This is a genomic window from Pseudoduganella umbonata (assembly GCF_014192225.1).
In the GTDB taxonomy this organism is placed as follows: Bacteria; Pseudomonadota; Gammaproteobacteria; order Burkholderiales; family Burkholderiaceae_D; genus Rugamonas; species Rugamonas umbonata.
On the sequence record NZ_JACHXS010000001.1, the window covers coordinates 1,183,511 to 1,238,407 of the forward strand.

Annotated in this window: 40 protein-coding genes (1 of these 40 running past the window's edge); 18 read left to right on the forward strand and 22 right to left on the reverse strand. The window is 68.8% G+C overall.

Annotation, left to right across the window (positions count from 1 at the left end):
- Positions 1 to 86, forward strand: partial view of an amino acid permease gene (locus FHS02_RS04870; RefSeq protein WP_137313057.1) — the 3' end only. Its footprint begins 1,285 nt before the window's first position; only the last 86 of its 1,371 coding nucleotides appear in the window; its start codon lies off the left edge, out of view; the stop codon is at positions 84 to 86.
- 19 nt (positions 87 to 105) lie between these two features.
- On the opposite strand, the gene FHS02_RS04875 is transcribed toward FHS02_RS04870, so the two are convergent.
- From FHS02_RS04875 to FHS02_RS04885, 3 genes are all read right to left on the reverse strand, one after another.
- A complete protein-coding gene (locus tag FHS02_RS04875) occupies positions 106 to 1,053 on the reverse strand; it encodes a diguanylate cyclase domain-containing protein (protein ID WP_137313058.1) in 948 nt (315 codons plus the stop codon).
- Entirely contained in the window at positions 1,050 to 5,252 is a 4,203-nt protein-coding gene (locus FHS02_RS04880; protein WP_137313059.1) for a PAS domain S-box protein, read from the reverse strand. The genes FHS02_RS04875 and FHS02_RS04880 overlap by 4 nt, the downstream gene beginning before the upstream one ends.
- A gap of 194 nt (positions 5,253 to 5,446) precedes the next feature.
- Positions 5,447 to 5,761: a hypothetical protein gene (locus FHS02_RS04885; RefSeq protein ID WP_137317307.1), complete on the reverse strand. Its 315-nt coding sequence runs from the start codon at positions 5,759 to 5,761 to the stop codon at positions 5,447 to 5,449.
- Between the two features lie 535 nt (positions 5,762 to 6,296).
- Between FHS02_RS04885 and FHS02_RS04890 the strand changes: the two genes are divergently transcribed.
- Positions 6,297 to 6,551 (forward strand): hypothetical protein, encoded by a 255-nt coding sequence (locus FHS02_RS04890; RefSeq protein ID WP_137313060.1) that lies wholly within the window; start codon positions 6,297 to 6,299, stop codon positions 6,549 to 6,551.
- 310 nt (positions 6,552 to 6,861) lie between these two features.
- Positions 6,862 to 8,829 (forward strand): PAS domain S-box protein, encoded by a 1,968-nt coding sequence (locus tag FHS02_RS04895; RefSeq protein WP_137313061.1) that lies wholly within the window; start codon positions 6,862 to 6,864, stop codon positions 8,827 to 8,829.
- A 55-nt stretch (positions 8,830 to 8,884) separates the two neighbouring features.
- Here the strand turns inward: FHS02_RS04895 and FHS02_RS04900 are convergent, their stop codons facing one another.
- Entirely contained in the window at positions 8,885 to 9,724 is an 840-nt protein-coding gene (locus FHS02_RS04900; RefSeq protein WP_371861456.1) for a Crp/Fnr family transcriptional regulator, read from the reverse strand.
- Between the two features lie 234 nt (positions 9,725 to 9,958).
- Between FHS02_RS04900 and FHS02_RS04905 the strand changes: the two genes are divergently transcribed.
- The gene (locus FHS02_RS04905; RefSeq protein WP_229422550.1) at positions 9,959 to 10,159 is read left to right on the forward strand and encodes a hypothetical protein; all 201 of its coding nucleotides are present in this window, start codon (positions 9,959 to 9,961) and stop codon (positions 10,157 to 10,159) included.
- A gap of 406 nt (positions 10,160 to 10,565) precedes the next feature.
- Positions 10,566 to 11,966, forward strand: a complete 1,401-nt coding sequence (gene bcaP, locus FHS02_RS04910; protein ID WP_137313063.1) for a branched-chain amino acid transporter BcaP — start codon at positions 10,566 to 10,568, stop codon at positions 11,964 to 11,966.
- Between the two features lie 64 nt (positions 11,967 to 12,030).
- On the opposite strand, the gene FHS02_RS04915 is transcribed toward bcaP, so the two are convergent.
- Together FHS02_RS04915 and FHS02_RS04920 are read right to left on the reverse strand one after the other, a co-directional pair.
- Positions 12,031 to 14,796, reverse strand: a complete 2,766-nt coding sequence (locus FHS02_RS04915) for a TonB-dependent receptor (protein ID WP_229422551.1) — start codon at positions 14,794 to 14,796, stop codon at positions 12,031 to 12,033.
- Positions 14,797 to 15,160: 364 nt separating this feature from the next.
- Entirely contained in the window at positions 15,161 to 16,081 is a 921-nt protein-coding gene (locus FHS02_RS04920) for a DUF3616 domain-containing protein (RefSeq protein ID WP_137313065.1), read from the reverse strand.
- A gap of 248 nt (positions 16,082 to 16,329) precedes the next feature.
- Here FHS02_RS04920 and FHS02_RS04925 point away from each other — a divergent pair, with 248 nt between their 5' ends.
- Positions 16,330 to 16,944: an ASCH domain-containing protein gene (locus FHS02_RS04925; RefSeq protein WP_137317309.1), complete on the forward strand. Its 615-nt coding sequence runs from the start codon at positions 16,330 to 16,332 to the stop codon at positions 16,942 to 16,944.
- Positions 16,945 to 17,146: 202 nt separating this feature from the next.
- On the opposite strand, the gene FHS02_RS04930 is transcribed toward FHS02_RS04925, so the two are convergent.
- Positions 17,147 to 17,470 (reverse strand): hypothetical protein, encoded by a 324-nt coding sequence (locus tag FHS02_RS04930; RefSeq protein ID WP_229422552.1) that lies wholly within the window; start codon positions 17,468 to 17,470, stop codon positions 17,147 to 17,149.
- Positions 17,471 to 17,743: 273 nt separating this feature from the next.
- Between FHS02_RS04930 and FHS02_RS04935 the strand changes: the two genes are divergently transcribed.
- On the forward strand, positions 17,744 to 17,929 hold the full coding sequence (locus FHS02_RS04935; protein WP_137313066.1) for a hypothetical protein: 186 nt from the start codon (positions 17,744 to 17,746) through the stop codon (positions 17,927 to 17,929).
- A 36-nt stretch (positions 17,930 to 17,965) separates the two neighbouring features.
- Here FHS02_RS04935 and FHS02_RS04940 read toward each other — a convergent pair whose 3' ends face one another.
- From FHS02_RS04940 to FHS02_RS04970, 7 genes are all read right to left on the reverse strand, one after another.
- The gene (locus FHS02_RS04940) at positions 17,966 to 18,916 is read right to left on the reverse strand and encodes a glycoside hydrolase family 43 protein (RefSeq protein WP_137313067.1); all 951 of its coding nucleotides are present in this window, start codon (positions 18,914 to 18,916) and stop codon (positions 17,966 to 17,968) included.
- Positions 18,917 to 18,933: 17 nt separating this feature from the next.
- Entirely contained in the window at positions 18,934 to 21,825 is a 2,892-nt protein-coding gene (locus FHS02_RS04945; RefSeq protein WP_137313068.1) for a TonB-dependent receptor, read from the reverse strand.
- A gap of 146 nt (positions 21,826 to 21,971) precedes the next feature.
- Positions 21,972 to 22,802, reverse strand: a complete 831-nt coding sequence (locus FHS02_RS04950) for a carbohydrate ABC transporter permease (RefSeq protein ID WP_137313069.1) — start codon at positions 22,800 to 22,802, stop codon at positions 21,972 to 21,974.
- 10 nt (positions 22,803 to 22,812) lie between these two features.
- Positions 22,813 to 23,697 (reverse strand): carbohydrate ABC transporter permease, encoded by an 885-nt coding sequence (locus FHS02_RS04955; RefSeq protein ID WP_137313070.1) that lies wholly within the window; start codon positions 23,695 to 23,697, stop codon positions 22,813 to 22,815.
- 62 nt (positions 23,698 to 23,759) lie between these two features.
- Positions 23,760 to 25,049 carry an extracellular solute-binding protein gene (locus FHS02_RS04960; RefSeq protein ID WP_137313071.1) on the reverse strand — a complete coding sequence of 430 codons (1,290 nt, stop codon included), beginning with the start codon at positions 25,047 to 25,049 and terminating at the stop codon, positions 23,760 to 23,762.
- Positions 25,050 to 25,109: 60 nt separating this feature from the next.
- Positions 25,110 to 27,095, reverse strand: coding sequence for a glycoside hydrolase family 2 TIM barrel-domain containing protein (locus tag FHS02_RS04965; RefSeq protein ID WP_137313072.1), 1,986 nt, complete (start codon positions 27,093 to 27,095; stop codon positions 25,110 to 25,112).
- A gap of 42 nt (positions 27,096 to 27,137) precedes the next feature.
- Positions 27,138 to 28,985: a glycoside hydrolase family 43 protein gene (locus FHS02_RS04970; protein ID WP_175424736.1), complete on the reverse strand. Its 1,848-nt coding sequence runs from the start codon at positions 28,983 to 28,985 to the stop codon at positions 27,138 to 27,140.
- A gap of 334 nt (positions 28,986 to 29,319) precedes the next feature.
- Between FHS02_RS04970 and FHS02_RS04975 the strand changes: the two genes are divergently transcribed.
- A complete protein-coding gene (locus FHS02_RS04975) occupies positions 29,320 to 29,733 on the forward strand; it encodes a BLUF domain-containing protein (RefSeq protein WP_137313074.1) in 414 nt (137 codons plus the stop codon).
- A gap of 140 nt (positions 29,734 to 29,873) precedes the next feature.
- Here the strand turns inward: FHS02_RS04975 and FHS02_RS04980 are convergent, their stop codons facing one another.
- The 8 genes from FHS02_RS04980 to FHS02_RS05015 form a co-directional block, all read right to left on the reverse strand.
- A complete protein-coding gene (locus FHS02_RS04980) occupies positions 29,874 to 32,084 on the reverse strand; it encodes an NADP-dependent malic enzyme (protein ID WP_137313075.1) in 2,211 nt (736 codons plus the stop codon).
- Between the two features lie 127 nt (positions 32,085 to 32,211).
- Entirely contained in the window at positions 32,212 to 35,610 is a 3,399-nt protein-coding gene (locus FHS02_RS04985) for an exo-rhamnogalacturonan lyase family protein (protein ID WP_217496911.1), read from the reverse strand.
- Between the two features lie 29 nt (positions 35,611 to 35,639).
- Positions 35,640 to 38,216: a TonB-dependent receptor gene (locus FHS02_RS04990; RefSeq protein WP_175424737.1), complete on the reverse strand. Its 2,577-nt coding sequence runs from the start codon at positions 38,214 to 38,216 to the stop codon at positions 35,640 to 35,642.
- A 79-nt stretch (positions 38,217 to 38,295) separates the two neighbouring features.
- Positions 38,296 to 39,243, reverse strand: coding sequence for a FecR family protein (locus FHS02_RS04995; protein WP_175424738.1), 948 nt, complete (start codon positions 39,241 to 39,243; stop codon positions 38,296 to 38,298).
- A 7-nt stretch (positions 39,244 to 39,250) separates the two neighbouring features.
- On the reverse strand, positions 39,251 to 39,772 hold the full coding sequence (locus FHS02_RS05000; protein ID WP_137313078.1) for a sigma-70 family RNA polymerase sigma factor: 522 nt from the start codon (positions 39,770 to 39,772) through the stop codon (positions 39,251 to 39,253).
- Positions 39,773 to 40,003: 231 nt separating this feature from the next.
- Positions 40,004 to 40,144: a hypothetical protein gene (locus FHS02_RS05005; RefSeq protein WP_175424739.1), complete on the reverse strand. Its 141-nt coding sequence runs from the start codon at positions 40,142 to 40,144 to the stop codon at positions 40,004 to 40,006.
- 169 nt (positions 40,145 to 40,313) lie between these two features.
- Entirely contained in the window at positions 40,314 to 42,527 is a 2,214-nt protein-coding gene (locus FHS02_RS05010) for a hybrid sensor histidine kinase/response regulator (protein ID WP_137313079.1), read from the reverse strand.
- A gap of 82 nt (positions 42,528 to 42,609) precedes the next feature.
- Positions 42,610 to 43,434 carry an AraC family transcriptional regulator gene (locus FHS02_RS05015; protein ID WP_137313080.1) on the reverse strand — a complete coding sequence of 275 codons (825 nt, stop codon included), beginning with the start codon at positions 43,432 to 43,434 and terminating at the stop codon, positions 42,610 to 42,612.
- 70 nt (positions 43,435 to 43,504) lie between these two features.
- On the opposite strand from FHS02_RS05015, the gene FHS02_RS05020 reads away from it, so the two are divergent.
- From FHS02_RS05020 to FHS02_RS05065, 10 genes are all read left to right on the forward strand, one after another.
- Positions 43,505 to 43,966 carry a DUF3224 domain-containing protein gene (locus tag FHS02_RS05020; RefSeq protein ID WP_137313081.1) on the forward strand — a complete coding sequence of 154 codons (462 nt, stop codon included), beginning with the start codon at positions 43,505 to 43,507 and terminating at the stop codon, positions 43,964 to 43,966.
- 327 nt (positions 43,967 to 44,293) lie between these two features.
- Positions 44,294 to 46,924 (forward strand): PepSY domain-containing protein, encoded by a 2,631-nt coding sequence (locus FHS02_RS05025; protein ID WP_137313082.1) that lies wholly within the window; start codon positions 44,294 to 44,296, stop codon positions 46,922 to 46,924.
- 130 nt (positions 46,925 to 47,054) lie between these two features.
- Positions 47,055 to 48,113 (forward strand): sensor histidine kinase, encoded by a 1,059-nt coding sequence (locus tag FHS02_RS05030; RefSeq protein WP_175424740.1) that lies wholly within the window; start codon positions 47,055 to 47,057, stop codon positions 48,111 to 48,113.
- A complete protein-coding gene (locus FHS02_RS05035) occupies positions 48,110 to 48,715 on the forward strand; it encodes a response regulator transcription factor (protein WP_137313084.1) in 606 nt (201 codons plus the stop codon). The genes FHS02_RS05030 and FHS02_RS05035 overlap by 4 nt, the downstream gene beginning before the upstream one ends.
- Before the next feature lie 81 nt (positions 48,716 to 48,796).
- Positions 48,797 to 49,180 carry a response regulator transcription factor gene (locus FHS02_RS05040; protein ID WP_137313085.1) on the forward strand — a complete coding sequence of 128 codons (384 nt, stop codon included), beginning with the start codon at positions 48,797 to 48,799 and terminating at the stop codon, positions 49,178 to 49,180.
- 106 nt (positions 49,181 to 49,286) lie between these two features.
- Positions 49,287 to 50,021, forward strand: a complete 735-nt coding sequence (locus FHS02_RS05045) for a sensor histidine kinase (protein ID WP_137313086.1) — start codon at positions 49,287 to 49,289, stop codon at positions 50,019 to 50,021.
- A 1-nt stretch (position 50,022) separates the two neighbouring features.
- Entirely contained in the window at positions 50,023 to 50,646 is a 624-nt protein-coding gene (locus FHS02_RS05050) for a response regulator (protein ID WP_175424741.1), read from the forward strand.
- 65 nt (positions 50,647 to 50,711) lie between these two features.
- The gene (locus tag FHS02_RS05055) at positions 50,712 to 52,826 is read left to right on the forward strand and encodes a TonB-dependent siderophore receptor (RefSeq protein WP_137313088.1); all 2,115 of its coding nucleotides are present in this window, start codon (positions 50,712 to 50,714) and stop codon (positions 52,824 to 52,826) included.
- 10 nt (positions 52,827 to 52,836) lie between these two features.
- Positions 52,837 to 53,958 carry an acetyltransferase domain-containing protein gene (locus FHS02_RS05060; RefSeq protein ID WP_137313089.1) on the forward strand — a complete coding sequence of 374 codons (1,122 nt, stop codon included), beginning with the start codon at positions 52,837 to 52,839 and terminating at the stop codon, positions 53,956 to 53,958.
- A gap of 119 nt (positions 53,959 to 54,077) precedes the next feature.
- Positions 54,078 to 54,731 carry a hypothetical protein gene (locus tag FHS02_RS05065; protein WP_137313090.1) on the forward strand — a complete coding sequence of 218 codons (654 nt, stop codon included), beginning with the start codon at positions 54,078 to 54,080 and terminating at the stop codon, positions 54,729 to 54,731.
- Positions 54,732 to 54,897: the final 166 nt, after the last annotated feature.

The window sequence follows — 54,897 nt, forward strand, 5'->3', positions numbered from 1 at the left end:
CGGTGTACATGATTCCCGTGTGGCTGCTGGTCCTGTGCGCCGGCTACTGGAGCAAGCAGCGCAAGGCCGCGCAGGCCGTTGCCTGAGGCCACGCGCGCCGGCGCGTCAGCCGGTCATCATCTCCGGTAAGGTGTCGCCGGCCAGCACGCTGCGGTTCCGGCCGGCGCGCTTGGCGCTGTACAGCGCCATGTCGGCGGCATGCAGCATTGCCGCCGCACTGTCGCCCTCGGTGGGAATCCGCGCGCATAGCCCGATGCTGGCGGTCACGTGGGGCGCGGCCGACGCGGACGGATGCGATATGCCGAGCGCGGCGATCCGGCGGCACAGCCAGTCGCCGTACTGGAGCAGCGTGGCCGGGGTGACATTCGGCAACAGCACGACGAATTCCTCGCCACCATAGCGGGCCGCCAGCTCGCCGGGACGGCGCGCGCCGTCCTGCAGCGCTTCGCTCACCTCGCGCAGGCAGGCGTCACCCCGCTGGTGGCCGTAGCGATCGTTGAACAGCTTGAAGTCGTCGACATCGACCAGCACGACGCCCAGCGGCAGCTGGTGGCGCCGGTGCCGGGCGAACTCGGCGGCAAACTGGCGGTCGAAATAGCGGCGGTTGTACAGGCCGGTCAGTCCATCCTGGTTGGCCAGGTCGTCCAGTGCGGCAAGTGCCGACTGCAGCCGCAGGTGGTTGCGCACGCGCGCCTGCACCACGGCCGCGTTCAGCGGCTTCGGGATGAAATCGACGGCGCCGGCGTCGAGGCAGGCGATTTCCGCTTCCGGCGACGATTGCGCCGTCACGAAGATCACCGCGCTGCTGCGCAGGTCCGGGTCCTCGCGGATCTGCTCGTTGACCGCGAAACCGTCCATTCCCTGCATTTCCACGTCCAGCAGGATCAGTTGCGGCCGTTGCATCCGTGCCAGTTCGAGCCCCGCGGCCCCGCTGGTGGCGAACAGCACGCGGCCCTGCTCGCGCACCATGGCCGACAGCAGCCGGATCGTATCGGGATTATCGTCGATGATCAGGATCGTATTGGGCGGCTTGGGCAACGCGGCAGCGGTCATGGGCTTTCCTTCAGGGTTGCGGGCAGTACGGCCAGCACGCCGTCGAAGTCGAGCGCGGCCATCGCGGCCGCCACGGCGCCCTGCTGCCCGGCGTCGAGCCGCGCCGCCAGCGGGCCGCGCAGCGTTTCATACACGGTGGCGGCATCCAGGTCGCGCTCGCGCAGCAGCCTGACCCAGCGGCGCACGGCGTCCGGCGCGGGCGCCGGCACGTCGGGTTGCTGCTGCGCTGCAAGCCAGTTGCGTGCCGCTTCCGTCGTGCCGCCCAGTTCACTGCCGGCGCTGTCGAACAGCCGCGCCGCATCGTCCTGCCGCCCTTCGCGCAATGCTGCTTCCAGCTCCACGGTCACGGCGGCGAACCTGCGCGCGCCCAGGCTGCCGACAGAACCGCGCAGCGCGTGCAGGATGCGCGCGGCAGCCAGGGCGTCGCCACCCTGCCAGCCGTCGCGTGCGCGCTCCAGCTCGGCGGGCGCTTCACGCGTCATCCGCGCCACCAGCGCAACCAGCGACTGCAATTGCGCAGGGTTGCGGGCCGACAGCGCGGCCAGGCGGCCGACGTCGAAGCGCTGCGCCGGCGGCGCCTCCGCTTGCGCGGCGGGTCGGACCTGCCGCAGGTGTTCCTGGATACGCGCCATCATCTGCTCCACATCGATCGGTTTTGGAATGAAGTCGTTCATCCCCACTGCCAGGCACTGTTCGCGCTCGGCGGCGGTCACGCCGGCACTCATCGCCAGGATCGGCAATTGCAAGCCGAGCCGGGTGCGCAGGATCCGCGTGGCCGTGTAGCCATCCATCACCGGCATCTGCACATCCATCAGCACGATGTCGAAGTCACCCCGGCCATCGCCGCGCCGGGTCGTGAACAGGTCGACCGCCTGCTGCCCGTCGGCGGCCGTGGTCACGATCGCCCCGGCCGGTTCGAGTATCCCCTTCGCCACCAGCTGGTTGACCACATTATCCTCCACGAGCAGCACGCGCACGCCAGCCAGCTCGGCGGCCCGGTCCGGTACCGCCGGCGTTAGCGCCGGCACGTCCCGCGGCGCGGCCGCCACCACGCCCGCCAGCGCGGAACGCAGGCTTTGCGCAGTCACCGGGCGCACCAGCGGCACCGTATCCGGTACCGGGCTGCCCGGCGCGCCGCCGCCGGCCAGTTGCATGAAGGCCACCGCGCGGCCCGGCCAGCGCGCAGCCAGCGCACGGCGCAACTGGGCCACCAGCGCAGCGTCGCCGTCGACCAGCACGGCATCGACCGGCAGGTCGGCCGCGGCGACCGCCTGGGTGGCCGATTCCGCCCAGCCGGCCGTCCAGCCGAGTGTTTCGATCGCGCGGGCAAGGCTGGCGCGGCTGGCCCGCCGCGGCTCCACGACCAGCAGGCGCAGCGCTGCGGCGGCCGGTTCCGCGCCGGCCCGCGGGTTGGGCTGCAGGTCAGCCTGCACATCCAGCCGGGCAGGCGGCGGCGCGCAGGTCAGCGGCAGCGTGACCGAGAATTCGCTGCCCTCGCCCGGCACGCTGGACAGCTCGATGCGTCCGCCCATCAGTTCGGTCAGCTGGCGCGCGATCGTCAAACCCAGGCCGGTGCCGCCGAAACGGCGCGAGATGCCGGCGTCGGCCTGTTCGAACGGCGTGAACAGGCGGGTCTGCTGTTCCGGGTCGATGCCGATGCCGGTATCGCGCACCGCGAAGCGCACCGTGGCCGTATTGCCGTGCTGGCCCAGCCGCGCAACGGTAAACACCACCTGCCCCTGCGCGGTGAACTTGAGCGCGTTGCCGACCAGGTTCAGCAGCACCTGCTGCAGCCGCACCGCGTCGCCGATGAAGGCCGCGGGCAGGTCCGGCTCGACGTCGACCACCAGTTCCAGCGGCTTGGCGCTGGCCCGCATCGCCGTTGCCGCCGCCTCGACGATCTCGCCCATCTCGAACGGCAGCGCGGCGATGTCGACACGGCCCGCCTCGATCTTGGAAAAGTCCAGCACGTCGTCGATGACGCCCACCAGCGTCTTGCCGCACGACTGGATCATGTTCACGTATTCGCGCTGCTGCGGCGCCAGGGCGGAATTGTCGAGCAGGTGCGCCAGGCCCAGCACGGCGTTCAGGGGCGTGCGGATCTCATGGCTGACATTGGCCACGAATTCGCTCTTGGCCCGGCTGGCGGCCTGCGCCAGCCGCTCGTTGCGGGCCTGGGCCAGCTCGGCCATCTTGCGGTCGGTGATATCCATCGCCATCACGTGGAAACCCTGCACCGCGCCATCGGTGCCGATGCTGGGAATGTAGTCGGCCATGAAGTAGCCGGGCCAGCCGGGCATCGCGAACTCGGTTTCGAAATGCACCGCCTGCCCGGACAGCACGGTGTCGATGTAGCCGCGCAGCGTGCCATAGATCTGCGGCCCGACAAGGTCGCCCAGCCGCTTGCCGATCATGTGCACCGGATCGACGCCCAGCAGCGTTTCGAAGCGGCGATTGGCAAACCGATAGACCTCGTCCCGGTCCAGGTAGGCGATCAGGGCGGGACTGTTGTCGGCAACCGTGCGCAGGAACCGCTCGCTGTCGGCCAGCTCGCGTTCGATGCGGCGGCGCTCGGAGATATCGTCCAGGAACGCGCCGAACGAGCGGCTGCCATTGACGTCGATCAGCCCGATCGTCATGGCAACCGGGAATTCGCCGCCGTCGCGGCGCAGCGCCGTGACCTCGATTCGCTTGCCCACCACGCGGCTGTCGCCACCCGCCAGGAAGCGCGCAAGCCCCGCGGCGTGGGCGGCCCGCGATGCCCGCGGCACCGCCACGTCGTGCAGCAGCAGGCCCAGCACTTCTTCGCGCGCCCAGCCGAACAGCTGTTCGGCGCGCGGATTCCAGTCGGTGATGCGGCCCGCGCTGTCCATGCCGATGAACGCGTCGTGCGCCGTTTCCAGGATGGCGCGGATGCGCGCCTCGTTGTGGCGCACGGTTTCCAGCGATTGCGCGACATCCCGCGTGCGCTGCGCCACGCGTTCCTCCAGCTCGGCATTCACCTGGGTCAGCTGGCGTTCCTTGTCCTTCAGCCGCGACAGGCTGGTGTTGACGGCACCGGTCAGCGCCGCCAGTTCCGTGAAACTGCCGTGCGGCACCGAGATCGCGTGGCTGCTGCCTTCCTCGATCGCCGCCGCCAGCGCGGCCGCCTTTTGCAGGGGCCGCGTGATGCGGCGCGAAACGCGCCAGCCGATCAGCGAGAAAGCCAGCGCCACGGCAAGCCCGACCATCGCCACGCGCACCTGCAGCGCGCGCACTTCGGCATAGGCGGCCCGCGTCTCCTGGCGCGTCAGCACGGTCCAGCCCAGCCCGGGGTAGCCGCCAAGGCCATGCGTTGCGGCCCCGCCAACGAGGTAATCGCGGCCGTCGGCCCAGCGCTCTTCGGCATGGTCGTAGCGGCCGCGGCGCGCCGCCTCCAGCACCGCGGTATCCACCACGGTGCCCGTCACGGCGCCCGGGCCGGCCAGCACCTTGCCGTCGCGGCCCACGATCAAGGTCTCGCCATCGCTGCCGCCGGCCGCGTCGATCTGCAGCCGCATCGCCTCGGCCCAGCGCCAGTTCAGGTGCGCGGCCAACACGCCGTGCACGCGCCCGTCGTCGCCGCGCACGGGAAAGGCCACGTCGACGAAACGGGGCGGACCGCCCTCCTCGCGCGGCAGCAGCTTCGCCAGCAGCTTCGCGTCGTGCACGTCATGCACGTGCCGGCCCGCCAGCGCGCCGGAAAACCACGGCCGCTTCGCCACGTCAACGCCTTGCAGCAGTCCCCCGGTGGCAGCCAGCACCTTGCCGTCCAGGCCGGCCATGCCGATCCATGCATAGAGCGGATAGCTGCTCTGCAGGCCCTCGGCCGCGCGGCGCCTGTCGGCGGCGGCCATGTCGGGCCTGGTGAACTCGGGACGCGACGCCAGGAACTGCACTTCGCGATAGCGTTCGAACATCGTGCCGTCGAGCTGCTGCGCGGCATAGCGCGCCCGCTCGGTCAGGGCCACGGCGATCGACTGTTTCAGCGCGCCCGTCGCCAGGTGGCCGATCAGCAGTACCAGCACGGTGGTCGAGAGCAGCACGGACACGGCCAGCCACAGGGCCAGCCAGCTGCCCAGGCGGCGACGCGTCAGCAGCCGCGCGAGAATCGGCGGACGGATCGGGGAAGGCGGGGATGGCTGCGTGGAAGGCCGCACGCTGCCCATGTGACGGGACATCGGAAATTCCTGATCGGGATACTTCGCAAAGACTCAGGAACCGGGGGCGCGGGTTCGCGGAAAGATCGGCCAGGCCGTCCGATACGGACGGGAGGCGCCGCCGCCAGTGTAACCCAGGAGGGTAACCCGGCGGCGCGGCAGCGCGCCAGAAAGTGCCGAAAGCATGCGGATGTTGCCATGCCGCATCACTCTTGTCAGGCGGCGCGCAGGCTCATGTCCGGCACGTCGTTCTGCGAAAACGCCACGCGGAACTTGCTGCGGCGATCGCCCATCAGGATGCGCAGGTCGCCGATCGCGATGTCGGAAACTTCATGCATGCGTATCAGCAGCGAGGCGCCGATCGCCAGGCGGTAGTGGCGGATCTTGCTGATCACGGGCGGCGCAACGTCCAGCGTGCGGGCCAGCGCCGCGTCGTTCTTCAGGTCGAGCCGGTCGATCAGGTGATCGAGCAGGCGGTTCGGATCATAGGTGCGCAGCACGTCTTCTTCCGTGTGTGCGCTCGCGCCCATGTTGTTGTTCAAGTTCGTGCTTGCGCTTGCAGCGCTGCCAAAAGTCGTCATAACGTTCTCCAGAATTTGCAGTTCACAGCCCGTTGGGGCCTGTCGGCCGGTACGAACGCGATGGCCCCTGAGCGGGTGCGTCGGAATCGTTACCGGTGGTCGTGAGATGCGCCAGGAGTGGCGTCCCCGCGGATGCGCGGAAGGGAACTCGATCCGCACGGCAGGAAATTAGGGGCGGCGGACGGTTGATATATTGCACCAAAAATTCTTTAAAGGCAATCACGAAACAACTTGTAGCTTTTCCGCAATGTTCCCGGCCCGGTGCCGCTCCCGGCAACGGGGAATCAGCGCCGATACCGCTGAAGCGCCGCGTGCTCGGGACAGACCTGCCCGAAGGGGCTGCCCGATCGCCGGGTTCGAGCGGCGCTATCGGGCATGGGGCAACGGATCGGCTAACGCGACAGCTACAAAAACTACATGCGCCAGCTTGACTTGCGGTTTGCAACAGCGGATGCTATCTAACTGATAGCAGCGGAGGACACGCATGACTCTGGACAGACGGGAAAGCAGCCGAAGCGGGACGTCCGACGAACGGCGCAGCAATCCGGCGCTGGCGGCCGTGGTCGACCAGGCAATCCGGTACGACGCGGAACGGGGCGCCGCGCTGGCCTGGGCCTACCTGGCGCAACACGGCGTGCCGCCGGAAACGATCCTGCGCGTCCTGGCGGGACCAGCCGCCGGGCAACGGCCACGCCGCGGCGCTGCTGCCACCCGGGACGGGACCGCATTCCAGAACTGACAGAACGGACGGTCGGCGGCGCCCTGCCCGCTTGCGCACCGCCACCTTGGCGGGCGCCTCCGCGTTATTTGCCGGCAGCATTTGTCGTACCTTATCTGCCCGCCTCGTTTCCCCGCCTGCTTTCCCCACCTGTTTTCCCCACCTGTTTTCCCCGCCTGTTTTCCCCGCCTGTTTTCCCCGCCTTGCTTGACCCTCCTTGTTTGCCCCTTGATTCCACCGCCGTGTTGCCACCTCCTTTGCCCCGTTGTTCGCTCCCCGCCGGCACGACGTGCGCGCCACTCGGTTCGTCATACAGCCGCTACAATGCAGCATGAGCGCGTCGATCCCGTCATCCACTTCCCCAGCCACCGCCGCCGTCACGGACGAAGCCGGCAGGATCGCCTTGCTGTATGCGCTGCAACTGCTCGATACGGCACCGGAACCCGTGTTCGACCGCGTCACGCGGCTGGCCAGCCGCCTGCTGGGCGTGCCCGTCACGCTGTTCTCGCTGGTCGACCGCGATCGCCAGTGGTTCAAGTCGCGGGTTGGCATCGACGTGCCGGAAACGCCCCGCGCCATCTCTTTCTGCAGTCATGCGATCGAGCAGCGCGAGCCGCTGGTGGTTAACGACGCCACCCGGGATTCGCGCTTTGCCGACAACCCGCTGGTGCGCGGCGACATGCAGGTACGCTTCTACGCGGGCGTGCCGATCCGTTCGCTGGATGGCCATGCGATCGGCACGCTGTGTGCGCTGGACACCCGGCCCCGCGAGCTGGCGGCCGACGAACTCGCGGCATTCCAGGACCTGGCCGTCATCGTGGCCGACGAAGTGCATCGGCGCGAACTGCTGGCCCGCGCACGCGACCACCTGCAGGTGGCCGATGCCGCGATCCGCAGCACGGAAGCGCGGCTGCGCTCGATCTTCGAGCTGGCCAGCTTCGGCATCGCCCTGATCGATGCCGGCAGCGGCGAATGGCTGACGGTCAATTCCGCGGCCTGCGCGATCCTCGGCTACACCGAAGAACAGTTCCGCCGCCTCACGTTCCGCCAGATCACGCACCCGGACGACGTGGCCGACGACGTGGCACTGGTGCGTGACCTGTTAGCCGGCAACATCACGCAGTTCGAGCGGCAGAAGCGCTATCTCCGGCATGACGGCAGCGCGGCATGGGTGCACACCAATGTCAGCCTGAAGCGCGACGACGCCGGCAAACCGGAATATTTCATCGTCGCCGTGATCGATATCGGGGCGCGCAAGCAGGCCGAGCACGAACTGGCCGCCCTGCATGCCCAGCTGGAAGCGCGGGTCGACGACCGTACCCGCGCCCTGGTCGACGCCAACCGCCACCTGACCGAAGCGATCGGCCGCCAGCAGCAGGCCGAAGCCGCGCTGCGCACCCGCGAAGCGGAACTGTCGAGCATCCTCGAGTATGCCAACGACGCCTACATCGGCCTCGATGAACAAGGCCGCGTCAGCGCGTGGAACCGTCAGGCCGAACACACGTTCGGCTGGACCGCCGCGGAAGCGGACGGCAAGCCTTTGGAGGAACTGATCATTCCCGCCGACTTTCGCGACCGGCACGCCCAGGGGCTGGCACGCTACCTGGCCACCGGCGTCGCGCGGGTCCTCGGCAAGCGGCTCGAATTGCCGGCCCGGCGCAAGGATGGCAGCCAGCTGACGGTGGAGATCCGCATCCACGCCAACGACATCGACGGACGGCGGACGTTTTCCGCATTCCTGCACGATATCTCGGCCCGCAAGGCGGCCGAGGCCCGGCGCGAGCACGACATCCGCCACGATCCGCTGACCGGCTTGCTGAACCGGCGCGCGCTGGAAGAGTTGCTGCCGCAGGCACAGTCGCGTTCGCAGCGGCACGGCATCGGCTTCGCCTTGCTGTTCATCGACCTGGACGGCTTCAAGGCCGTCAACGACCGGCTGGGACACGACGCCGGCGACGCCTTGCTGTGCGAAGTGGGCCGCCGGCTGCGCGCATCCGTACGGCAGAATGACAGCGTGGTGCGGCTGGCGGGCGACGAATTCATCGTCGTGCTGGAAGGGCAGCCCTACACGATGGCGCAGGCGCGCACTGTCGCGGCAAAGCTGATTGCCGCGCTTGCCCAGCCGGTAGCGGTGACCGGCACCGTGAAGGAAACCGTGCAGGTGGGCGCCAGCATCGGCATCGCGCTCCATGGCGCAGGCACTGCGCAGGCGCCCGGCGAACTGCTGCGTGAAGCGGACCGCCAGATGTACCTGGCGAAAGAGGCCGGCCGGGGCAGCATCCGCCCCGATGAAGTCTGAATCGACCGGATAGTACGACCGGATACTTCGACCCGACAGGTCGAAGGACGGCTCGTCAGTGGCTGCCGTGCATCGCCTGGGCCGCGGTGGCGCGGGCCGCGAAGTAGCAGGCGCCGGCGCAACGTTCCAGTCCCGCACGGTCCAGCACCACCACCATGCCGCGGCGGCACTGGATCAGGCCGTCGCCAGACAGCTTGCCGGCTGCGGCGGTAATGGATTCGCGGCGCACGCCCAGCAGGTTGGCGATGAGCTCCTGGGTCACCTTCAGCTCATTGGATGGCGAACGGTCCAGGCGCTCGAGCAGCCAGCGGCACAGTTTCTGTTCGATGCTGCTGTGGCGGCTGCTGACGACGTTCTGGGCCAGTTGCGCGAACAGGCAGCTGGTGTAGCGCATCAGTTGCTGCGCTAGCATGCCGCCCTCTGCGAAGTGGGCACGCAGCGCGTCGGTGCGCAGCCGGTAGCCATAACCGGCGGCCTGTACCACCGCCGTGTTGCTGGCACGTTCTCCCTTGTACATCGCCACGCCGGCCACGCCTTCGCGGCCGACCACGGCGATCTCCGTCGTGACGCCCTCCTCGTTGACATATTGCATCGAGACGATGGCCGTCGTGGGGAAATAGCTGTATTCGATTTTCTCGCCAAAGTCGTACAGGTGTTTACCGACCGGCATCGCCACCAGTTCCAGGTCCGGGATCAGCCGTTCCAGCTCGTCCATCGGCAGCGCGCGCAGCAGTTCGTTCTGCTGTACACCGGTGACGCTGATGCCCTGCTGTGCGAGCTTGCCGCGTGGCGCCTTCGAAGCGGTGGCCGCAGTGGCTGCAGCGCTGCCGGTCAGGGCTGCGTTGATCATCGAGGCTGGCAGGGCGGTGGTGGTGTTATGCGTGGTCTTAAACATGGTCGTGTCCTCGGCGAAGTTTTATTTGATGTTTTTGTTTCGTTGTCATTTCCTTCACTTTATGGTTGAGCCATGCTTTTGAGAGTCGGACTACTGTAGGACACCATGTAGTATTCGGACATCAGGCGGTGTAATCTCAGTCCTACGTGAAATGGCGCACATTCAAACGGGGCCGAAAGCCGGAAAATACATTTCAACGGCAATCGTGCCAGCCACCGAATGATGAAAGCGCCCATGAACAGCATCTTCAAAGTTTCCTACGCCCTGCAACGCCAACAACGCGCGGTCGAACGCACGCTCTACGCGAGCTCGGCCGAGGAAAGCATGCTGGCTTCGAAGTGGGTCGACGCGTGGCACCGGCTGGTCCAGGCGCGCCTGGACAAGATGGCTGAAACGAGCCGCTACATCGACAGCCGCGGTCGCTTCCTGCATTAATCCGCTGCATGGATCCGGTGCCCAGCGGGGCACCGGCCGGCATCGCCTGTAGCAATAACCGGAGCAATAACCGGAGCAACAACCGGAGCTGCAATCGGAGCAATAACCGGCGCTACAACCGGAACTGCAATCGGAGCGACAACCGGAACACCCATCGCGGCACCGATCCGCAACGCCGATCTCCGCGCTTCGGCCTGCCGGGATGCCGTCCCGGCCCCTGATCTTCTCCGCCCCCGGCGCCCTGCCGGACGCGATCGTTAACACATTTTCACGCTTCTCCCCGTATGCTAGTATGCCGGCGGGCAAGCCCGGCCGGGCTTGCCGCTGTGCAAACAGCGACAGACCGCTGCGGGCCTACCCGGCAACGCGCGGCGCCGGAGACAATCTCAACAAAATTGGAGAAGCAGTGAGCATTTTCAGAACCAAAAACCTTGACGACATGGTCGCGGCCAGTCGTAAGCCCGGCGGGTTGAAGAAAGTCCTGGGCCCCTTCGACCTCGTCCTGATGGGCATCGGCGCCATCGTCGGCACCGGCATCTTCGTGCTGACCGGTACCGGCGCCCTGACCGCGGGCCCTGCGCTCACGCTCTCCTTCGTCATCGCCGCCCTCGCCTGCGGCTTCGCCGCGCTGTGCTACGCGGAATTCGCTTCCACCGTGCCGGTCGCCGGCTCGATCTATACCTACAGCTATGCCACGCTGGGCGAACTGGTCGCCTGGATGATCGGCTGGGACCTGATGCTGGAATACGGCCTGGCCGCGTCGGCCGTCGCGGTCGGCTGGTCCGGCTACCTGCAGTCGCTGCTGGCCAGCTATGGCTTCGGCCTGCCCACCGCGCTGACCGCGGCGCCCGGCGCCGTGCCCGGCGCGGCCACGTATTTCAACCTGCCCGCCTTCGTCATCATGATCGTGCTTGCATTCATGCTGTCGCTGGGCATCCGCGAGTCGGCACGCATGAACAACGTGATGGTGGCCATCAAGGTCGGCGTCGTGCTGCTGTTCATCGCCGTCGGCGTGGGCCACGTGAAACCGGTCAACTGGCAGCCGTTCATGCCGTTCGGGCATACCGGCGTGCTGTCCGCCGCCGCGCTCGTATTCTTCGCATTCATCGGCTTCGATGCGGTCACGTCCGCCGCCGAGGAAGTCAAGCGCCCCGAGCGCGACCTGCCGATCGGCATCATCGGCTCGCTGGCCGTCTGCACGATCCTGTACGTCGTCGTGTCGGCGATCATGACCGGCATCGTGCCGTTCCAGCAGTTCGCCGGCGTCGACCACCCCGTCTCGCTGGCGCTGAAATACGCGGGCGAGAACTGGGTGGCCCGCTTCGTCGACCTGGGTGCGATCCTCGGCATGACCACCGTGATCCTCGTGATGTCGTACGGCCAGACGCGCATCATCTTCGCGATGTCGCGCGACGGCCTGCTGCCCAAGCGCCTGTCGTCGATCCACCCGAAGCACGGCACGCCCTGGCTGGCCACGTGGATCGTCGGCATCGTGTTCGGCCTGCTGGCCGCGCTGATACCGCTGAACGTGCTGGCCGAACTGATCAACATCGGCACGCTGGCCGCGTTCTCGCTGGTGTCCATCGCCGTGATCATCCTGCGCAAGCAGCGCCCCGACCTGCACCGCGCATTCCGCTGTCCCGGCGTGCCGGTGATTCCGCTGCTGGCCGTGGCTTTCTGCGTCACGCTGATGGCCTACCTGTCGTGGCACACCTGGCTGGCGTTCGGCATCTGGCTGGCGATCGGCCTGGTCATCTACTTCGGCTATTCGCGCCACCATTCGGTGCTGGGCAAGCAGGGTCGCTGACCGGAATGGCGTAAGGTAAAAAAAGGGGCGCCGCGGCGCCCCTTTCGCATTCCCTTGCAGTGCCCTAGAAGGCCACGCGCACGCCCACGTTGACGCGGCGCCCCACGTCTTCCAGCATCAGGAACTGGCTTTCGTTGCTGGCATACTCGCGCGCCTGCTGGTTCGACAGGTTGATCGCGTCGGCATAGATGGCGACCGTGTCCGTGATGTTGTAGCGCAGGCTGGCATCGGTCTGGCCGTACGCGGAGCGGTTGCGCGGCTGCGTGCTGCCGCCGCCGCAGTTGATCGAGAAGTGATTGCGCCAGTTGTAGCTGGCGCGGGCCTGGAAGCTGCCGTTCTCGTAGAACACCGAGCCATTGTACGACTGTTTCGACAGGCCCGGATAGCCGCACACCAGCGCCGCCGCATCGCCATCGCGCTCCGCCGACGCATCGACATAGGTGTAGTTGGCGGACACGCCGAAGCCGCGCAGCCAGGGGATGGCATCGTCGAACGCATACTGGCCGGCGATCTCGACGCCCTTGATCTTGCCCTTCTGCCCGTTGCGCACGCGGCTGTCGTGCACCACTTCGTCGTACTGGGGAATGCGCATGTCGACCAGCCGCGTTTCCAGGAAGTCGGACACCTTCTTGTAGAACACCGCCGCGCTGACGTAGTTCGTCTTCGACAGGTACCACTCGTACGACAGGTCGAGGTTCTTCGACTGCATCGGGTTCAGGTAGGGATTGCCGCCGCCGGTCTGCACGTCGCCGAAGCGGCCGCCGTACCAGTTGTCGACGCCCATCTGCGACAGCGTCGGGCGGGTTTCCGTCTTCGACGCGGCCAGCCGCAGCAGCATGTCCTTGGTCACGTCGAATTTGATATTGGCCGAAGGCAGGTAGCTGTTATAGCTGTTGTCCACGCTGGTGGCCACCCGCGGGCCCCAGTTCAGGATGTACGTCGTGTCGTTCGGGCTCTTGGTCGCCGACAGCAGTTCGCGGCTGAAGCCGGTCGAACGCGATTTCACGTGCACCACGCGCACCCCGGCGTTGGCCGACCAGCGCTCGCCTTCCCATTTGGTGTCGAGGAAGATGCTGGACACTTTTTCGCGCACGCCCCACTGCGACGCCGGCGCCGCATAGTTGATCGCCATCGGCCCGTTCGGATACCGCGACTTGTCGCCATACAGCGCCGGGTCGTTCGACTGTCCCAGCAGCGACGGCTGGTTCAGGTAAGCGATGTATTCGTTCGGGTCGAAGCGCAGGAACGCCGGCGGTACCTGGCCGCCGCTGCCGAAGAAGTCGTCCATCGGCGTCACGGTGAACAGCGACGCCGGCAGCGCCAGGTGGTAGCCGCTGAACGCATTCCAGGAATCGGCTTCGTATTCGTGGCGGCCCACCTCGCGCTGCGAGTACGACACGCCCGTGTCGATGCCCTTGAAAGGCCCGTTCTCGCGGTTCCACGACAGGTTCAGGCGCCCTTCATGCAGCTTGTCGGAGTTGCCGACCTGGCCGTTCGACACGGCGTGCGCCTTCACCGCGGTGGGATCGGCGATGTTGTCGCCGAAGGTCACGGTGGGCGCCGCGCCGAACGTCAGCACATCGCCGTTCCTCGGCACCATGCCGGCCACCACCCACTGGTCCGGCGATTCGGACGTGGTGCGCGACGTGGAAAGATCGCCTTCCAGTTTCCAGTCCGGCGCCAGCTGCCACTTCGAGTTCAGGCCGAAGGCCTTGGTTTCCGACAGCCGGTCGCCGCCCTTGACGATCATGTCGTTCGAATTGGCTTCGGTGAGCGGGCGCCCTTCGCCGACCAGCGCCGGATTGTTCGCATAGAAATTGGCACCCGGCCGCAGGAAAGACGTCACCTGGTCGTTCTCGTCGTACTGCACGCCCACCTGCACCGGGTTGTTCCAGTCGCTGAAGGCAATCACCTTGTTGCGCTGGTCGAGCCGCGAATACAGCGCATCGGCCGACAGTTTCCAGTCGCGCGAAGGGTTGTATTGCATGGTCAGATTGCCGACCAGCCGCTTGCGCGATTCGTCCTCGACCTGGAAGCCGAAGCTCTGCGGCATGTACAGCCGCCTGGTCGTCACGTCGGCCATCGTCAGGCCGCGCGAATTCAGGTCGCCGTTGATCATCGTCACGTCGCGGTAATGCCAGTCGTCGGTCACGGCCTTGTTCTGCTTCGACGCGCGGTCCGTGTACGACGCCGAAGCGGTCACGCCGAACGTACGGGCCTCGTTGGCGAAGGTGTACATGCCGGCCAGGTTGGGCGTGTGCTCCTTCGAATTGTCGTCATACGCATGCGAGACATTGATGACGGACGAATGCCCCGTCTTTCCCGACAGCGGCCGCGCCGTCTGGACATCCACGGTCGAGCCGATGCCGCCTTCGGGCAGGAACGGCTGCGAGGTTTTATACACCAGTACCTTGGAAATCAGGTCGGACGACAGCAGGTCGAACGAGAACTCCCGTCCGCCCGTATCGCTGGTCAACGTGCGGCCGTTGACCAGTACATTGTTGAACTCCGGCCCCAGCCCGCGCACCGAGATATAGCGGCCTTCGCCATTGTTACGCTGGATCTGCACGCCGGTCACGCGTTGCAGCGATTCGGCGATATTCGTGTCGGGGAACTTGCCGGCGTCCTCGGCCGATACTGCATCCACCACGCCATCCTGCATGCGCTTGGTATTCAAGGAAGAACTGAGCGAAGCGCGAATGCCGCTGACCACGACCGTGGCCGCATTTTCCGCCGGGGCTGTCGCGGCGGGATCCCCCGCCTGCTGCGCAAAGGCGGAGATGGGGATCAGTATTTCGGCGATCAGGGCCGCCAGGACGGTCTTGCGCATGCGATGTCGTTGCATTGTTATGGTCTCCATGTTGTTCGAACTCTGCGCCGGCCGTTCGGGCCGGTCGCGGCAATGCTGCCCACGGTCGCCGGCGGCGCATGTGGCAACGTTACCATTATCGATACTACATGGGCCGATTTGTCATTTAACTATGACTTTTTAGGCAATTGGTATGCCGTTTGGAGATAGCTGCGCGTTCGCTGTGAGATAGCGGCAAAATCGCTGTGAAACCCGCATGCAGGCGATGCTGCGGCCAGCCATGGGCGCAAAAATCACGGTATTCCAGCGGACGGGCGGATCCGCTGGGCGTTACAAAAAAACAACACCTTGCCCGGCTGCCGCGGGCTGCGCACCCCTGCAGGCGCTACGCGCCCCGGCGGTCGTCCCACTCCGGCCGGGGTACCGACAAGCGGCGGAACGTGCGTTCTTCCACGGGCAGATCCTTGCATTTGCGCCCGCCCGGCTGGGCCTTGCCGTCGTCGGACAGCACATGCAGCGTGCCGTGCGCATCGAAGAACAGCGCTTCCGGATGCAGGCCCGCGAGGCCCGGCACGTCGAGCTGCACGGGCTGATCGCCGGCGCGGCCGGACCAGCGGTACAGCGCATAGTCGTCGCCGCCGGCCGGCGGACCGGCGGCGATATACCAGGCGTCTTCATACCACTCGATGGCGCGAATGCCGTGGCCGGCCAGGTCCAGCAGGATCGGCGCACCCAGCGTGGCGCGGCCGCCGTCCAGCAGCGCCGCCGGATCGGCCAGCGGCACCAGCAGCGCCCAGCCATGGGGAATCGGATTGCGGAAGCCGATCAGCAGGCCGCCGCCCGGCGTGGCGGCAAGGCCTTCGATGCACAGCCCGCCCGGATCCTTCGGCGCCTTGCGCGCCGCCTTGTCCAGCTCGAAGTGAGCCAGCAGCGGATGCTCCGCCAGGTCTTCCAGCAAGCGCCGGTACGGCTTGCCGACGGGCTGCCCCTGCGGATCGGTGGCGAACAGCTGGCGCCGTGTCGCGCTGGACCGCCCTTTCCGGTCGCAGCCATGCGACGTGATCCACCAGATCCTGCCATCTAGTTCGGCCGCCCCTTCGATGTCGGCCTCGCCGCCGTCCGGCGTATCGAGCAGGTCCGTGAGGTCGCATTCGCGCACCGGCGGTCCTTCGTCGTAGCGATACACGTGCAGCACGTTCGATTCGTCGTCCGCCGCGATGAATTCCTTGTCGCCCAGCGGTACGGCGGCCGACGCATCGCAGATGCGGTAGTGGGTGAAATGGCTGTGGGCCCCGGTCGCTGTCATGCTTTTTCCTCCATTCGTGTTCTGTCGGATGCCGCCATGTCGTGGTCCGTACCAGCGACCATGGCCATCATGCACCGGTATGCAGGCAGGGATATCACACAAGCCCGATACCGCATGGCTTTCTTATTAACTGTGCCTAATATACAGTGCTTTATATTCCATTGGAGAATGCGGGCTGCAAGCCTGCTTCCCACCACGTCAGCATGCGGTCACGAAGTACCATGAATCCCATTGACGCATCGAATCGGATCAAAGAACGCCCCATCCTCTTTTCCGCGGCGATGGTACGCGCGCTGCTGGCCGGCACCAAGACGCAGACCCGGCGCGTGGTCAAGCCGCACCGCCGCGACGATGCCTTCGTGCTGCTCGATCACGGCGGCGGCTGGTGGCCGTACCGTAGCGAGGACGGCGAACGCCCGATCGTGGACAACATGGAATATGCGCTCGCCTGTCCTTACGGAAAGCGCGGTGACCGGCTGTGGGTGAAGGAAACCTGGGCGCAGCCGGCGGGCCTGGACCCGGAATTCACCGTGTATCGCGCGGACTACCCGGCGTGCGTACCGGCCGGCTTCAACAATCTGCCGGCCGCCGACGAGATCAAGTGGAAGTCTAGCCTGTTCATGCCGCGCGCGGCCTGCCGGATCCTGCTGGAGGTTGTCAGCGTGCGGGTGGAGCGGCTGAACGATTGCAGTGAAGCAGATGCGCGCGCCGAGGGTACGCCAGGGCACGGATCGATCCCAGGCCATGAGCACAGCGCGACGTCGCTTGAGCACTACCGGCACATCTGGGAAAGCATCAACGGCGCCGGCAGCTGGGACAGGAATCCGTGGGTATGGGTAGTGGAGTTCCGGCGAGCGCAATAACGCAGTCGGAAGAAAACCCGGCATTCCTGTTCGCCGCCGTCCTGGGCGGGAATGCAGGGCCACCGTTCCCGAGCGGCATGCCAAGCCAGCCGTGGGATCGAGGGCGAATCGGGCGGTGGCGATCACGCAGCGGCAAGGCCGGACCCTGGCTGTCGATCCAATCGAACGCGCCCCGGAACCGGAACGCGGCTCCGGCCGCAAATCAGGCGGCGCTGGCGTCCGGCTTGAAGTGCGTCGGGCTGATGCGAAACTTGCGGCGGCGGTCGCCCATCAGGTAGCGCAGGTCGCGGATCGACAGCTCGCTGACTTCGTGCATGCGGATCAGCAGCGACGCGCCGACCGGCAGCTTCTGGTGCCGGATCTTGCTGATCACGGGCGGCGCCACTTCCAGCGCGCGGGCCAGCGCCGCATCGTTCTTCAGGTGCATGATGTCGATCAGCGCATCGAGCAGGCGGTTCGGGTTGTAGTTCAGTGCTTCCTCGTCGGACATCACGTGTGCCAGCACTTCGGGTGAATCGGGTTTCATCGGGGGCTCCAGAACGGATCGCATCACCGGGCACGGCGCGCCTTCGTCGCGGTCGCGACAGGGTCAACGGATGCTCGGGGCGTCGGAATAGCTGCCATATTGCAGCATTTTTTTCTTCTGAGCAATGCCCTGGACAGATTTTTGCCGCGATGTGTCGCATCGCAGCCATGGTTGCCTTACGTGAACTAGCGCACGGTACGGCAGCGGCCGACGCCTTACGATAAACATGTCAGATCACATTACGTAACATGCCATTACCGAAGGAGAAACACGATGTACAAGGTCCGCCGCGCATATTCCCGCACCGACATTGAAACCGAACTGATCATCAATCGCGCGCTGCTGCTGCAGCAGTCCACCGGACTGAAGGACGCGCACATGTTCCTCACCCGCAAGCGCATCAAGCCCGCCGTGATCAAGCGCGTGCTGGCGATGCCGGGCGAACGGCGCGATTTCTAAGGACGCGTCCACCGCGTCCTGTCAGACGGCCGCAACTCAGACGGGGGCGGGCCGCGGCGACGCGGTCGGCCCGTCCGTGGCCGGGCGGCCATCGTCCCAGCGCAGCCGGTCGATGCACATGCGCCGCCCGGTGCGATCCGGCCCCCAGGCGTGGTACACGATCCACGTCTCGCCGCCTGCCGGCGACGCCACGAAGGAATTATGCCCGGGGCCGATCAGCTGGCCCTGCAGGGTACTCATCAACAGGGCCCGTCCGCCCTCCTCCGGCCGCCGGTACGGGCCCAGCGGATGGTCGGCCACGACCCAGCTGACGCCATAGTTGTCCTTTTCCCACGCCCCGCCGCTGTAGAAACAGTAGTAGCGACCATCGTGCTTCAGCACCGCGGCCCCCTCCACCGTGTGCCAGTCGTAGACCTTGCCGTACATCGTGCGCTGGTTCAGGAACAGGTGCCAGTCCTCGTGCGGCCGGTGCACCATGCGCGGCCTGCCTTCCAGTGTTTTCATGTCGGTCATCCGGTCCACCACGATGCCGGTGCCGACCCGGTGATCGTCCTCCAGCTCGAGGAAATCGACGCAGTAGAACAGGTACCACTGGCCGTCGTCATCCTTGAACGGGTGGGCGTCGATCGAGAACGGCTGGTCGGGGACCAGGACCACGCCGGCATCGACGAACGGCCCGGCCGGATCGGTGCTGGTGGCCACGCGCAGCTGGTGGTCCCGTCCGTCGATGCCCTGTGCCGAGTAATACATATAAAACGTGCCGTCATGCCACGCCACTTCCGGTGCCCAGAAATCGGTGCCGCCCGGCGGCACCAGCGCATGGCCGAGCGGTTCCCAGTGCACCAGGTCCGGCGAGCGCAGCACGGGAAACGCGCGCCCGTCGGCGTTGCCGGGCGCGGTGCCGTAGGCATAGTAAAAGCCGCCGTGCCGCAGCACGAACGGGTCCGCGAAGGTGGCCGGGTAAACCGGGTTCACATACTCTGCCATGCATTTCCTTTCTTTGTTCAGAGCTTGAAGCGCAGCCCCACGCCGTACGTGGTCGGCGTATAGCGGATGTCGCGCGGCCGCGACGGGTCGCCCACGTAGCTCTCGTACTTTTCCTTCGTCAGGTTGATCGCGTCGAACTGCACCGAGATGTTCGGCGTGATCTCGTACGACAGCGACAGGTCGACATACGTCGATGCCTTGACGAAGCGGTCCTGCAGGAAGCGCGGCTCGGCGATCTGCTCCACGTAGTCGCCGCGCCGCGTGGCGGCCAGCCGCCCCGTCAGGCCGTGGCCCTCGTAGAGCAGCGCGAGGTTGTGGCTCTTCTTGGCCACGTCGATCAGCCGGGTCTTGGTCAGCACGTCGGAATTGGGGTCGAGCCGCGTTTCGTTGTCGCCATCGATCCACGTGAAGTTGTACTGGGCCCCGAAGCCGCTCCAGAAGCCGGGCAGGAAGTCGAAGAACTTCTGCGTGCCGAATTCATAGCCCTTCAGCGTGCCCTTGCCGGAATTCTGCGGCCGCGTCACACGGTAGCGCTGGCCATCGATGATTTCATCCTGCGTGTAGTTCTGCAGGTAGCCGTCGATGTCGCGATGGAACAGCGCGATCTGCGCATAGCCGTTGTTGGGGAAGTAGTATTCGAGCGTGGCATCGAGGTTGGTCGACTTGGTCGGCGCCAGCTGCGGGTTGCCGGCGCTGCCGGTGCCCGGCGCGTTGACCGTCGGCGGAATCAGCGACAGCGCCGGATTCAGGCGCAGGAAGTCCGGCCGCGTCAGCGTCTTGCCGGCCGACAGGTGCGACTGCAGGTTGTCGCGCCAGCCGACCAGCGCCGAGATGCTGGGCAGGTAGTTGTTTTCCGACGCGGACAGGTCGACCGGCGTGATCACGTCGCCGATCCGGCTGGTGCCTTCCAGCTTGCGCTTGACGTGGATCGCGCGCACGCCGGCATCGCCGCTGATCTCCACGCCGCCCAGCGTTGCCTGGTAGCGGCCGCTGAGATAGACGGTCGACGTGCGCTCGCGCTGCTCGAACATGCGGCTCGGATCGTCCGGCACGCGCCCGGCCGGCATGCCGTAGGCGACGCGCACCCGGTCCGCTTCGTCGATCAGGAAGTCGCGCGACGGCACGTAGTACTGGCCGCCGAGCCGGTCGACGCCCGGCACCAGGCTCTGGAACGTTGGCCCGAACAGTTCCACCGGCGACGGCCGCACCGCCGAGCGCAGGTCGCTGGCCACCTCGCCCGAGTGATAGCCGGTCGAGCGGGACGACAGCCGCAGGCCCGCATTGATCGCGCGGATGAAGCCGCCGCCCAGCTTGTAGGTCGCATCGGTGCGCCACTGCGTCTGCTTGCCCAGCGATTCTTCCCAGTTTTGCACCATCCCGCGCAGCACGAACGCGTTCGGGTCGCGCAGCGGCGTGGCACTGGTCGGCGTGGTCACGGCGTTGTAGCCGCCATGGCCGTCCGCGCCATAGGTGTAGACGTTCACCGTGGCATTCGGGATCTGCTGGTCGACGATCACCGTGTCGTTGATGAATTTCGAGTGCGTGTACGCGAGCGACGACGTCACGTCCCACGGGCCGTCGCGGAAGCGCAGGCTCATGTTCAGGTTGTGCGTATTGGTCCGCTCCTTGACACCCCAGGCGCTGGTGGCGACGTACGGATCCCACTCGTAGGCGCCGGGGCCGAACTGCGCGGCCGGCGCGTTGGCCGACAGGATCGGGCAGATCTGGCCTTCCGGGGTATCGCAGCCCCGGTCGCCCAGCACCACGCCGTTCAGGCGCGGCGCCCAGCCGACAATGGCCAGGATGTAGTCGACCTCGTTGCGGGCACGGTAGCCCATGCCCAGGTACTGCGTGGTGAATTCCAGCTTCGGATTGATCTTCCACTGGAACGCGCCGTGCGCCGAAAACCGCTCGCGGTCGCCGGCGTTGTAGATGCCGCCGACATGCGGCAGGTTGCCGAGCCGGTCGCCGGGGTTGAGCGGCGCCACCGGCTGGTCGTCGTTCAGCCGCACCGCCGTGCCATCGGGGCTGACAGAGAAGATCCGGTCCGGCCGGTCCACCCACTGCACCGGGTAGCCCCAGTGTTCCTTGTTGTAGGCGAGATCCAGCAGCACGCCCATTTCGCCCACGCCGGTTTTCCAGCGATTACTGTGCAACACGCCGAGACCGGGGCTGTAGCGTGACCTGGCCGCGTCGCTGCCGTTGATCTCCTGCCGCCGCGCCTCCAGATAGCCGGTGGTCACCTGGCCCGGGGCATCGAACGGCGCGCGCAGCCGGATGTTGACGGCGCCGGCAATGCCGCCCTCGGGCTGGTTCGGCGTGGCCGACTTGTACACGTCCAGGCCCGCGATCGACTGCACCGGCAGGTCCTGGTACGACAGCCGGCGGCCGCGGCCCGTGAAGATGTCGTTGCCGTCGAGCGTGGTGACCACGTCCGGCAGGCCGCGGATCGTCACCGTCGACGTTTCGCCCCGGTCGCGCCCCACCTGCACGCCGGCAATCCGCTGCAGCGCGTCGCCGGCCGCGCGGTCGGGGAACTTGCCGATGTCTTCGGCATTGATCGAATCGACAACCTGCGTCGCATCGCGCTTGATCTGCTCCGCCGAACGAATGCTGCGGCGGATGCCCGTCACCTCGACGGTGGCGATCGGGCCGCCCTGCACGGTGGCCGTGTCGGTGGCGCTACCGGCGCCGGTCGCCTGGGCCGGGGCGGACTGGCCGGACGTCTCCGGGGCCGGCTGGCCGGCAGTCGCCGGCGCGGCCTGGCCCGCGGCCGGGTCGGCCTGCTGTGCCACGGGCTGGTCTGCCGGCGGCGTCGTGGTTGCAGGGGCTTGCTGGGCGCCGGCCGTGCCGGCAGCCATCGCGCACACGGCGGCGGCAACGGCGCGGCGCATGCACGTTGGACTCATGACTGGACTCATGTTGTCTCCGAATGTTGGTTGTGCCAGGCTCGCGACGCTCCGCCTGGGGAAGCTTTCCGATCATAGACACAAGCTTTATTCAATGCCAACGCGCTAGGCCGATTCGGTTGCGCCGATGCGACGCCCCGTGCGCCTTACCCTTTCAGCCCCGTCGCCGCCAGCAACCCTTGCGTGACACGGCGCTGGAACGCGATGTACGCCAGCGCCACCGGGAACGCGCCGAGCAGCGCGGCCGCCATCAGCTGCGCGTAGCGCACGCCGAACGCATCGTAGGTCTGCGTCAGCCCGAGGGGGATCGTCATCATGTCGTTCGACGTGACAATGATGAAAGGCCACAGGAAATTGTTCCAGGCCGCGATGAACGTGACGATCGCCATCGCCCACACGATATTGCCCGACATCGGCAGGTACACGCTCCACAGCACGCGCAGCGGCGACGCGCCGTCGAGCAGCGCGGCATCGCGAAAGTCGTGCGGCACCGCGTCGAAAAACTGGCGGAACACGTAGATCACCACCGGCGACACCACCTGCGGCAGCACGATGCCGGCATAGGTATTGATCAGGCCAAGCCCGTTCATCGTGCGGAACAGCGGTACCAGCAGCGCCTCGAACGGCAGCAGCAGCGCCAGCATCGACACCAGGAACAGCAGGTTGCGGCCACGGAAGCGCAGCTGCGAGAAGGCGAAGGCCGCCATCAGGCTGATCGCCATCGTCACCACGGTCACGGCAAGCGCCACCAGCGCGCTGTTGAACAGCCAGCGCGGCACGTTGCCGGCGCCGAGCGTCTTGGTAAACGCTTCCACGGTCCAGCGCTGCGGCAGCAGGTGCAGCGTGGGCAGGATGGTTTCGTACTCCGGCCGCAGCGCCGTCGACAGCGCCCACAGCAGCGGCGCCACCCACAGCATGGCCAGGCCCAGCGCGGATGCCACGGCGATCGCGGTCCAGTGCAGCGGCGTGTTCTTCATGGGGCCTCCGTCATTTCTTCTTCCTCAGCACCAGCGCCTGCAGCAGCCCCAGCGCGACGACGATGAACATGAAAGCCATCGCCACCGCCGCCGCGTAGCCGGCATCGCTTTGCGTAAACGCCGTTTCGTACATGTAGTGCAGCGTGACGCGGGTGGTGTTGAACGGCCCCCCGGTGGTCATGATGTAGGTCTGGCCGAACACTTTCAGCGACGCGATCAGCTGCAGCACCAGCGCCGTGACCGTGACCGGCTTCAGGGCCGGCCACGTGATGTGGCGGAACACGGCGAAGCCGCGCGCGCCGTCCAGCGCGGCCGCCTCGTACTGTTCGCGCGGGATGTTGCGCAGGCCGGCGATGAACATCAGCATGTTGAAACCCACCGTCCACCAGATCGTGGCGATGGCCACCACCGGCATGGCCCAGCGCACGTCCGAAAACCACGAGCGCTGCACGCCGAGCAGGTGGTTGACGATGCCGGACGACGGCTGCAGCATCCAGTCGGCAATCAGCGTCATCACCGAGATCGGCAGCACGTACGGCAAGAAGAAGGCGCCCTGCAGCCAGGAGCCGGCGGCGCCGTGCCGCGCCGTGAAATGGTCGACCAGCAGCGCCATCACGAGGCCCAGCGCGGTCAGCGGAATGACCGTCAGCAGCGAAAAATAAAAGGTGTTGCCGAGCGACGACCAGAACGACGGATCTTCCACCAGCGTGGCGTAGTTGGCCAGGCCGACGAAGGCGCTGGTGCGCGTCAGGCTGCTCTCGGTCAGCGACAGGTACAGCGTCTGCAGCGCCGGCAGCAGGAAGAACAGGACGAATGCCGCCATGAAGGGCAACAGCAGCAGCGTGGCGGACAGCGTTTCGGACCGGCTGCCGGTTCCGCGCGTTCTTCCCTTCATCGATCGGCTCCCCTCATCGCATCGCTCCCCTCATCGCATCGCTCCGCTCATGGCAACGTTCCTCAATAGCGCGGCGGGCGCTTCTTCAGCAGCCGCTGCGCCTCGCTCTCGAAACGGCGCAGCGCATCGGCCGGCGTCAGCTGGCCGGCCAGCGGCGCCGGCAGGAATTTCGACGCGATCGCTTCCAGCGGCCCGGCCGCGCCCATGTACCAGCCCGGCGGGTCGTAGACGACGTTGTCCGCGGCGGCCGCATACTCGGCGTTCGGCATCAGCGCGCGCGCCGCCGCCGATTCGGCCACCGGCCGGTAGGCCGGGATGTGGCCGCCCTCGGCCCAGCCGAACGAATGGGTGCTGACGTAGGCGATGAATTGCATGACGGCGCGCGTCTTGGCGGGCGCCATCGGCCGGCCCTCGTTGGCGGGGATGGCGAAACCGTGCGAATCGGCCCACGTGCTGGCGTTGCCATACAGTTGCGGCAGGGGCGCGATGCCGTAGCGGAACCGGACCGTGCCGGCTTGCGTGCCGCGCACCAGTTCCGGCACTTCCCACACGCCGTTGATCATGAAACCGGCATTGCCGGCCATGAACTGGCTGGTCGATGCGGGGTAATCCTGGCCCGGGGTCGCGTAGCCGGCCTGGAACCAGTGGGCGATGGCGGCCAGCGTGCTCTCGCCGGCCGGACCGTACGCGAAGCGGCCGTCGGCCACCACCGGCAGGCCCTGCTGGGCCAGCAGCGACAGCCACAGCCGCCAGATCGCATAGGTGCTTTGCGCCGCCTCCATCGCCAGCCCCGCCTTGCCGGTCGTCTGCTTCACGGCGCGAAACGCATCCGTCAGCGCGGGCATGCCGACGATGGGTTTCAGATTGCCGCCGGCATCGAGCAGGCCGGCCTGGCCGGCCAGGTCCTTGTTGTAGTACAGGACCAGCGGATGCATGTCGAGCGGCACGGCATAGGCATGGCCGCCGTATTGCGAGCGGGCCCACTGGCGCGGCAGGAAATCGGCGCCGCGCAGGCCCGCGGAGGCAAGCTCGGCGTCGGTGACCGGCCGCAGCACGCCACCGCCGGCCAGGTTCGGCAGCCGCGACAGGTGGATCGTCGCCAGGTCCGGCCCGGCGCCCGCGACGGTCGCCGTGATCAGCTTCGTGTAGAACGGCTCGCCCCACTTCAGCGTGGTGCTTTCCACCCGCACCGCGCTTTGCGACGCGTTGAATCCGTCGATCAGCGCGCGCATGCGGGCGCCGTCGCCACCGGACAGCAGCGTCCACATCTGTACTACCTGCACGTCGGCGCGTGCCGCGGGGCTGCACAGCAGCAGTGCCAGCGCCGCGACGGCCCATCGGCCAGCTCGCATGTCGTGTCTCCGCCTGGTCGTTCCAGGTTGTTTGTTGTCGTTACCGGGTGCCGGTACCCGTCAGGCCGCCTCGCTGGGCAGCCGCAGGCCCGGCTCCGGCGCGGCCATGCCCGGCTGGTCTTCCGGACCGGCGGACGCGTGGGTGGTCTCCGGCGTCGCCGGGATCGCCGCGGCCTGCCCCCCCATCGGCGCCGGTTCGGGTACGCGCTTGCCGCGCCACAGTTCGCTGTGGCCCAGCGGGTCCGTGTACCAGTCGTGCAGCCGCGCGTCCGGCCCGCGCGTGGCTTCGGCCAGCGCGGCGATCGGCGCCTTCGGCACGCGCTGCTCGGTCAGCAGGCCGTTCTTTTCATGGAACGTGTCCGTCAGCTGGGTATAGCAGAAGCCGGACAGCGGGCGGCAGCGGTGGATGGCGTCCATCAGCCGGCGGTAGCGCTCCAGCAGTTCCTCGCCGTCGCGCGCCACCGAATAGCCCCACCCTTTCGGGTCGGCGTCGTCCATGCAGGCGATGCCGCCGAACTCCGACAGGAACAGCGGCTTGCCGGTGCCCACGAAGCCGTCGATCACCAGCCGCCGGCGCGCCGGGCGCACATGCTCGAACGTGTATTGCAGTCCTTCGCGGGTGCCGTAGCGGGCCACCAGCTCTTCCGGGTCGGCATGGTAGTCGTGGATGTTGACGAAGTCCCCGCACGGCATTTCCCAGCCGTCGTTGCCGACCACCGGGCGCGTGCCGTCCAGCGCCTTCGTCATGTGGTACATCGCGCGCACGAAGTCGACCTGGCGCCGGTCGTGCATCAGCTCCGGCACGCCCCACGATTCGTTGGTCGGCACCCACGCCACGATGCTCGGATGGGAGATGTCGCGCTCGACCAGTTCCTTCCACTCTTCCATCACGCCGTGCACGGTTTCGCTGGAAAACCCGTAGGCGGACGGCATTTCCGCCCACACGCACAGGCCCATCACGTCGCACCAGTACAGCCAGCGCGGGTCCTCGGACTTCTGGTGCTTGCGCACGCCGTTGAAGCCGAGCCGCTTGATCAGCACCACGTCCTGGCGCAGCTGTTCGGCCGACGCCACCATCAGGCTTTCCGGCCAGTACCCCTGGTCCAGCACCATGCGCAGGTAGTACGGCCGGCTGTTGAGCAGGAAGCGGTCGCCGTCCACCGAGACGGTGCGCAGCGCCGTGTAGCTGACGACATGGTCGAGCACCAGGCCGTCGGCCGCGTGCAGCGTGATCTCGGCATCGATGAGCTGCGGGCTTTCCGGACTCCACATCCAGTGTGCCCGGGCATCGTCGATGCCGGGGTCGGGCAGCTGGAACAGCCGCGACAGGCGGCCTTCGAGCAGCATGCAGCGGTCCGACACCAGCACCTTGTCGCCCAGGCGAAGCACCACGTTGACGGTGCTGCCCGGCGCGTGGTGGGCCACGTCCGCGTCGAGGCGGATCTGCCACGTGAACACGTCCGCCGTCCAGCGCAGCTTCGCTACGTGCGAACGCGCCACTTTCTCCAGCCACACGGTGCGCCAGATGCCGGTGGTGCGCGGGTACCAGATCGAATGGGGCTCCAGCTCCCAGTCCATCTTGCCGCGCACCTTGTGCATGTCGTGCGGATCGTCCTCGGCCTGCACCACGATCTCCATCGAGCGGCCGTCCAGGTAGCGCGAGACGTCGATCGAGAACGGCCCGTGCCCGCCCTTGTGCTGCATGGCGAAGTGGCCGTTGATCCACACCCGCGCGCGGTGGTTGACGGCGCCGAAGTGAAGCTTGAGCCGTTCGTCCGGCGACGGCAGCAAGTCGTCGTCCAGCCCCACCACCCGCCGGTACCAGACGCGCCGGCGGAAGCCGCGGTCGTGCACGCCGCTGGCCGCCGCCTCGGGCGGAAACGGCACGATGATCGTGCGGTCGAACGGCACGTCGGCCGGTTCGTAATGCACGGCACCGTCGTCCAGCATCGCCTGCCACGGTCCATCCAGGTTCAGCCATTGTGCGCGCCGCAACTGCGGCCGGGGGTGGTCCACGATCTCGTTCTCCTTCAGCGGGGCTCTCATCACGTTTGTCCTTATGATAAGTGGTTTATGTCCTGCACAGCGTCACGGTTGAGCTGCCGTGCCGTGCACCTGCGCCGCGCTGCCGGCTGAGTGGGGCGGATACAACGCGCTGACACGCACGGGGCCGAATGTCACGGCGAGCGCGCCGGTGCCCATCGCCACCAGGCCGAGGCGAACCGCCGGACCCAGCCGGTGCGTCCACGTGCCGCCGCCGACCCAGTCGCGGCCGTCGCGGCTGGACCATGCCGTCCACCGTTCGCGGGCATCCTGGCCCGTTCCTTCGCGCTGCACGTCCAGCCGCAGCCAGGTCCAGCCGCCCTGCGCCGCCGGCGTGCCGGCCACCGTGTTGCCGTAGCGGGGGTGATGTACCGGCACCGGCTTCTGCTCCTTGCCGAATTCCACCTGGTGCAGGCCGGCGTTCGCCAGCACCGACAGTTTCACGTAATTGTCGTCATCCCGCATCGCCACGATGCCGGCCTGTACGTGCGGGGCGCAGCAGTCGTCCGGCGCATCGATCCGCACCCTGGCCTCGATGCGCAGGTCGCCGGGCGGCAGCGGCCGCGCCAGTAGCGGCGCGGTGTTGGTGTCCACGTACAGGTCCCCCGGCTGCGTATGCCACGCCAGGCCTTCGCCGGTGATGCGCCAGGCGCCGGGGCTGCGCAGCCAGCGCCATGGCGCCGCCGGCGGCTTCGTGAAATCCTCGTCCCACAGCAGGCGCATGTCGGCGCCGGTGCCGGCAAACGCCGGTGCCGGACGCCCACCGGCGGCGGATGTGGCCGGCGCCGGCAGTTCCCGGTCCGACGGGCCGCGCCCTTCGGCGACGACCGGCCAGCCGCCGGCCCAGTCGATCCGGTCCAGCAGCGCCGGCCGGCGTGTCAGGCCCGGCGCGAACAGCGGATCGTTCACGTCGACCGCGTGGTAGATCGTCCACCACTGACCGGCCGCATCCTGCAGCACCGCGTTGTGGCCGGCGCCGACCCAGCGGTTGCCGCTTTGCGGCAGCACCGGCGTGCCGCCGGCACGCGCCGCCGCCATGTCGTTGCCCTGTTTGTCGAGGAAGGGGCCGAGCGGACTGGCAGCGCGGCCCACGTGCAGCGCATACCCGGTCAGCGGCCCGGCGCAGCAGTCGGTGGCGGACGCGAACAGGTAATACCAGCCATCGTGCCGCACCACTTCCGCGCCTTCATAGCGGCCGGACGTGCCGACGCGGCGGGCTTCGCCCTCCACCGACAGGCCGTCGTTCGACAAGCGCTGGACGAACAGGCCGCCGCCATAGCTGCCGTAGTACAGCCAGCGCGTGCCGGCGTCGTCGATCACCACGTCCGGGTCGAACGTCCAGTCGAACTTGCAGCCGGGCGTCGCGCGGCGCGGCCCCACCACCGGCCTGCCGCTGGCCTGCCATGGCCCGGTGGGCGATGCGCTGCTGGCCACGCCGATCGAACTGTCGGCGTCGCAGCCCGGCTCGGGACTGTGCGCGTCGTCGGTATCGGTGATCGTGTAGTACAGCCAGTAGCGGCCGTCGTGGTACTGCGGCTCGGGCGCCCACAGCCACGACCTCGGCGAAGCCGGTGCCGGCCGCTGCCCGGTAAAGGAGTCGGTCACCCATTCCCACTGCACCAGGTCGGTCGAACGATAGATGGGCAGGAACCGGAAGCGGTAGCCGTCTCCCTCTTTCTCGCTGCGGCTGACCGGGTCGGTCGTGCAGTACAGGTACCAGGTGGGTTGCGGCGCGCGGGGATCGCGCAGCACCGCGGGGTCGGCGCAGTTCTGCGCCAGCTCGCCGCTGGCCAGCCTGACCGGCAGCGGATTGTGATAGGTGGAAGCTGGTTGCGCTTGCGCAGCGGCTGCGGCGTGGAGAGCCGCTGCCAGGAGAAACAGGCATGACCGCACTGGCTGCTCCTTTTTTCCAAAACGCGGAAGGTAGCATGGCTGGCCAGGGGGTGGTGCACGGATGGCGCACCGGCCATCGCGATGGGTGCCACCGCCATGGCGGCCCGGTGGCCGATCCGCCATTCCAGGCGAAGCCGGCTCTCGCAGCGCATTTTCGGTTAGTTGCAAATTTTTAACGACATGACTGCGCTGCCGGCGCCTTCCGGGAACGGGTGCCATGGACAGCGCACGCCGACGAATTGTTGCTTCTGGCCAATTAACAACGCCCAAAAGCACCAAGGTCAGTTACACTAGGCATGCAACTACACCTCTCAACCCGTCGCCATCCCCTGTCATGTCACTTCATCAACTCGTATACCTGAGTCAATCCACCCGCAAACTCGACAAGGAAGAACTGGCCGCCATCTGGGCGCAGGCCAAGGCCAATAACGCCAGGATCGATGTCACCGGAAGCCTGTTCTACAACGGCGGCTGGTTCATGCAGGTACTCGAAGGCCCTGCCCCGACGCTGGCTTCGCTGTATGCCACGATCAGCAAGGATCCGCGCCACCACGACTTGCGCCTCCTTTACAACGAGCCGGCGGACTTCCGCACTTTCGTGCGCTGGACCATGAACATGACCAACCTCGAAGAGCGGCAGGCCGACAAGTACCAGGAACTCATCGACATCGTCGAGGCGGCCAAGACGGGCCGCAAGATCTTCGGCGTGTCGGCAGCGGTGACGTTGCTGAACACTTTCAAAAGCTGACGCCATGACGACGCCGGGCACCACGTTCGCCTGGCGGCGTGGACGACCGGTTCGCGAGGCTGCCGGCACGGCAACTGCGTGCCCATGCAAAAAGGGCCGCCGGCATGCCGGCGGCCCTTTCACTTACCCGGCGAAGCCGGTCAGCGCACCGCGCCGGAGACAGCCACCGCCGTCATGTTGACGATACGGCGCACCGTGGCGCCCGGGCCCAGTACATGCACCGGCTTGGCGGCACCCAGCAGCACGGGGCCGACGGTGACGCCCTTCCCGCCCGTCACCTTCAGCAGGTTGAAGGCGATGTTGGCGGCGTCCAGCGACGGCATCACCAGCACATTGGCTTCGCCTGTAAACCCTGGCACCACGCCGCCCGCCAGCGCGACGTCGCCCTGCACTTCGCCGATCACCGGCAGCTCCGGCGCCGAATGGGCCAACAATGCGCGCGCATCGCGCATCTTGCGGGCCGACGGACGCTCGGACGAACCGGCCGTGGAGTGCGACAGCAGCGCGACCTTCGGCTCCAGGCCGAAATGGCGCACCTGCTCGGCGGCCAGCCGCGCGATCGCCGCCAGTTCCGCCGCGGTCGGATCGTCGTTGACGTGCGTGTCGGTGACGAACAGCGTGTGCTTTTCCAGCACCAGCGCATTCATCGTCGCCATCACCTCTGCGCCCGGCGCCAGGCCGATCGTCGCGCGCACCTGCTCCAGGTGGGTGTCGATGCTTCCGCGCAGGCCGCAGATCACGGCATCGGCCTCGCCCGAGTTCAGCAGCGCCAGCGCATGGTCGGTCGCGTCCGCGCTGCCGGGATCGGCCAGCGTGAAGTCGGTGTCGCGCTTCAGGCGCAGGCCGGCGGTGGCGATGGCTTTTTCCACCTTGTCGGCAGTGCCCACCAGCACCGGCTTGGCCAGGCCTTCGTCGACGATGGTCTGCACGGCGCGCAGCACGCGCTCTTCGTCGCCCTCGGCATACACGACACGCTTCTGCGCGGCCTTGGCGGCCGTGAACAGGGGCTTCATCACGAGGCCGGTGTGGTACACCTGCTGTTCCAGCTGGGCGCGGTAGGCGGCCAGGTCGGCGATCGGCGTGGTGGCCACGCCCGATTCGGCCGCCGCCTTCGCCACGGCCGGCGCGATCGCGGCGATCAGGCGCTGGTCGAACGGTTTCGGGATGATGTAGTCGGGGCCGAACGCCAGCGTCTGGCCGGCATACGCCGCGGCCACCGTCTCCGACACTTCCGCCTCGGCCAGCTCGGCGATCGCCACCACGCAGGCCTGCTTCATTTCCTCGGTGATCCGGGTGGCGCCGCAATCGAGCGCGCCGCGGAAGATGTACGGGAAGCACAGCACGTTGTTGACCTGGTTCGGGTAGTCCGAACGGCCGGTGGCGATGATGCAGTCAGGCCGCGCGGCCAGCGCCACTTCGGGGCGGATCTCCGGTTCCGGGTTCGCCAGCGCCAGGATGACGGGGCGCTCGGCCATCGTCTTGACCATCTCGCCCGTCAGCACGCCGGCGGTCGAGCAGCCCAGGAACACGTCCGCGCCGTTCACGATATCGGCCAGCGTGCGCGCGTCGGTGTCCTGCGCGTAGCGCGCCTTGTTCGCTTCCATGTTGGCTTCGCGGCCCTGCCAGATCACGCCGCGCGAGTCGGTCACGTAGACGTTCTCGCGGCGCACGCCCAGGCCCACCATCATGTCCAGGCAGGCGATCGCCGCGGCGCCGGCGCCGGAGGCCACCAGCTTGATGTCGCCGATGCGCTTGTTGGCGACCTTGAGCGCGTTCAGCAGCGCGGCGCTGGAAATGATCGCCGTGCCGTGCTGGTCGTCGTGGAAGACGGGAATGTTCATCCGCTCGCGCAGCTTCTTCTCGATGTAGAAGCACTCCGGCGCCTTGATGTCTTCCAGGTTGATGCCGCCCACCGTGGGTTCCAGCATCGCGATGGCGTCCACCAGCTTGTCCGGATCGTTCTCGGCCAGCTCGATGTCGAACACGTCGACACCGGCGAACTGCTTGAACAGGCAGCCCTTGCCTTCCATGACCGGCTTCGATGCCAGCGGGCCGATATTGCCCAGGCCGAGCACCGCGGTACCGTTCGTAATCACGGCCACCAGGTTGGCGCGCGACGTGTATTCGGCGGCGGCAGCGGGGTTGGCGGCGATTTCCTCGCAGGCGTACGCCACGCCCGGCGAGTAGGCCAGCGACAGGTCGCGCTGGTTCGACAACGGTTTGGTCGGCACCACTTCGATCTTGCCCCGGGTGGGGAAGCGGTGGTATTCCAGCGCGTCGGCGCGCAGTTGCTGTTCGCGGCGCGCGTCCTTGCCGTCGTCGTGATTGTCGTGATTGACTTCGTTGGTCATGCTTTCTCCTTCAGCCGCCCGGGCCGCCGCGATTCGGCGGCGCCCGGGCGCAATGTAAATAATTCGGGTTACGGCCGTCATCGCCTGACGCGATATCAAAGTGACATGGCATGCGTAACCGTCAATATTACCCTGAAGTGGCGGCGCGTGTGCGGGGCCCTTTTGGCACGATCGTTCGATTGGACGGGGTTTCCGCCAAACGAAACACGGCGAAATCGGCGATCCGCTGACGCGACAGCGTGGTCCGGAAACCGAACAGGCCGGCGCCAACCCGTTGGCGCGACGCGAAATACTGCACATTGTCGACATACAGCCGGGTGCCCGCGCCATCGACGACGATGCGCACCCGGTAGGGGTGATTGGCACGCAGCAGGTATGGACTGTCGGTATATTCCTGCAGCAGTATCCGCTCGCCGCTGCCGTCGTAGCGGCGGAAGCGCGTCGTCGCGTTGTGGTTGCCGCCGATGCCGGCATAGAACATCGGCACGCGGTCGTAGTCGGACAGCCTGCCCGACAGCGGCCGCGTCATCTTCGCCTGCCAGAACATGTTCATGTCCGACAGCCGGTCACCCGGATTGCCTTCGTCGAGCACCGTGCACGTATAGGAAATTTCGTAATGGCCATCGAGCGGCTCGGCCAGCCACACCGTCAGCCCGCCGCGCGTGTCGAGCAGCAGCGCGCCGTCCTTCACCGTCACGACATCGCGCGGATCGCCCTTTTCCGCCTCCACCCGCCAGCGCCGGCTGTCGAAGGTCGTGAAATCGTCCCGCACCAGCAACCTGCCGGGCGGCGCGGCCCGGCCGTCGAGCGCCAGCAGGCCCAGCGCCCCGAGCCCCCACTGGGCCGCCGCATTGGTGGACATGCGCGGCGCCTCGTCGATATCGTCCAGCACCGCCGGCCGCGCCACCCGTCGCACCGCGAAATCGACATCGCGCAGCCCCGCCTTGCCGGCTTCGAACAGGCGCCATGCTTCCGTCATCAGCCCCCCTCTCTCCGCCACGCTGCCTGCCTGCGCCGCCGCGTAGCCGAGCAGCCGGGCATGCCCCTGCGACAGGTTCAGCTTGCCGAGGTCCTGCCCGAGCGCCGCCTTTTGCGCTTCCGGCGTGGCGTTGTACAGCCGGCAGTAGCGCAGCCACGCGTCGCGGAACGCCGGCTCCGGCAAGGTGCGCAGCAGTTCGGCGCAGATCTCCGTCAGGCCGAACACGGCGGACAGGTGCGATACCGAGATCTTGTCCGAGTCGCTGATGCGGAACGCGCCCGTGTCCAGGTCCATGACGGCGCTGCCGGTGAAGAAGCCGCGCGGCTGCGCCGCGATCGTCCTCATGCTGGCCAGCAGTTTATCGCGCCAGACCTTGTCGCCGGTGCGCTCCCAAGCGGTGAACCACGCGCCGGCGATGGCGCCCCAGTCGGTGCCGAACCCCACGCTGGCTTCGTTGGCGCCAGGCGCCGCGCGCTGCCCGATCTTCCGCCCCGGCACGATGTCGCGCAGCCGGCGCACCGCATCCTGCTGTTCGGCCAGCAGGTCGCCGATGCGCTCGTCGGCCGTCAGGTAGTACATGAAACGCCGGTTGATCGCCGTGGAAATGCGCAGCTGCTTGGCGCTGTCGCCCCAGTGCTGCACGCCATGGCGCGTGCCGAGCGGGCTGAACGGGCCAATGTGGTGGACATCGACTTCGCCCGTATGGCGCGTCATCGCCTCGGCGAGACGGAACGCGTCGGCGCGGCCCGAATGCAGGAAGTAGTGCCACAGCCAGATGTCGGTGGACAGTTCCGAATTGTCCCAGGCGAAGCCGCCGACGTCGTAGCGCCACTGGTGGCGGCGCGGATCGTAGGTATGCATCACGTCGCCGTAATCCCAGAAGCCGTACCAGCGGCGCTGCTCGACCTGGCCCTTGTAGTAGTCGAACAGCGCCGCCAGCCGCGCTTCCAGCGGTGCCGCCCGTGCGCCGCCCCGTCCCTGCGGCGCCCAGTAGTCGCTGAATACGCCGGCCGCGTGCAGCCGCTCCGGCGGCGCCATCAGCCGGGGCGGCCGGGCGATGCGTGCGCCGATCGCGGCCAGGCCGGCCGCTGGCGGCGTGGCCGGCAGCAGTTGCAGTTCCAGCTCGCTGGTGCGCGCGATGCCGTGCGGCGTGCCGAAGCCGGGCTCGTAATCCTCATACGTGATGTCGAGCGCGGCGCGCTGTTTCTCGTGCGTCTCCTGGCCCATGCCGTCGTGGAAGAAGCGCAGCTGCATCGGCGGCGCTTCCGGCGCCCACAGCCACAGCGTGACGGCGCAATCGTCGCCGGCGGCGCCGGTGATGTCGATCTGGCCCGGATAGCTTTGCCAGAAGTTGCGCACGCCGAACGCCACGCCGCCACGCACGCCGCCCACGTAGGCGGTACCGCCGGCGCGCGTGCCGCCGCCGGCCGGGATCCAGCCATGGCCCTTCGCGGTCCGCTTGACGATGGTGAAGCCGTCGGCGTTCGGCTGCACCAGCCGGTAATCGCCGAACGCGGGAACGTATTGCAGGCCATCGCGCACTGCCGGCGGCAACTGCTCCGCGGGCGGCAGCGGCAGGCCGGCCACCTGCAGGGCGGCGTTGGCCTCCCCCACGTCGCGCCGCAGGCCCGTCAGCCCGCGCACGCTTTCGGCAAACACGCCGCCGGCGGCGGACGTGAAGCGCACGTGGCGGTCGTGCGGCGCGCCGTCGGGCGCCGTACCGAAACGCAGGCCGATGCCGCGCACAGCAAGCCTGGCCGGATCCACGTCGACGACGAACGTGTGCAGCACGCGGACCGCATCGCTGTCGCGGTGGAACTCGAGCCGCAGCGTGAACGGCAGCAGCGCGGCTCCCGCACCGGCGGCGCCGCCCGCGCGGTGCGTGCCGGTCAGTTTCAGCACGGCGCGCACCGGGCCGTCCTGCTCCACGTGCACCTGCGCGATGTCACCCAGCCAGCGCTGCCGCGGCGCCGTGCCGCCTTCGCCATCGCTCACGGCGTCGTTCACCGCATCCGTCAGCAGCACCAGTTCGCCATCGCGCAGCAGCGTATGGCCGGCCAGCGCGACCCCGTCGAGGACCTTGCTGCCCTTGCCCGGCACGCGGGCCCGCAGCCTGCCGGTATCGACGACCAGGCCATCGCCGTCGCGGCTCACCATGCCGGGACCGGCCGGCGCCGCCGGTCCGGGCTGCAGGTCGTAACCGGCGGCCGGGGTGCCGCCACCGACCGCGTGGCCGCTCCATTTCAGCGAACCATCGGGCCAGAACGCCAGCGGCCACGACTGGATCGGCGCTGCCGCGCCACCGGCGGCGCGCAATGAAAAGCCGCTGTCGCGGGGCACCAGGCCCTGCGGCCACGGTACGCCGAACGTGGTGCCGGCGAAGCTGCCGGGCGGTTCGCCATCGAGCCAGCGCAGCGCGGTTGCCGGTGGCTGCGCGGTGGAAGTACTGTCGACGGCGCCGGCATCGGCGGCGCGTGCCGGCAGCATCGTCAAAGCCGGCGCGCCGGCCAGCAGCGCGGTGAGTTTCAGCAGGTTGCGGCGGTCCATCGGTCTCCTTGGTTGTGTCAGGTTATGGCTCAATAGCGGTATGCAAGCGAGACGCCCAGTGTACGACGTTCGCCCAGCCAGCCCGCCACCGAACCGTAATCGCCGTTCACGAGGCGCTTGTAGTAGGTCTTGTCGAATGCATTGTTCAGGAAGACCGACGCGCTCCATTCGCCGTCGCCCAGCTTGCCTTCGGTACCGGCCGCGAATGCGGCGAGGCCGTAGCCGGGTACCCGCGTGAACTGCGACGTGTCGACGGTACCGAACATCCAGCTGCGGTAGGCGTAGCGGGCCGAGACGAACGAGCGCAGGCCGCTGTCGCCCGTCCAGCCGTAGCGCACGCTGGCGTTGGCGGTCAGCTTCGGCGCGTTGAACACGCGCGCGCCGGTGAGGTTGCACGACGGCGGCGGGTTCGGCGCCAGCGTCACTTCGGGCGGGCAGCGCGCGTTGTCGTAATGCGTGTAGTACGTGTCGTTCCACACCGCCGCCGCGTCGATGCGCCAGTTGCGGTCCGGTGCCCAGCGCGCGCTGGCCTCGGCGCCGCGCGAGATGAACGTGCCGGCGTTGAGCAGGTACACCTGCTGGTCGTCGGGGTTGTAGCCCTGGGTCTGGAAGTCGCCGATCTCGGTCAGGAACAGCGCGCCCTTCAGCGCCAGCCGGTCGCCGGCCAGGCTGGCCTTGACGCCTACTTCGCCGGTCTTGGTTTTTTCCGGCTTGATGTACAGCGAATCGAGGCCGGCCTGGCGGGCCGCGCCGGCCGAGATGTTCAGGCCGCCGGATTTCTCGCCGTACGACGCGGCCGCATAGGTGCTCCAGCCGGGAGCCGTGCGCCAGGTGGCCGTCAGCGTGCCGGACGGCAGCGTGTGGTTTTCTTCCAGGTAGCCGGAATTGAACGGCACGCGGTTGTAGCGGATGAAGCTGCCGCCCTTCTTCTGCACGTTGGCGCGCACGCCGGCCGTGATGTCGACCGAGTCGCCCACGTGCAGCGTGCCCTGCGCGAACGGCGACAGCATGCGGTCGCGCAGCAGGCCGTGACGGATGATGTCGAGGTTGCGGAACGCCGTGCTGTCCAGCCACAGGGCCGGCACCGTGGTGTTGGCGTAGCGCGTGTGCGCCAGCGTCTGGGCGTGCTGGCCCAGGTACGTCAGGCCCAGCGCATATTCGAGGGGGCGGCCGGCGGGCGAATCGAGCCGTACTTCCTGCGACCACGTCTTGTCGCGCACCTCGGTGCCGGTATTGGCATAGACCTGCACCGACAGGCCGTCGGCCATCGTCGGCTGCGAATGGAAGTAGCGCAGCGACGTGACCGAGCGCAGGCGCCAGCCGCTGTCGAGCTGCAACTCGGCCAGCGCCGACACGCCGCCCTGCACCACGTGGATACGGTTCTCGTCGTCCAGGTCGACATGCGGGCCGAACACCACGTTGTTGCCCGCCGCGGCGGAATGCGTCAAGTACGTGTCGCGGCCGTCGACCGCGTGCGTGGCCACCAGCACCGCGGTCGGTTCGCTGTTGCTGTTGTTGTAGTCGGCGGACAGGCGCAGCGTGAATCGGTCGCCGCCACGATACAGCAGCTGGCCACGGACGCCGTTCGACGAGCCGCCATTGAGCTTGTTGCCGGTGCGCAGATTGGTCACCGCGCCGTCCGAATTGCTGCGCACCACGTTGACGCGGCCGGCCCAGTCCTGCGACAGGGGGCCGGAGACGACGCCGCGCACGCGCTGGTAGCCGTGCTGGCCGGCCGATACCGCGACGCTCGCCTCGGGCACGAAGGTGGGCGATTTCGTCGTGATGTTGACGATGCCGCCGGTGGCGTTCGCGCCGAACATCGTGCCCTGCGCCCCGCTCAGCACCTCGGCCTGGGCGATGTCGCCAAGGCTCGACAGCATGCCCGGACGGGCCAGGTAGACGCCATCGACATAGACGGCCACGCTGCCCGGCATGCCGATATTCGAGTCGCCGGAGGCCTGGCCGCCGCCGTCGCCGACGCCGCGGATCGTCACCTGCATGTCGGACGGGTCGGTGCTCTGGATGTTCAGGCCCGGCACCAGCTGCTGCAGTTCTTCCAGCGTGGTGACATTCTGCTCGTCGAGCTCGGCGCCGCTGATGCGGTAGGACGACGTGGGCGTGCGCTGCGGATCGTCTTCCAGGCCGCCACGGCCGGCCTGGCGCGTACCGCTGACGGTGACGGTCGCCATCGCCGCAGGCTGCGCCGCCGCGGCGATGGCGGGCGTGGCGGGAGCGGCCGGCGCGGACACCTTCCGCAGCGGCACCGCCGCCGGCGCTTCCGGCTTCGCGATGACGCGGCGGCGGATCGTCAACGATGCGCCGCTGCCGCTGGCCAGCTCGAAGCCGCTGCCATCGAGTGCGCGGCTGATCGCCTCCGCGGCGTTGTAGCGGCCGACGACGGGCGCCGAGCGCGCGTCGCCCAGCAGGCGCGGGTCATAGGCCAGCGCCACCCCGGTGTCGGCGGCGATCGCCAGCAATGTCTGTTCGAGCGGCGCGGCCGGCAGCCGGTAGTCCTGGCGCCCGGCCTGGGCATGGGCGCAGGCAGTGGCCACCAGCGCGGGAAGAGTGGCCAGCACGGCCACGGTCAGGGAATGCTTGTGCAAGGGATACCTCATTGATGTCGTTGGTAATCCCCTTGTGGGACGAGATGCGAAAAGCGTCAGCGCCAGCCGAAAAAAAATGTCATTCGACGACGGTCAGCAGCCCGTAGCGCGCGACTTGCACCGGCAGCACGCCGGCGACCTGCCGCAGCGCGCCCTCCAGGTCGGCGAGCCGGAACACGCCGCTGATGACGTGCTCCGCCGCGGCGCCGCGCACCCGCAGGATGCCGCGATGGTAGCGGCCGAAGGCTTCGGCCAGGTCGGGCAGCGGCAGGCGGTCGGCCACCAGCATGCCGCGCGTCCACGCGGTGGCGGCGTTGAACGACAATGGCGACGCTTCGGCGCCGTCCCCGTCGAAGGTGTACGCGGTGCCGGATGCGAGGGCGACGGGTGCGCGGCCCGGCAGGCGCAGCGACGCGCCGGCGCCGCGCACGGCAACGATGCCGCGCCGCCCCAGCCGCCCGGCACACAGCTCGGCGCCATCGCAGCCGATGTCCGCGCCGGCCACCGCCACGGTGAGCGGACCACGGCAGCTGACCAGCAACTGGCCCTGCCGCAGGTGCAGCCGGATCGGGGCGCCGGCCGGGCCGCCGGTCCGCGAGGCGCGGGCGAGATCGATGCGCGAGCCGGCATCGAAGCGCAGCGCGGAGCCGTCCGCCAGCGTGGCCGCGCCGTGCTCGCCGACGCCGCTGCGCCAGGTCGCATCGTACCCCAGCTCGTTCGCCAGCTTCCAGCCGCCGGCGCCGGAGACGGCCAGCATCGCCATGCCGAAGCCGGCCCGCAACGCGCGGCGGCGCTCTTCCACGGGATGGCGCAGCGCGCGCGCCATCGCGATGCCATCGCCGGCACGGGGGCCGCGCATCCGGCCCAGCCGGTCCTGCAGCGACGCCCATGCCGCCGCGTGTTCCGGCGCGCCGTCGTGCCACTGGCGAAATGCCGCCAGTGCCCGGTCGTCCTGATCCGGATCGCGCAGCCGCACTTCCCAGTCGATCGCCGTGCGCTCGGCGCGGCTGCGCGCGGGGCTGCTCATGGTGCGCTCATGCCGCGGGCCAGCACGCGGCCAGCGCCTGCGCCACGTACTTGCGCACCATGCTGACCGACACGCCGAGGCGCTGCGCGATCTCGGCATAGCCGAGCTCCTCGAACTGGCTGAGGATGAAGGCCTCGCGCGCCTTCGACGACAGCGTCGCCAGCGCGGCATCGATGCGCACGATCTCCTCGACCGTCATGCAGACTTCCTCGGCGGAAGCAGCGTGCCCTTCCGGCCGCAGTGCCAGCTCGGCCAGCCACGCGCGTTCCAGGTCGCGGCGGCGCCAGAACTCGTACGTGAGGCGGCGCGCGATCGTCGTCAGCAGCGCGCGCGGCTGGCGGATGTGGCTCACGTCGTCGAGCGCGGCCAGTTCGGTGAAGGTGGAAGCGGCCAGGTCTTCCGCATCGTTGCGGGACCCTACCAGCCGGTGGACGGCGGCGGTCAGCCAGCCGTAGCTGCGCTTGAATTCACTGCCCAGGAAGGCGTTGCGCAGCGCCAGGAGTTCGTTGGATCGGGGTGCGGCGTTCATCTTTTCCGGCGTTCATCATCTATTTGTCGGCAAAACCGCGGCTGGCACGGCAGGATGCCCGGTGCATGGCCGCGCCGCCAATATAGAGGGACCGATCAGGAAACAGAACGAACCATTCCGACTATGCTTCGTCGGAATTCGCCATTGCGGCGAAGAGGGCAAGCGCCTGGCGCGGAAACCGCACCGGGTGCCGGGGATAACCCGGCGCTGCAGGGAATAACGACCGACGGATCAGCGCGGATTGCGGCGGCGTTCGCCGTGCCGATGGAATTGCGGCGAGCACAGCACGCGCAGCGCGATCTCGCGCGGCACGCCGGCACGCTGCATGTATTCCAGCGCCGGATGGATGCCATCCTCCTCGACAATCTTCAATGCATCCTCCACACGCGCAGCCGTCGTTGCGTCAGCGCGCGACCTCGTCGTGCCGCGTTCCGCCATGATGCTTTCCAGTCACAAGAAACCGCAAATGGTACACCAACGCGGGGGCGCGCGGCGCCCGTTTTCTTGTCTTTTTTCTACGCCAAACACTGCACGCCGCCACTCAGTTGCCGATGCCCGTGCCCAGTGACCGGCGCAGGTCGTCCAGCGATGCGGGCTTCGTCAGGTGCAGGTCGAAACCGGCCGCCGAGGCCCGTTCGACATCGCCTTTGCGGCCATAGCCCGTCAGGGCCACCAGCCGCAGTGCGCGCCCGGCGGCAGCCTCGCGCAGCGCCGCGGCCAGTGCATAGCCGTCCATGTCCGGCAAGCCGATGTCGAGCAGCGCGGCATCGACCGGCCGGGCGCCATACGCGGCCAGCGCCTCATGCGCGGTGTACGCCACCCGCACATCCAGGCCGATATGGCTCAACATTTGCGCGCTGGCCTGCGCGGCATCCTCGTTGTCGTCGACCAGCAACACGCGCAAGCCCTGCGGCACCGGCACGTGCGGCGCCCCGGCGGGCGCCAGGCCGCGGGGCGCCAGCGGCAACAGCACTTCGAACGTGCTGCCCTGCCCCTCGCCGGCACTGTGCGCCGTCACCCGGCCGCCGTGCAGCTCGACGATCTTGCGCACGATCGCCAGCCCCAGTCCGAGCCCGCCGGTACGGCGCGCCAGTTGCTGCGGTGCCTGGAAAAACGGGTCGAACACGCGCGCAAGCAGGTCCGGCGCCATGCCGGCGCCACGGTCGCTGACAGCCAGGCGCGCCATGTTGCCGTTGCGCGTCGGCACCTCCGCCAGCGTGACCGTGGCTGCGCCGCCACCGAACCGGCCGGCATTCGACAGCAGGTTGCCGAGCACCTGGGCCAGCCGGCTGTCGTCGCCGGCAACCCACAGCGCGTCCGGCGCCTCGAGCGACACGCGCAGGCCGGTTGCCGCGGCGGCAACCGCCTGCCGCACGATGTCGGCCAGGTCGACCGGCCGCAGCTCCAGCTCCAGCTTGCCCGAAGCGATGCGCGACACGTCCAGCAGGTCGTCCACCAGCCGCTTCAGATGGGCCACCTGGCGCCGCAGCACGGCCCGTTCGCGTTGGGCGCCGGCATCGCCGCGCAGGTCCATCAGGTCCAGCGATGCAACGATCGGGCTGAGGGGATTGCGCAGCTCGTGCCCGAGCACGGCCAGGAATTCGTCCTTGGCGCGGCCGGCTTCGCGCGCCTCGGCCAGCGCCTCTTCCTGCGACGCCACCGCCCGTTCGAGGGAAGCCAGCAGGTCCGAGCGCTCGCGTTCGTGCCGGTCGCGCGCGGCTGCCGCCGCGGCCAGCGCCTGCCCCATCTGCCCGATCTCGCGCACGCGCGACGGCTCGACCAGCACCGGCTTGCCGGCCCCGAGGGCGGCGGCGCCCTGCACCAGGCTGTCGATGCGGCGCACGATGCGGCGCGCCAGCAGCGAGGCCAGCGCGATGCACGCCGCCAGCGTCAGCGCCAGGCCCGCCGCGTACACCATGGCGCCGCGCAGCAGCGGCGAGCGCAGCGACGCGGTCGGCGCGCTGACGACCACCGTCCAGCCCCAGCGCGACGATGTCGTGAAAGCGGTACGCACCGGGACGTCCTCGATGGTCCGCGAATCGCCGGTGCCTTCGCGGGCGGAGCGCATCAGCCGCTGCAGGCCGGGACTGGCCATGCCGGCCAGGTAGCGTTCGTGCTCGCGGGACCGCGCCACGCGCCGCCCGTCGCCATCCATCACGGCGATCACCCAGTCGCCCGGTGCGCGCTGGCGCCGGATCACGTTGACGATGCGGTCCGGCGCGATCACCGCGGACAGCACGTAGCGGCCGCCGGGCAGGTCGACGGGCACGCGCACGGGGAATGCCGCGCGGCCGCCGGCGCCGCGTACGACCCCGCCGGCGACCGGTGCGCGGCCGGCCACCGCGCGGGCCAGGCTGGAAGGATCGGCCACCGGTGCCGGTGGGGCGCCGAACGGCGCCATCGTGCGGAATACCGAACGCCCCGCCGCGTCGGACAGGATCACGCCCAGCCACTGGGCCTGCGCCCTGGCCTGCTGCGTTGCCACGTCATGGAAGGTGCGCATGTCGCCACTGCGCGCCAGCGGGGAATTGGCGATGCCGGCCAGCGCCGCCGCGGCGCCGTCGTGTTCGGCATCGACGGCCGACGACAGCGCGCGGGCCAGTTCAAGCATCGAACGGTCCTGCTCGCGCTGCTGCACGCCGGCGGCCGTCATCAGGCCCCAGGAGCCGAGCAGCGCGAGCGGCAGGAAGCCGATCGCTGTCAGCAGGAGCAGCAGGTGGCGCAGGCTGAGCGTGATGCCGCGGCGGTCGTGCATGGGTCGGGCCCGGCTAGGAAAAGGCCGATTATAGCGGGCATCCTTCGTCCCGGCAGGGTCCGGCCTGGCTTTCAGGCTGCTGTCAACCGGCCCCTGCCAGCTGGCTCCTGCGATATGCCTGCGGTGCGCGGCCCACCAGCGCCGTGAAAGCCCGCGTCAGGTGCGCCTGGTCGAAGAAGCCCAGCTGCTGCGCCAGTGCCGCCAGGTCCGGGCAGGCCGGTGCCGCCAGCAGCGCCGCCGCTTCCTGCAGCCGGTAGCGTTGCACGACCCACTTCGGCGGCACGCCCACGTGCTCCTGGAACAGGCGCTGCAGTCCCCGTTCCGGCACGCCCGCCACCGCCGCCAGCATGGCGACGGAAACGGGCCCTTGCGGCGCCGCGGCCGCGTCGAGGGCACGCTGGGCCAGCGCCGCGCGGGGATCCGGCCGGGCCGCCGCCGCGGCCGGCGCCAGCAATGCCAGCACCGGCGCCATCATCGCGTCGTCGTCGCCGCCGCCCTGCACCTGCCGCGCCGCGGCGCCCGCATCGGTGCCGAACACCTGTTCCAGCGGCAGGACCTTGCCGGTCAGCGAGGCAGCCGTTCCCTGCCACCATGGCCGCAGGCCGCCGGCGCGCAAGCGCACGCCCAGCGCCCGTCCGCGGCCCGACAGGGTCTTGTCGAACGCCCCCCGCACGACGCCGTGCAGCGCGCCCGCCCCGGCTTCGAAGACGAGGTGCGCATGCGGATACGGCAGCACGCGCTGCACCTGGGCCGGCGCGCCCTCCAGGTTCCATTCGACGATCCACAGGTAGTCGACGAACGGGGCCAGCACGGCCGGCGGCGGGTAGCGCCGCAGGCCGAAGCGGCGCGGCATCGCGTGCGGGTCCAGGATGCCCTTCGGTAAGTCGTTGCCCGCGTGTTCCCGCATGTCGCTTTTTTCCAATCCGCCTCCGGCCCCGCCCGATATAGTGGCGCCATTATCAACCAAGGAGGATGCCATGCACACCATCGCCGCCCTTGCCCTCGCCGCCGGGCAGGCAGTCGCCCCGGGCCAGCCCGCCGAAGCGGCCGGCACGTTCGACGTGAAGATCGTCCCCGTCCCGGTCCCCGCCGCACGCGGCACCGGCGACGATACGCGGGCACGCATGACTCTGACGAAGACTTTCCATGGCCCGCTATCCGGCGCCGCCGAGGGGGAGATGCTGACGGCCGGCACGCCGGCGGCCGGAAGCGCCGGCTATGTGGCCCTGGAGCGCTTTACCGGCAGCCTCGATGGGCGCCGCGGCAGCTTCGTGATGCAGCACTCGGGGACCATGCACGAAGGCCGCCAGGACCTCGCCATCGTGATCTCGCCGGGGTCGGGCACCGGCGAACTGGCCGGCATCGCCGGGACCGCCACGATCCGCATCGACGGCAAGCAGCATTTCTATACGCTGCGCTACACGCTGCCGTCGCGCTGAGCGGAGGGCGGGCGGGGCACTCATGCCGCCTGGCTGACCGCCCCTCGATCCAATCGACGGCAGCAGCGTACTGGTGTCGGACACCGGTCTCTGGGTGTCGGACACCGGTTTTTTCCAGACCCTGCCCGATCATCTGCGCAGAAAACCGGTGTCCGACACATGAATGTCCGACACCAGACACCCCGCCTGCGACGGAAGAGCCCAACAGGAATGATTCTCATTCCTGGTGGATGTCGCCTATAATGCCAGTCACCTGAACCTTCGCTGCCACCGCCGCCGCCCTGCCCGCGCGCGCCGGTGCGCGGCGTGTCAACCGCCCGCCCCGACATGAAACGCGATTCCCTGCCCGCCGGCGCCACGCCTGCCGCCCCGCTGCACCGCCCGCTGCGCCGCCTGGTTCTGCCGACCTGGAAACAGGTGTGGTTCCAGCTGCACTGGTTCATCGGCATCACGGCCGGCACCGTCCTGGTCGTGATCGGCCTGTCCGGCGCGCTGCTGGTGTTCAAGGAAGAGATGCTGGACCTCGCCAACCCGGGCGTGCGTCACGTGCCGGTGCAGAACGCGCCGGTGCTGGCGCCCCAGCAGGTGGCGCAGGCGGTGCGCGCCGCCCACCCGGAGCGCCGCGTCACGTCGGTGATCGTGTATTCGGCGCCCGGCGCCGCGGCCCGCGCCGGCCTGGCCGCGCTGCCCGGCCAGCCGCGCGGCGAGTCGGTCTACGTGCATCCTTACGCCGGCACGATCCAGCCGGAACTGGTGGGCGAGGCCGCGTTCGAATGGATCGAGTTCCTGCACCGCTGGCTGCTGCTGGAACGCGAAACGGGCAAGCCGGTGACCGGTACGCTGGCACTGTGCCTGCTGGGGCTGGCGCTGTCCGGCCTGTACCTGCGCTGGCCGCGCAACGCCGGCAACTGGCGCACCTGGCTGACCGTGGACACGCGCCTGAGAGGCCGCTCGTTCCTGTGGGCGCTGCATGCGGTGGCCGGGACCTGGGCGCTGCTCGCCTATATGGTGTTCACGCTGACGGGCGCGTACTGGGCGTTCGATGCGGTGCGCGACACGGTCGATGGCTGGGCCGGCGTGAAGCGGCCGCCGCGCGAAGCGCCGGCGAAACCCGCCGCGCGGACCCCGGGCCAGAAACGCGACAGGCCGGCACCGGTGGACCTGGCTCCGGCATGGAACACGTTCACGGCCAACGCGCCGGGCTGGCAGATGGCGTTCCTGCGCTTCACCGACAAGCCGAACGCCCCGGTCCAGGTGGCCTGGCTGGCCGCCGACGCGCCGCACCCGCGAGCCCGCAGCGCGATGACGATCGCCCCGGACGGCACGCTGGCGAAGAACGAACCGTATGCGGCGAAGTCGGCCGGCGCCCGCGCGCTGACGACCATCTACCCGCTCCACATCGGCACCTACTTCGGCCTGCCGGGCCAGGTCGCCATGATGCTGGCCAGCCTGGCCCTGCCCGGCTTCGCCGTGACCGGCTGGATGCTGTACCTCAAGCGCCGGCGCCAGGCCCGCGCCGCGCGCGCCGAACGCGCGCGCCTGCAGGCGATCGACGGCGCCGCGCATCCGCCCGCCGCGAGCGCGCTCGAGCCGGTGTTGGTCGCCTACGCCAGCCAGACCGGCCAGGCCGAACGCCTCGCCCTGCGCACCGCCGCCGCACTGCGCGCTTCCGGCACGCCGGCCGATGTGCGCGCCGTCGCTACGCTGACCCCCGCCGACCTGGCCGGCTACCGCGACGCGCTGTTCGTGGCCAGCAGCTATGGCGAAGGCGAACCGCCCGACGGCGCGCGCCGCTTCGCCCGCCAGCTGGCCGGGCGCGACGTCCGCCTGCCTGCCTTGCAATATGCCGTGCTGGCACTGGGCGACAGCGCCTATCCGCAGTTCTGCGGCTTCGGCCGCGCGCTCGACGGGCGGCTGGCCGAACTGGGCGGCACGCGCCTGTTCGCCCCGGTCGAGGTGGACAACGGCGACGAGGCCGCCGTCGCGCGCTGGTCGTCCGCGCTGGCCTGCCTCGGCGCCGCCCCGCTGGCGGCGGCGCCGGCCAATGCCGGCGAACCATGGCAGGCGTGGACGCTGGCGCAGCGCACGCTGCTCAATCCCGGCAGCCTTGGCGCGCCGCTGTATGAAGTACGCCTCGCCGCGCACGGGCAAGCGCCGGCGCCCGCCTGGCTGCCGGGCGCGCTGGTCGAGATCCAGGTCCGCCACGCCGATGCCGTCGTGCAGGCCTGGCTGGCGCAGGCCGGCCTCGATGGCCGGGCCGTCGTCGGCCGGGACACGCTGGCCGCCCTGCTGGCCGCCAGCGAACTGCCCGATGCCGGCCACCGCTTCGCTTCCGCGGGCGCCTGCGCCGCCGTGCTGAAACCGCTGGCACCGCGCCGCTATTCGGTGGCATCGCTGCCGTCCGACGGCGCGGTGGAACTGCTGGTCCGGCAGGTGCGGCACGAACAGGGGCTGGGCCTTGCGTCGGGCTGGCTGACGGCGCACGCGGCACCGGGTACCGCGCTGCGCGCACGGCTGCTGGAAAATCCCGGCTTCGCGCCGGTCGATGCCGACGTGCCTTGCATCTTCATCGGCAACGGTTCCGGCCTGGCCGGCCTGCGCGGCCACCTGCGTGCCCGCGTGGCCGCCGGCCGGCAGCGCAACTGGCTGCTGTTCGGCGAGCGCCAGCGCGCGTTCGACGGCATCTGCGCGGCCGAACTGGGCGGCTGGGCCGCCGGCGGCTTCCTGCCCGAACTCGACCTGGTGTATTCGCGCGATGGCGAAGGCTATGTGCAGGACCGCCTGCGCGCCCGCGCCGCGGTGCTGCGCGCCTGGATCGCCGACGGCGCCGCGGTCTATGTCTGCGGCAGCCTGCAGGGCATGGCCGGCGGCGTCGATGCCGCGCTGGCCGACCTGCTGGGCCACGATACGGTGGAACTGCTGGCCGCCGAGGGCCGCATCCGCCGCGACGTGTACTGACACGTCACCGCCATACCCCTTTCCCGCCATGCCGGCATCCCTCTTTTGGAAGAGGCGGCCGGCCAGGGGGCCGCTGCGCCTACCTCTCGTCATATACTGCCGGCAACCAACAACCAGTGATTGCCCTGCCATGCCCGGTACCCTGCGCTCCTCCCTGCTGAAAGCGGCCATCGTGCTGCTGACGGCCGCGATCTTCGCGCTCGACGCGTTCACGTCGATGGACAGTGCGATCGCCGTGATGTACGTCGTCGTCGTGCTGGCAACCGCGCACGTATGGCCAGGCCGCGTGCTGGCGGTGACGGGGTTCTGCCTGGTGCTGACGCTGTCCGCGCACCTGATCACCGGCTATTTCGGCGTCGTCAATTCGTCGCTGGCCCGCTGCGCCGTGAGCCTGGCGGCGATCGGCATCAGCGGCTACCTTGCCCATGCGGGCGCGCAGGCCACGGCCCGGCTGCTGCAGCGCGAGGAATCGCTGCGGCTGTCGCGCATGCAGCTGGCGCACGTGACGCGCGTGACAACGCTGGGCGAGCTGGCGGCGTCGATCGCGCACGAAGTGAACCAGCCGCTGGCCGCCATCTCGGCCAACGGCGAAGCGGCGCTGCGCTGGCTGCGCCGCCAGCAGCCCGACCCGCAGGAAGTCGAACACGCGCTGCAGCGGATGCTGGCCGACACGTGCCGCGCCAGCGAAGTGATCCGCCGCATCCGCGCGCTGGCGCAAAAAGGCGACGCGACGCTCGCGCCGGTCGACGTGGCCGGCATCGTGCACGACTGCGCCGCGCTGCTGCAGCGCGAGCTGGCCAGCCATGGCGCCACGCTCGCCGTCGACGTGGCGGACGGCCTGCCGCCGGTCGCCGGCGACCGGGTACAGCTGCAGCAGGTACTGATCAACCTGCTGATGAACGGCATGCAGGCGATGGAGCCGAACGGCGGCACGCTGCGGCTCGCCGCCGCGCCATGGGGCGATGGCGTGCGTATCGCCGTCACCGACGAGGGGCCGGGCATCCCGGAAGACCAGTGCGGCCGGCTGTTCGAACCGTTCTACAGCACCAAGCCCGATGGCATGGGGATGGGCCTGCCGATCTGCCGTTCGATCGTCGAGGCGCACGGCGGACGCATCGCGGCCGTGCCCGGCGGCCCCGGCGCGACGCTGGAGATCTCGCTGCCGGCCTACCGGGCCGCCGCCGCATGAAGCCGCTGGTCTACATCGTCGACGACGACGCGGCGCTGCGGGATGCCTTGTCGAGCCTGCTGCGCTCGGCGGACATGGACGTCGCCACGTTCGGTACCGTCGCCGGATTCGTCGCCCACTGCCGCGACGAGCGCAACAGCTGCCTGCTGCTGGACGTGCGGCTGGGCGGCCACAGCGGCATGGACCTGCATGCCGAACTGAAGGCACAGGGCTGTGCGCTGCCGGTGGTGTTCATGACCGGCTTCGGCGACATTCCCATGTCGGTGCGCGCCATGAAGGCCGGCGCCGTCGACTTCCTGGCCAAGCCGGTGCGCGTGGAGGAACTGCTCGACGCCGTCGGCCAGGCCCTGGCCCGCGACGCCGCCGACCGTGCCGGCCAGGCCGAGCTTGCCGGACTGCGGCAGCGCTACGCGACGCTGACGCCGCGCGAGCGCGAAATCATGGCGCTGGCCGCGCGCGGCCTGATGAACAAGCAGATCGCCGCCGAAGTGGGCACCAGCGAGATCACCGTCAAGATCCACCGCGGGCAGGCCATGAAGAAGATGCAGGCAAAAACCTTCGCCGACCTGGTCCGCATGGCCGAAGCGCTGCAAGACCGGTAAATACCCGCCTATACCCACGTATGATTCCCCTCCTCGCGTCATCCCGGTAAGCTCCTGCCGATTGCCATACCGGGAGCCGCAGTGTCACTCACAGATCAGGAAGTCTGCATCGTCGACGACGATGCCTCCGTACGTACGGCCGTCAGCAGCCTGGTACGCTCGCTGGGCCTGCGCGCCCGGCTGTTCGCCTCGGCCGAAGAGTTTCTCGCCGCCGGCTGCGCGGCCGACCTGGTGATCTCGGACCTGCAGATGCCGGGCATCAGCGGCATCGAGCTGCTCGAGCTGCTGCGCGCCCGCGCCGACCGGGTGCCGTTCATCATCATCACCGCCTTCCTGCAGGACACCGCGCAGGGCCGCGCCACGCAGGCCGGCGCAGCGTGCATGCTCGGCAAGCCATTTCGCGCCGATGCGCTGATCGGCTGCATCGAACGGGCCCTGTCGCCGGGCGCTCATACGCACGTATGATTCCCGCCGCCGGCGCGGCGCCTTATGCTTTGTTCACGATGCACGGCGGTACAAGAAGAATGATGCCGCCGGCATCGCCGACCAACTCCCAGCCAACGAGTAAGCCATGAGACAGCTGACGATTCCCCGCGCCGCGGCGACGGTGCCAGATATCCACGAAACGCTGCCCGCCGGGCACCAGGCGCTGCATGACCGGCACGAGGCCCTGCATGACCGGCACGAGGCCCTGCGGGCCGACGAGCGCATGCGCTGCGCCCGCGACGTGCACGACATCGTGCTGCAGGATCTCACCGCCGTGCTGCTGCAGCTGCGCGCCGCCAGCGGCAGCGGCGATCCGGCCCAGGTGGCGGCCTGCCTGGCCACCGCCATGCAGGCCGCCGAACAGGGCCTGGCCAGCGCCCGCGATTTCGTGCGGCGGCTGCGCGCCGCGGCACCGCAGCGGCAGCGATCGGCCAGCCTGGCTACCACGATTCGCGCGGCGCTGGCGTGCCAGCCGCTGACGGCCGGCACCCGCCTGCGCCTGCAGCTCGACGACGACGCCCTGCTGCCGCATGCCGCCTGCGAACAGGTGGCGATGATCGTCCGCGAAGCCGTCGGCAACGCCGCGAAGCATGCGCGGGCCCGCAACGTCGCCTGCCGCCTGCGGGTGCGCGCCGGCCGCGTGCAGGTGCAGGTGCGCGACGACGGCACCGGCTTCGACATCCACGTGCCCCGCGCCGGCTTCGGCATCGGCGGCATGCACGAACGCGCGGCGCTGGCCGGTGCCGCGCTGGCCATCGACAGCGCGGCCGGGCGCGGCACCACCGTCCACCTTTCCCTTCCACTCGATGCAGGAGAATGACATGTCCATATCCGTAATGCTGGTCGACGATCACCCCCTGGTACGCCTCGGCATGGCCGGCGTGGTTTCCCGCCAGCCCGGCTACGCGGTCACCGGCGAGGCCGCCGATGGCGCCGAAGCCATCGACCTGTACCGCCGCCTGCGCCCCGACGTGGTGCTGATGGACCTGATGATGCCGCGCGTCGGCGGCCTCGAAGCGCTGCATGCGATCCGCGAGTTCCATCCGGAGGCGCGGGTCGTCATGGTGTCCGGTTCCGACGGCGAGGAACATGTCTACCGCGCGCTGCATGCCGGCGCCCGCGCCTACCTGCTGAAGGATGCGCCGGAAGCCCAGCTGGCCGAATGCCTGCAGGCGGTGGTGGCCGGCCGCCGCTACGTGCCGCCGGACGTGGCCACCCGCCTCGCCTCGCGCCTCGACAACGACGCGCTGACCGGCCGCGAACTGGACGTGCTGCGCTTCCTGTCGCAGGGCATGTCGAACAAGCTGATCGCCCGCGCCGCCGGCATCGCGCCGGGCACCGTCAAGTACCACGTGAAGAACATCATGGCCAAGCTCGGCGCCTCGTGCCGCACCGAAGTGCTGCGCGAAGCGGTGCGGCGGGGCATCGTCGATATCGTGCACTGACACGGTGGCGCGGCATGGAAGCATCGGGTACAATCCGGTGCTTCTGATAATCAATTCTCATTTACATGACGGCCGGCCCACGCTTCCGATACCGCCGCGCAGTGCGCGGCCGCTGCGCGCACTGCGCGATTGCGCTGGCCGCGCTGGCCGCCGCCGCACTGCCGCTGTCCTCCCCGCTGGCGGCCGATGCCGGCTCCGTCGTCATCGACGGCCAGCGCGGCGGCTACCGCACGCTGGCCGTGGCCGGGGCCACCAAGACCGACGCGCTGCCGAAGGACCTGCCGCAAAGCGTGCGCACGCTGACGGCCGAACTGCTGCAGGACGCCGGCGTGACGTCGCTGGCGGGCGCGCTGGACCTGGCCAGCGGCATCGCGCGCCAGAGCGACCTGGGCGGCCTGTGGGACAGCTACGCGATGCGCGGCTTCACGGGCGACCCGAATTTCGGCTCCGACTACATGGTCAACGGCTTTGCGGCCAGCCGCGGCTACAACGGCCTGCGCGACATCGCCGGCACGCAGGCGGTGGAAATCCTGAAGGGGCCGGCCTCGGCGCTGTATGGGCGCGGCGAGCCGGGCGGCACCGTCAACATCCTGACGAAGAAGCCGCGCTTCGCGCCGCGTTACGCGCTGGAAGCCGGCGTGGCCAGCCATGCGACGCGCCGCGTGGCGGCCGACCTCACCGGGCCGCTTTCCGATGCCGTCGCCTATCGCCTGAATGCCGCGCACCAGGGCGGCGACAACTTCCGCGGCCTGCACACGGACCGCGACTACGTGGCGCCATCGCTGCTGTGGCTGGCGGGACCGGACACCACGGTCTCGTACGAACTGGAAGCGTCGCGCCAGCGCTCGCCGTTCGACCGCGGCATCCCTGTGCTGGACGGCGGGCCAGGGGTGCCGGTCGAACGCTTCCTCGGCGAACCGGCCGACGGACCGGTCACCGTCAAATCGCTGGGCCACCAGCTGTTCGTCCAGCATGGCCTCGGCAATGCCTGGTCCCTGCAGGGCGGCGCCGCATACCGCGACAGCTCGCTGGCCGGCTACTCGACCGAGGCGAACGACGTGCTGCCGGACGGGCACACGCTGCGGCGCCAGCGGCGCTTGCGCGACTGGTCGGCCACCGACCGCTCGGCGCGCGCCGAACTGCTCGGCAGCGTCAGCGCGTTCGGCGCACGGCACGCGCTGCTGTTCGGCGTCGATGCCTACCGGTTCGACGACTCGCGGGTGCAGCTGCGCCGCAACCCCACCACCGCGAATCCGTATGCGATCGACCTGTATGCGCCGGCATACGGCAACCAGGCCGCGCCGCTGGCGCTGTCGATCGACACGCTGGAGCACCAGCGCGCCCATGCCGTGTATGCGCAGGACCAGGTCACGATCAATGAACAGTGGAAGTTGCTGGCCGGCGTGCGCCACGACCGCTACCGGCAGACCGTGATCAACCACCGCACCGCCGCCGTCAACGCGCAGGCGCTGTCGGCGACCAGCCCGCGTGCCGGCATCGTCTGGCAACCGTCCGGCTCCCTGTCGCTGTACGCCAGTGCCGCGCGGGGCTTCCGCCCGAACAGCGGCATCAGCATCGGGAACACCGCCTTCCCCGCCGAACGCAGCGTCTCGTACGAACTGGGCGCCAAGGTCGACACGCGCGGCGGCCTGGCCGGCACGCTGGCGCTGTACCGGATCGACAAGGAAAACGTGCTGGCGGTCAACCCGGTCAACACCGACTTCGCGGTCGCCGCCGGTGAAGTGGCCAGCAAGGGCCTCGAACTCGACGTGTCGGGCGAACTGGCTCGCGGCGTGTGCCTGTCGGCCGCCTATGCCTATACCGATGCGCAGGTGACGCGCGGCGACAGTGCGATCGCCACCGGCAGCCGGCTGCCGAACGTGGCGCGGCACAGCGGCAACCTGCTGCTGGTGGCCGGCAACGCGGTGGCCAGCCTCGGCGGCGGTGTTGCCTACGTGGGCGAGCGCCGCGGCGACGTGGCCACCTCCTCCGGCTTCACGCTGCCCGGCTACACCACCGCGCGGCTGCTGGCGGCCTGGCTGCCGTCGAAGCAGCTGCGGCTCGCGGTAAATGTCGACAACCTGTTCGACCGCCGCTACTACGCCAGTTCGTACAGCCGCCTGTGGGTCGCGCCGGGCAGCACGCGTACCGCGGCGCTGACGGCGACGTACGTTTTCTGAGAACCTGCCGATGAATCACCCGAACCGGATCGCCTCGATCGACATCGCACGCGGCATCGTGATGCTGCTGATGACCGTCGACCATGTGCGCGAGACTTTTTTCCTGCAGCACCAGGTTGGCGACCCGATGGCTGTCGCCGATACCGATCCGGCGCTGTTCTTCTCGCGCATCGCCGCGCATTTCTGCGCGCCGATGTTCGTGTTCCTGACCGGACTGGCGGCCTGGCTGTACGCCAATCCCCCGTCGGGGCCGCGCGACGCCACCGGCTTTCTTGCCAGGCGTGGTTTTCTGCTGGTCGCGCTGGAACTGACCGTCGTCAATTTCGCCTGGACCGGCGACTTCACGCCATCGACGCTGTACCTGCAGGTGATCTGGGCGATCGGACTGGCGATGCTGGCATTGGCGCTGCTGCACAAGCTGCCGCTGGCCTTGCTGGGGGTGCTGGGCGCGGCGATCGTGGCCGGCCACGATGCGCTGCGCTTCGCGCCCGGACCGGGCACCTTCGGCGCCGCGGCGTGGACCATCCTCGAACAGCGCGGCTTCCTGTCCGAAGGCCCGTTGCGTGTAAAAATCAGCTATCCGCTGCTGGCGTGGATCGGCGTGATCCTGCTCGGCTATGCGGCCGGCCCGCTGTATGCGCGCGCCACGTCGCCGGCACTGCGCCGCCGCCGGCTGCTCGGCATCGGCGCCGCCAGCCTGGCGCTGCTGGCCGTGCTGCGCGGCGTGAACGGCTACGGCGAACCGGTGCCGTGGACCGCGCACGGCGATCCGCTGCTGACGCTCATGTCGTTCGTGAATTTCACGAAATACCCGCCGTCACTGGATTTCATCCTGCTGACGCTGGGCGTGGGCGTCATCGTGCTGGCGCTCGTCGAACGGCCGATGCGGTGGACCGGCATTGCCGCCGTGTTCGGCGGCGCGCCGATGTTCTATTACCTGCTGCACCTGTACGCGCTGCTGGCGTTGCAGCGCATGGCCGCCTTCGCGCTGGACGTGCCGCGCGCCGACGTCGATCATGTCTGGCAGGTGTGGCTGTCCAGCGTGCTGCTGGCGGCCGCGCTGTACTGGCCGACCCGCTGGTTCGGCCAGTACAAGCGCACCAGCGGCAAGGCCTGGGTGAAGTACTTCTGAGATGCCGGAAACCAGGACTGGCGGTCGCGAGTGCCCCAATGCGCCACGGTGACAAAGTGCGAGAGTTCCATGGCACATGCCGTGCTAGGATCGGACACCCGAACCCGACAGGAGACTCAATGCCCCCACGTTCCCCAAAGACCCCACCGAAGAAGGCGCGGTCCGCCGGCACGACCGCCGCGAAGAAGTCCGGAGCGAACAAGCCTGCCGGCAAGACCGGCAATGGCAGCGACGCCCCTGCAAACGCTCCAGCGCCGCGCGCGCGCGCGGCGGCGAAGGGCGCGGCGGCCGCCTCCCCGCTGTTGTTGTCGGATGACGTGTCCGGCATGGTGAAAGACCTGCTGGGCAATCTGTTGTGGGACCTGCTCAAGGAAGGCTGGCACCAGGCGGCGCCACTGCTGGCGGACCTCGCCAATGCGCTGCCGCTGGCGCAGTTCGCCACGCTGACAGGCCAGCCTCCGCCACGCGGCGCGCGCGGCAAGGCTGCAGCGGCAGCCCGCTACGACGCGTGGTTCGATGGAGTGATGACCGCACTGGTGCAACTGCGCCAGCGGGCCGAAGAGCTGGACTACATCGCCAGGGAATTCGAAGCGGAGCTGGAGGATATCGTCGCACGCGCCGCCGAGATGCTTGTCGACGCCGCCGCTCAGGACAGCCCGCTGCAGGCCGAACGGCTGATGCGCGAGGTGCGGAACTATTTCAACTACATTCATCTCGACCGCACGCTGCCGGCCAAGGGCGTCGCGAAAAAGGGCGGCAGGCCGAAAATCTAGCAGCGCACTCCGCCGGGTGCTCCAGTCAGGTCTTGCCGCACTGGCAGACCTGGCGGGGCTGGTCGTTGATCAAGGCGCTGTTCGCGTTGGCTCGACAGTTCCTGTCGGTACGGAACTTTTTACCCGTTCTGTTGTCCGTTCTTTTGTCTCAATGTGCCGGACTCAT

Coding starts and splice junctions, on each gene's coding strand:
- FHS02_RS04875 (WP_137313058.1), bottom strand. CDS start 1,053: ATGACCGCTGCCGCGTTGCCCAAGCCGCCCAATACGATCCTGATCATC.
- FHS02_RS04880 (WP_137313059.1), bottom strand. CDS start 5,252: ATGTCCCGTCACATGGGCAGCGTGCGGCCTTCCACGCAGCCATCCCCG.
- FHS02_RS04885 (WP_137317307.1), bottom strand. CDS start 5,761: ATGGGCGCGAGCGCACACACGGAAGAAGACGTGCTGCGCACCTATGAT.
- FHS02_RS04890 (WP_137313060.1), top strand. CDS start 6,297: ATGACTCTGGACAGACGGGAAAGCAGCCGAAGCGGGACGTCCGACGAA.
- FHS02_RS04895 (WP_137313061.1), top strand. CDS start 6,862: ATGAGCGCGTCGATCCCGTCATCCACTTCCCCAGCCACCGCCGCCGTC.
- FHS02_RS04900 (WP_371861456.1), bottom strand. CDS start 9,724: ATGTTTAAGACCACGCATAACACCACCACCGCCCTGCCAGCCTCGATG.
- FHS02_RS04905 (WP_229422550.1), top strand. CDS start 9,959: ATGAACAGCATCTTCAAAGTTTCCTACGCCCTGCAACGCCAACAACGC.
- FHS02_RS04915 (WP_229422551.1), bottom strand. CDS start 14,796: ATGCGCAAGACCGTCCTGGCGGCCCTGATCGCCGAAATACTGATCCCC.
- FHS02_RS04920 (WP_137313065.1), bottom strand. CDS start 16,081: ATGACAGCGACCGGGGCCCACAGCCATTTCACCCACTACCGCATCTGC.
- FHS02_RS04930 (WP_229422552.1), bottom strand. CDS start 17,470: ATGAAACCCGATTCACCCGAAGTGCTGGCACACGTGATGTCCGACGAG.
- FHS02_RS04935 (WP_137313066.1), top strand. CDS start 17,744: ATGTACAAGGTCCGCCGCGCATATTCCCGCACCGACATTGAAACCGAA.
- FHS02_RS04940 (WP_137313067.1), bottom strand. CDS start 18,916: ATGGCAGAGTATGTGAACCCGGTTTACCCGGCCACCTTCGCGGACCCG.
- FHS02_RS04945 (WP_137313068.1), bottom strand. CDS start 21,825: ATGAGTCCAACGTGCATGCGCCGCGCCGTTGCCGCCGCCGTGTGCGCG.
- FHS02_RS04950 (WP_137313069.1), bottom strand. CDS start 22,802: ATGAAGAACACGCCGCTGCACTGGACCGCGATCGCCGTGGCATCCGCG.
- FHS02_RS04955 (WP_137313070.1), bottom strand. CDS start 23,697: ATGAAGGGAAGAACGCGCGGAACCGGCAGCCGGTCCGAAACGCTGTCC.
- FHS02_RS04960 (WP_137313071.1), bottom strand. CDS start 25,049: ATGCGAGCTGGCCGATGGGCCGTCGCGGCGCTGGCACTGCTGCTGTGC.
- FHS02_RS04965 (WP_137313072.1), bottom strand. CDS start 27,095: ATGAGAGCCCCGCTGAAGGAGAACGAGATCGTGGACCACCCCCGGCCG.
- FHS02_RS04975 (WP_137313074.1), top strand. CDS start 29,320: ATGTCACTTCATCAACTCGTATACCTGAGTCAATCCACCCGCAAACTC.
- FHS02_RS04980 (WP_137313075.1), bottom strand. CDS start 32,084: ATGACCAACGAAGTCAATCACGACAATCACGACGACGGCAAGGACGCG.
- FHS02_RS04985 (WP_217496911.1), bottom strand. CDS start 35,610: ATGGACCGCCGCAACCTGCTGAAACTCACCGCGCTGCTGGCCGGCGCG.
- FHS02_RS04995 (WP_175424738.1), bottom strand. CDS start 39,243: ATGAGCAGCCCCGCGCGCAGCCGCGCCGAGCGCACGGCGATCGACTGG.
- FHS02_RS05000 (WP_137313078.1), bottom strand. CDS start 39,772: ATGAACGCCGCACCCCGATCCAACGAACTCCTGGCGCTGCGCAACGCC.
- FHS02_RS05010 (WP_137313079.1), bottom strand. CDS start 42,527: ATGCACGACCGCCGCGGCATCACGCTCAGCCTGCGCCACCTGCTGCTC.
- FHS02_RS05015 (WP_137313080.1), bottom strand. CDS start 43,434: ATGCGGGAACACGCGGGCAACGACTTACCGAAGGGCATCCTGGACCCG.
- FHS02_RS05020 (WP_137313081.1), top strand. CDS start 43,505: ATGCACACCATCGCCGCCCTTGCCCTCGCCGCCGGGCAGGCAGTCGCC.
- FHS02_RS05025 (WP_137313082.1), top strand. CDS start 44,294: ATGAAACGCGATTCCCTGCCCGCCGGCGCCACGCCTGCCGCCCCGCTG.
- FHS02_RS05030 (WP_175424740.1), top strand. CDS start 47,055: ATGCCCGGTACCCTGCGCTCCTCCCTGCTGAAAGCGGCCATCGTGCTG.
- FHS02_RS05035 (WP_137313084.1), top strand. CDS start 48,110: ATGAAGCCGCTGGTCTACATCGTCGACGACGACGCGGCGCTGCGGGAT.
- FHS02_RS05045 (WP_137313086.1), top strand. CDS start 49,287: ATGAGACAGCTGACGATTCCCCGCGCCGCGGCGACGGTGCCAGATATC.
- FHS02_RS05050 (WP_175424741.1), top strand. CDS start 50,023: ATGTCCATATCCGTAATGCTGGTCGACGATCACCCCCTGGTACGCCTC.
- FHS02_RS05055 (WP_137313088.1), top strand. CDS start 50,712: ATGACGGCCGGCCCACGCTTCCGATACCGCCGCGCAGTGCGCGGCCGC.
- FHS02_RS05060 (WP_137313089.1), top strand. CDS start 52,837: ATGAATCACCCGAACCGGATCGCCTCGATCGACATCGCACGCGGCATC.
- FHS02_RS05065 (WP_137313090.1), top strand. CDS start 54,078: ATGCCCCCACGTTCCCCAAAGACCCCACCGAAGAAGGCGCGGTCCGCC.